The following is a 51,730-nucleotide window of genomic DNA, read 5'->3' as shown; positions in this document are numbered from 1 at the left end:
ACACGCCGCCGGGCCGCTACGCTCCCGGCGACAAGCTCCTCGCGTTCCTCGAAGCCCTCTGATTATGCCGATAAGAATCCCAGACAAGCCCGCCAAATCAGGCCACAACAGCAAACGTCGGCATAATCCGGACATCGGCATAATGCAGCTTATGCCGAYRTCGGCATAAGCTGCAGAGCAACGTCCCGTTGGCGGCGCTGGTGGGTCCGCCGCGGGACCAGTACTGGATGTGGTGGGCCTCGCACCATGGTGCCGGCATGGTGCATCCGGGGAAAGCGCAGCCTTTGTCCCGCGCGGTGATGGCTTTGCGGATCTGGGGCGGGAAGATCCTGGAGGTCCGTCCGATGTCCAGGACCTGGCCCTCGCCGCCCAGGACCACAGGGATGATGTCCGCGTCGCAGGCGAGTGTGCGCAACGTTGCCGCCGGGACGGGCCCGGTGAACGTGAAGGACCCGGTGCCCGTGCCTTGCCGGGGGCGGTTGAACAGGGCAGGCTGACCGACCTCTGAAGATGGCCCGCTCGACGAGGGTTGCCCGCATGGCGAGGGTTGACCGGACTGCGCAGCTTGACCGGACTGCGGGTCCCGGCTGTGTGGGGGGAAGAGTTCGCGGTGGTCGATGGTGGCCAGGATCTGCGGGCGGTGGCCGCCCGTGGCGGGCAGGGACCCCGTGGCCACGGCGAGCCGGCAGGCGCCGATCAAACCGTCCAGGAGCTTCTGTGCCCGCGACCGCTGCTCCAGCGGCGCAGCATTCTGTGACGAATCGCCGGATGCATCGACGGTGAAGCCGCCGGATGGTTCAACGCAGGCAGGAACCGTGCCGCGGGGTGCTGCGCCTTGGGGTGTGGCGCCTTGGGGTGTGCGGGTGCGGGGGTTGGTGGCGGTGTTCATGACCGTGAGCAGGTGTTCGTATTGTTCGCTGGTGGCGAAGATCTCCACATGCTGCAGGCCGTGCTTGGGACGGCGCAGGAACGCCCCTTGGTGGTGGCGGAGGGATTCTTCGGACGGTTCGGGTCCGTCCTGGTCGATCGCCTCGGCCCAGCGCCGGGCCACCCTGGCCAGGAAGTCCTGGTCGTTTTCCTCCGCGGTGCGGGCCAGGGCGTGTTCCATTTCCGCGGCTTTCTCCGGGGCGCACAGCGGTCGCACCTTCGCCACGGCCATCGTGATGATCCCGGCCGAGCGGGAGCCGATCACCCCGGACGCCAGCGCCGCGGCGGTTTCCCCGTACCGGACAGGGACCGTTTCCCCGGTGAGGCCGCGGCCCGGCAGCAGATCCCGGGCCAGGGCGAGCCTGCCCCTGGCCTCGGCGGCACTGATCCGCAGCAACGACCGCAGATGCTCGGCCGTGGACCGGAACTCCCCGCCCCGGGCGCTCCCCGCCTGCACCGTGCCGGAGGCACCACCCGTTCCCACGGAAGAAGCCGCACCACCCTGCACCGCGCCGGAGGCACCACCCTGCTCGTCCGCGGTGCCTTCCGTGGTCTCGGCGGCCCAGCCCGCGGCGGAGCCTGTCTCCGCGTCGGCGGCCCAGCCGGTGGTCCAGCCTGTTGTCCAGCCCCGCCGGGCGGCGGGTTCATCGTTCCGGGCCGCGTCCAACCCTGCAGCGGCGAGCAGCTGGAGATAATCCACTGTGCGGGAGAGTTCCTCCACTCCGGACGCGAACGCAACAGCTTCCTGGAAACCCAGCACTCCGACGTCGCTGGCAGCCTTCTCGGCCAGCGACCTCAGTGCCGCCACGGCCCCGTCCAAAGCGGCCTGACTGCCGCCCCGATCGCGCGGATCCACCAACGCCGGCCCAACCGGGGTCCCGCCCGGGACCGCGGCCAAGCGCCGAACACGGGCACTGCGGGACACTCCGAAAAGCCCACGGGGCCCAAGGCCCTGCCGGGTGTCGAAGTATCCGATCGCTTCCATGGAAACACTCTGCCAGGAGGCTACGACATTTAAGGCCGTCGCCCAGGGCGGGTGTCCGCGCCCGCGGCTACGGGTGGCTCCGCCTCGTGCTCGCCTGATTCGCTGTGGCATCCGCACTGTCACGCAGGGAGCGTCGTGGCGCCGGGGGTACTGCTTTCGCCGACAACGACGGCCAAAACGCCGAGTCCGGCGTGCGCCGCCAGCACGGCTGGCAGGGCACTGATCTGGGCTGGCGGGCAATCGGGGCAGTTCTCACCGAGCCGGGCCGCGAGCCGTTCTGCCTCTGCCAGGTTTCCAAAGTGATGCACGGCAAGCCGCGACTGTCCTACAAGCCGGGAATTGACGTCGGCGGCAACGATTTCTTCAAGCCGGGCAACGGCCTTGGCGGCCGAGCGCACTTTCTCAAGCGGTACGATCTTGCCGTCGTCGACCGCGAGGATCGGCTTGATGGACAGCATTGTTCCGAGCCACGACGCAGCAGTGCCGATTCGTCCGCCGCGCCGGAGCTGCTCGAGGCTCGGCACGTAGAAGTAGACCTTGGTGCGGCTCAATCGCTCCTCGGCAAAGCGACGGACTTCGGCGGCTGAACGGCCGTCTGCGGCGGCAACCAGCGCGCTTTGGACGCCCATGCCTTGCGCCATTCCCACGGTGCGGGAGTCAATGACTTCGACGGGGATGGAGACGCGTTGCGCGGCCATCCGGGCGGCATCGGTGGTGCCGGACAGCCCTGCGGAAATGTGGATGGAGACGACGGCTTCGAAGCCGCGGTCCCGGGCGGCGAGATAGGCCTGTTCGAACTGACCGGGTGAGGGTCGGGAGGTCTTCACGGACGATCCCGCCGCCAGGGCCAGCGCGAGGGTCTGGGTGATGTCGTCTTCCCCCTCGCCGTAGATCTCATCGCCCACCATGACGGGCATCGGCACAACGGCGAGGCGGCCGTCGGCAACGAACGCCTTGACCCATTCGGCCGGGAGTGCGGCTGCCGAGTCGGTGACGACGGCGGTGCGCACGACGACGGGCGCCGGCTCAGTTCCGGCGCGCCCCGGCGTCGTGGACTGACGAAGGCGGGCCAAACGTTCCTTGAGCCACAACCATGCGGTTGGTTCGCGGTCCGTCAAGGGAGCCTCCTGGAGCTGGTGGCTGGCCGCCGGCAGGCGCCGACGGCCGTTTCCCGGCTATGCCGGGACGATGTTCACCAGTTTAGGCGCGCGCACGATCACCGTGCGGATGCCGCGGCCATCGAGTGCCCGCTGTACGTTTTCGCTGGCGAGGGCGAGCTCGCGCAGCTCGTCCTCACTGATGTCCGGCGAGACGTCCAAACGGTCACGGACCTTCCCCTGGACCTGCACGACAGCCGTCACAGTGTCTTGGACAAGAAGCGAAGGATCGTGGGAGGGCCAGCCAGCGTTCGCGACGGAGGCCGGGTGGTCCAACTGGTTCCACAGGTCCTCGGCCGTGTATGGCGCGAAGAGGCTCAGGATGATTGCCACGGCTTCGGCGGCTTCACGGACGGCAGGGTCTGCTCCACCGGCACCGGAGTCGATGGTTTTACGGGTCGCGTTGACCAGTTCCATCAGCTTGGCCACCACGACGTTGAACTTGTTGTTGTCCAACAGCTCGGCGGCGTCGGCGATGGTCCTGTGGGTGACTGTGCGCAGCGCGCGGTCACCCGTGGAGACATCGACGCCGGGCTCGCTTGCGACGTCCTGGCCAAGGCGCCAGGCGCGGGCAAGGAACTTTGCGGAGCCGGACGGCGAGACATCTGCCCAGTCAACGTCGTCCTCGGGCGGGGAAGCAAAGACCATGGTCAAGCGGACGGCATCGACGCCGAACTTGTCCAGTTGCTCGCCAAGGTCCACGCCGTTGCCGAGGGACTTGCTCATGGCCTTGCCGCCGTTGAGGACCTGCCCCTGGTTGAGCAGCGCACTGAAGGGTTCGTCCGCGGCGAGCATGCCCATATCGTGGATGACCTTGGTAAAGAAGCGGGCGTAGAGCAAGTGCAGGATGGCATGCTCGACGCCGCCCACGTACTGGCCGACCGGCATCCAGTCGTTGATCTTGGCAGGATCGAACGGTCCCTCGGTGTAGTGCGGGGAAACGAAGCGCAGGAAGTACCAGGACGAGTCAACGAACGTGTCCATGGTGTCCGTGTCGCGCTGGGCGGCCCGTCCGCAGTTCGGGCACTCGACGTTGACCCATTCCAGAGCCGCGGCGAGAGGAGACGTACCCCTCGGCGACAGCGCTTCGCCGCGCAGGTTTTCCGGCAGCCGGACAGGCAGCTGATCGTCCGGTACCGGCACCTCGCCGCATTCGGCGCAGTGGATGATGGGGATCGGAGTACCCCAGAAACGCTGGCGGCTCAGGAGCCAGTCGCGCAGGCGGAAGTTGACGAACTTCTCCCCTGTGCCCAGCTTCTCCAGGATGTCGATAGCTGCGGGGATGGCTTCGGCCTTGGACAATCCGTCCAGTTCGCCGGAGTTCATCAGGGTGCCCTCGCCGGCGGTCGCGATGCCGGTTTCCGCCGGGTCTTCCCCGCCGGTGTTCAGGACCGGTCGCACCGGCAGGTCAAACGCGCGGGCGAAGTCGAGGTCGCGCTGGTCGTGGGCAGGTACCGCCATGATGGCGCCGGTGCCGTAGTCGGCGAGCACGTAGTCAGCGGCCCAGACGGGCAGCTTTTCGCCGTTGAGCGGGTTGATCGCGTAGCGCCCGGTGAACACGCCGGTCTTCTCGCGCTCCGTGGACTGGCGTTCGATGTCCGACAGGGCCTTGACCTTTTCTCGGTAGGCCATGAGGGAGTCGTGGTGTTCGGGCGTGACCAAGTCCAGGGCCAGATGCGCGTCCGCGGCGACGACGAAGAACGTCGCCCCGTACAGGGTGTCCGGGCGTGTGGTGAAGACGGTGACTTCGCGCTCGGCGCGGCTATCGGTGGCTTCGATGACGAACCGCACGTGCGCGCCTTCGGAGCGGCCGATCCAGTTGCGTTGCATTGCGAGCACGCGCTCGGGCCAGTGTCCCTGCAGTTCTGACATGTCGTCCAGCAGGCGATCAGCGTAATCGGTGATCTTGAAATACCACTGGTTCAGGGACTTCTTGGTGACAGGGGTTCCACAGCGTTCGCAAGCGCCGTTGACCACTTGCTCGTTCGCCAGGACGGTCAGGTCCTTCGGGCACCAGTTGACCGGGGAGTCCTTGCGGTAGGCCAGGCCGCGCTCGTAGAAGCGCTTGAACAGCCACTGGGTCCAGCGGTAGTACTCCGGGTCCGAAGTATGGAGCCGGCGGGACCAATCGGCAGAGATGGCATAGCGCTTGAACGACGCAGCCTGGGTATCGATGTTGGCGTAGGTCCACTCGCTGGGGTGGGCGTTGCGCTTGATGGCTGCGTTCTCTGCAGGCAGGCCGAAGGAGTCCCAGCCGATGGGGTGCAGGACGTCGAAGCCCTTCTGCCGCAGGTACCGCGCCACGACATCGCCCATCGCGAAGGCCTCGGCGTGGCCCATGTGGAGGTCGCCTGAAGGGTAGGGGAACATGTCCAGGACATAGCGCCGCTCACGGGATCCATCGTCAACAGGAGTGAAGACTTTGAGGTCTTCCCAGACCTGTGGCCACTTGGCTTCGATCGAGGCGAAGCTGTAGACACCCTCCTCGGGCGTCTCCCCTGCCACTGTTGACTGTGCTCCGGTTTCTGTCTCCGGCTGAACGCTCACTGCTGCCCTCTTCTGTTCTTCCATGACGGTTTTGCCTCCTGCTCCGGGCCCCGGAAGGTCCCGGACACACAAAAGCCCCTCGGCAAGGAGGGGCGGCCGCTCGGTTCGCGATGGTCTAGATCGACGTATACCGGGCGGCTAGCTAAGCAGAAGGATCGCACGCATAAAGCCACCTTACCCGCCTGTTACCTGTTTATGGAAACAGGTAACAGTTAGCGGAAAGTCTGAACGAAGTCGGCTTTCGTCAGTGGTGAGTGGCCAGCGTTTCGAGGGGGCGGCCCCTCGCCCGGGTGTGGTGGGCACCGCGATGGGCCCACCGCTGCGAGGGCCCCGACGCGAGCTTGCGAGCGTTGGGAGCAGCTGGGGACGGGCGGGGCAGGGGCCGCCCCATCGAAACAGGTGAGGCGGCCCCTAGCTTAGGTGAGGCGGCCTTTCAAAGAAGCCTACTTAACGTCCTCGTCCACCCAATCCATGGACTTGGTCACTGCCTTCTTCCACAGGCGCATCTGCCGCTCCTGCTCTTCGGCCGGAAGCTGCGGCTCCCAGCGCTTGTCTTCGCCCCAGTTTGAGCTGAGTTCGCCGAGATCCTTCCAGAAGCCGACGGCGAGTCCGGCCGCGTAGGCTGCACCCAGGGCCGTGGTTTCCACGACCTTCGGACGGACCACGGGCACGCCCAGGATGTCTGCCTGGAACTGCATGAGCGCCTCATTGGCGACCATGCCGCCGTCGACCTTCAACTCGGTCAGCGGAACGCCCGAGTCCGCGTTGACGGCGTCGAGCACTTCGCGGGTCTGGAAGGCGGTGGCCTCCAGGGCCGCGCGGGCGATGTGGCCCTTGTTGGCAAAACGGGTCAAGCCAACGATGGCACCGCGGGCGTCGGCGCGCCAGTACGGGGCGAACAGCCCGGAGAACGCGGGCACAATGTACACGCCGCCGTTGTCCTCGACACCGGCCGCGAGCGTCTCCACCTCAGGAGCGGAGCTGATCAGGCCGAGGTTGTCGCGCAGCCACTGGATCAGTGAACCCGTGACGGCGATGGAACCTTCCAGCGCGTAGTGCGGTTTGGCGTCGCCCAGCTTGTAGCCGAGCGTGGTCAGCAGGCCGTTCTTCGAGTGGACGATTTCTTCGCCCGTGTTGAAGATCAGGAAGCAACCGGTGCCGTAGGTGTTCTTGGCTTCGCCCGCCTGGAACGCCGCCTGGCCGAAGGTTGCCGCCTGCTGGTCGCCCAGGATGCCTGCGACGGGCACTTCGCGCAGCAGCTGCGAGGTGTGCACGGTTCCGTAGACCTCGGAGGAGGACTTGATGGCGGGCATCATCGACAGCGGAACACCGAACGCGTCCAGAATTTCCTGGTCCCATTGCAAGGTGTCGAGGTCCATGAACATGGTGCGTGAGGCGTTGGTGACGTCCGTGGCGTGCACGCCGCCGTCCACACCGCCTGTCAGGTTCCACAGGACCCAGCAGTCGGTGTTGCCGAAGATAAGGTCCCCGGCTTCAGCCTTGGCCCGCGCACCTTCGACGTTGTCCAGGATCCACTTGATCTTGGTGCCTGAGAAGTAGGTCGCCAAGGGCAGGCCGACCTTTTGCTTGAAGCGCTCGGGACCGCCGTCCTGGCCCAGTTCGTCCACGATGGACTGGGTGCGCGTGTCCTGCCAGACGATCGCGTTGTAGATGGGCTCGCCCGTGTTCTTGTCCCACACAACGGCGGTTTCGCGTTGGTTGGTGATGCCGACGGCAGCGATGTCGTGCCGGGTCAGGTTGGCCTTGGACAACGCAGAGCCGACGACCTCCCTGACGTTGTCCCAGATCTCCACTGGGTTGTGTTCCACCCATCCGGCCTGGGGGAAGATCTGCTCGTGTTCCATCTGGCCGGAGGAAACAATGTTTCCGGAGTGGTCGAAAACGATGGCGCGCGAGCTGGTGGTTCCCTGGTCAATGGCGATGACGTATTGCGACATTTTGACGTCCTTGTCTGGTTACTTTGGTGTGGATGCTGGATAGGTGCTGAGCGGTTTGCTACTTGGCGACGGTTGCCATGATCGGTATGGAGTGGGCGACGAGTCCGGCGATGGTCCCACCCAGGAGCGGGCCGACCACCGGAACCCAGGCGTAGGCCCAGTCGCTGGAGCCCTTGCCCTTGATCGGCAAAATAGCGTGCGCGATACGCGGACCGAGGTCACGGGCGGGGTTGATGGCATAGCCTGTCGGGCCGCCAAGGGACGCGCCGATGCCGACGACGAGCAACGCCACCGCGAGCGGCCCCAGGCCGGAGGGAGTGCCGCCGAAGGTCAGGATCACGAAGACCAGCACAAACGTGGCGATGACTTCGGTGACGACGTTCCACGGGTAGGAGCGGATGGCCGGTCCCGTGGAGAATACGGCGAGCTTGCTGGCTGCCAATGGCTCGGCGTCGAAGTGCTGCTTGTGGGCGAGCCAGGCGAAGACGGCGCCAAGGAAGGCGCCGAGCAGTTCTCCACCGAAGTAGGTGAACGTGGATGCCGCACTCACGGCCACCCCCGGGGCGAACTCGGCCTTGCCGTCAACCAAGAGACCAAGCGTCACTGCCGGGTTCAGGTGCGCGCCTGACATAGCCGCCACGTATACGCCGGCAAATACAGCGATGCCCCAGCCAAAATTCACCATCAGGAACCCGCCGTTGTTACCCTTCGTGCCTTTCAGCGCGACGTTTGCCACAACGCCGCAACCGAGCAGGGTAAGCATTCCGGTTCCGAACACTTCGGAAAGGAAAACAATTCCGAGAGACATCTTTGACTCCTCATTTTCTTCTGTTGTCAGCCCTGCAGGTTTTGTTGGGGCCGTTGGGCCGGCGTCTGTTAGCGCCGTCCCGGTTGCGGTCCTCCCTTACGGAGCGGAACACCGCAACCCTTGTGTCCAGGCTTCTTGGCCCGAACAATCAAGCTGATGTGACGTACATTACGTTCATGCGACGAGGCTGTGAACAGTCACGCCATGAAAACGTAGAAGCACCTCCTGTGCGTGCTGGATTTCCGCTTGCCGCTTCGCAGAATCCCAGCCAAGCTGCGTGGCGAGGACTTCGGCGATTTCATTCAGGAGCTCTCCGGTCACGAGGCCCCGGAAGGCCAGCGAGGTGCGGCGGATGAGGACATCCACAAGGTGCCCGATCTGTTCGTTGACGGCCATGAACTCGAGCTCCCGGACGCTGAGCTCATTCGTGGAGCGCAGTTTCCGGTCCTCGCCTGCCTTGAGGTAGGCAATGACGTCCTCGGCTCTGGTGCCGTAGCGGGTCAGCAGGCCGCTGACCCGGTCGGCGTCGAGACCGGGAGCCATGTGCTTCTTGACCCAGTCCTGGACTCCGTCTTCGCTGTCCGGGAAGCCCAGGCCGCCTCCGATGGCGAGCTTCGCCGTCGAGGTCTTCCGCTCCATGCCCAGCTCGCGGAGGACGTCGTTGCTCAGGTGTTCGGCGAGGGCCCGGAAAGTGGTCCACTTTCCGCCGATCAATGAGAGTACGACGGCGGCCTTCCCGCCCCCGGCGGTCAAGTCACCGGCGGCCGCAGCACCGGAGGCTTTCCGCTCGCTTCGCTCGATGCGGTAGTCACGGGATACGAAGCCCGGCTGGGTGTCGTCGTGGCGCGGAAGCGGCCGGACGCCGGCGAAGCTGTAGACGATATGGCTGCGCTCGACCTTGACGGAGGGGAAGACGTGGCCGACGAGGTCGAAGAAGTAGTCAATCTCGGCTTCGGTGCACACGGCATCCTGGGCCATGTCGGCCTCGACGTCGGTGGTGCCCACCAGGACCCGGTCGCCCATCGGGTAGATCAGCACGATCCGCCCGTCCGTGTGTTCGAAGAAGATCTCGCGGCCGCCGCATGCTGCGAGCAATTCCGGATGGTCCAGGACAATGTGGGAACCCTTGGTTCCTCCCATGAAACGGCTCGCGGCACCCATTGCCTCGTTGGTGAGGTCGACCCAGGCGCCGGTGGTGTTGATGATCACGTCGGCCTGGAAGTTGAATTCCTCGCCCGTGAGTTCATCGCGCAACAAAACAGTGCCGGCTGACTCGGCGGCGGAGCCCTGCGAAACAAGGGAGACGTAGTTGCTGGCCCGGGCGCTGCCGCCCGGCAAGCCACTTCCGATGCCCGCCTTTTCGCCGTCCTGCAGCACATCGAGCGTCAGGCGCTCCGGGTTGTGCACGGACGCGTCAAAGTAGGTGGCTGCATATTTGATGCCGGGGTGCAATCGCGGCAACTCAGCCAAGGCTTTCTCCTTGCCGCGGAACTGATGGCGGGGGACGCTGCCGCCGTCGCGGGAGAAGAAGTCGTACATGCTCAAGCCGAGCTTGATGAGGAAGGCACCTCGTTCCTTCGGCTTGCCTTGCTTGTGCGTAAGGAAGCGTGTGGGGGCGGAAAGTATCCCGGAGAAGGTGCTGAAGACGGGAATGGTCGTCTGAAGGGGCTTGACGTAGTGGGGAGCGATCTTCAGAAGCCGGTTGCGCTCGACCACCGATTCCCGAACGAGGCGGAATTCCCCGTTCTCAAGGTAGCGGATGCCGCCGTGGATCATGTGGGATGAGGCTCCGCTGGCACCCTGGCAGTAATCGCCGCGTTCCACGAGGGCGACGTCCACGCCCTGGAGTGCCAAATCACGGAAGGTTCCGACGCCGTTGATGCCGCCTCCGATGATCAGCACCTGAGCCTGCGGCCGTTCGCGAAGTGCCGAAACCGACGTCCGACGTGGTGATCCTGCTGCGGAACCGGAATTGCTGGTGTATCCCAAAACTGCTCCCTTGGGCTTTGGTGTGTGCGTTGCATCACTTGACGTCGCACCTTGCACAACTATTCTTCGAAGGAATGGAAAATGAAATCAAGCTACTTGCACAAACGTGCAGAACGGAATTGAGATGCCACGATCACGACATTCGGAGGCCCTCCGGGCGGCACAGATGTACTACCTGCAGGACCTCACCATGGACGCCATTGCCCGCGAGCTTCGGACGTCGCGTTCAACCGTCTCCCGGTTGCTGTCCTCGGCCCGCGAGTCGGGATTGGTCCAGATCCAGATCCGCAGTCCACTGGATTCCGCCCCTGAACTGGAGCGCATGATCCGCAACCACTACGGCGTCGACGTGCATGTGGTGCCCGTCCTGGACACCTTGAACGAGGCGGAAACCCTTGATCGGGTGGCGACGCAGGCCGCACGGACCATTGGCCCCCTGGTCGATTCCAATGCCATCATCGGAGTGGCGTGGGGTGCGACCATCAGCGCCGTCAGCAGGCACCTGACACGCAAGATCACGCATGGCAGCACTATCGTGCAGCTCAACGGCGCCGGCAACATGCAGACCACCGGGATCACCTACGCCAGCGACATCATGCGCCGCTTCGGCATCGCCTATGGTGCGCGGGTGGAACAGTTCCCTGTACCCGCTTTCTTCGATCACGCTTCCACGAAGACCGCCATGTGGAATGAGCGCAGCGTCCAGCGCGTGCTCGACCTCCAAGCCAGGATGAGCATCGCCATCTTTGGTGTCGGCTCGGTGCATTCGGACTATCCCAGCCACGTCTACGCCGGCGGCTACCTCGACGAAACGGACCTGAACCTGCTTGCCGGCTCGGACGTCGTGGGCGATGTTGCCACCGTCTTCTTCCGCGCCGACGGATCTTCCGACGGCATTACCCTCAACGAGCGGTCCACCGGCCCAAGCCACGAGCAACTAAGGCAAGTCCGTCGCCGGATTTGCGTCGTCTCGGGTGCGTCCAAGATCAACGGGCTTCGCGGAGCGCTGGAAGCGAGGCTGGCGACCGATCTGATCCTGGACGAAGCCACGGCGAAGCGCCTGGTCAGTTTCGGCAGCCCTTCTGCGAATAATTGACGGGCCCTGAAACATTCCCGGCATCGAGGTAGGTAGAGTCTTGGCTATGAAACCCTCGCCTAGGCTCAGTCTCAACAACGGTGTCTTGATTGACCAGTTGGGGTTCGGGCTTTACAAGGTGCCGCCGGCGGACGCCACGTCTTTGGTCGCCACTGCGCTGGGCGCCGGCTACAGGCACTTCGATACGGCCGCCATGTATGGCAATGAGACCGGTGTCGGCCGCGGCCTCGGCAGTGCCGTCATACCCCCGCCCGGCGTGGACAGCAACACGGGAGGCTCCGGGGAGGGCACCCACGGTCTCTCCCGCGAGGACGTCTTTGTCACCACCAAGCTCTGGAACGACGACCAGGGCTACGACTCCACGCTCCGCGCCTTCGATACCTCCATGGCCAATCTCGGCCTAGACTACGTCGACCTGTACCTGATCCACTGGCCCTGCGCAGGGCGCGGCTTGTTCCAGGAGAGCTACCGGGCTATGGAAACCCTGTACCGGGAAGGCCGGGTGCGCGCGATTGGCGTCTCCAACTTCCAGCCGGCCCATCTCGAAGCACTGATGCAAAAAGCCGAAGTGGTTCCGGCGGTGAACCAGATTGAACTGCACCCATGGTTGCAGCAGACCCGGCTCCGGACCCTCCACGAGCAATTGCGCATCCGCACAGAGGCGTGGAGCCCGTTGGGCCGCGGCCAGGTCCTTCAGGATCCGGCCGTCCGGGCGCTCGCGGACAAATACGGAAAGACACCTGCGCAGATCATCATCCGCTGGCACCTCCAGCTGGGAAATATCGTCATCCCGAAAGCGAGCACCGCGGCACGCATCCAGGAGAACTTCGATGTCTTCGGCTTCGAGCTGGACGCCGATGACATGGATGGCTTGGCCGCCCTCGAACGCCACCACCGCACCGGGTCACACCCGGACAACGTCAACTAGGACCTGCCGAATGGAACAAGTGGACACCAACCACTCCCCCGAACCCGCACCAACCTCCCCACGGGAGTTCTTCAGCAAGGCCTTGGCCGCCCGGACGAGTGCCTCGGACATCGACCTCGACGGCAGTAACGTCGCCTATTGGTGCTACGAACCGGTCACGGTGACCGCGGATACCCGGACCATACTGGTCATCCACGGTTTCCGCGGCGATCACCACGGCCTGCTCCGCGTCGTAGACCACCTGCCGGAAATGCGTGTCATCATGCCCGACCTTCCCGGCTTTGGCAGCTCGGAGCCTTTCGCCGGAGACCCCCACACCGTGGAACGCTACGGGAAGTTCATCACCGGTTTCATGGCGGCCCTGGGTCTTGGAGCGGACACGGTTCTCTTGGGGCACTCCTTCGGATCGATTGTTGCCAGCCACTTCGCCGCAGCGAACCCGGGCGCCATCCGTCCGTTGATCCTGGTCAATCCCATCGCCGCTCCCGCGCTTGAGGGCCCCAAAGGCCTCATGACCAAGCTGGCAGTCCTGTACTACCAGGTCTCCGCCAAGCTCCCGCGACGGCTTGGGCTCGCCGTCTTGCGCAGCCGCCTCATTGTCCGCGTCATGAGCGCCGCGATGGCCAAGACCCGGGACAAGGAACTGCGGGCCTTCGTCCATGGCCAGCACGATGCGTACTTCTCGGCGTTCGCCGACCGTGCGAGCCTCCTGGAGTCTTTCAGGGCTTCGGTGTCCAGCCATGTGGCCGAGGTCGCCGCGCAATTGGACCTTCCCGTGTTGTTGGTGGCCGGCGAGAAAGACGAGATCGCCCTGCTCCGGGACCAGCACAAGCTGTTGGAGCTGCTGCCGGACGGGGCGCTGGAAGTGATTCCCGACGTCGGGCATTTGATCCACTACGAGACGCCGGCTCCGGCCGCCGCCGCCATCCGCAGCTTCCTGGAGGAACACCCCGCGTGAAAATCGTCATAGATGCCCGCTTCACCCGCACGGACCATCATGACGGGATCAGCCGCTACGGATCGAGCCTCATAGCGGCGACATCCGAGATCGCGGACGTCACCATGCTCATCAGCGACAAGCGGCAGTTGGCGCTCCTCCCGGACGTCCCCTACGTTCACATCAGCAGCCCACTGTCCCCCCGCGAACTGTTCGTGGCTCGCGAAGTCAACAAGCTCGGGGCCGACGTCGTGGTCTGCCCGATGCAGACCATGGGCACCTGGGGCCGCAAGTACGGACTTGTCCTGACCCTGCACGACCTCATCTACTATGAGCACCCGGCCCCTCCGGGCTTCCTGCCCGCACCGGTGCGGCTGCTGTGGCGGCTCTACCACAAGGCCTACTGGCCGCAGCGATTGCTTCTCAACCGGGCCGACATCGTTGCCACCATCAGCCACACCACCGAGTCGCTCATGGCAAAGTTCAATTTGACCCGCCGCCCGGTCCGGATCGTGGGCAACGCGCCACAGCCGGGCCAGACTCCGCGCGATCCGGCAGCCGGCGCAGAGAAGTCCCTGCTCTACATGGGCTCGTTCATGCCCTACAAAAATGTGGAAACCATGATCCAGGGAATGGCCGAATTGCCCGGATTCACCCTGCATCTGCTCAGCCGGATCACCCCCCAGCGCCGGGTCGAGCTGGAGGCTTTGGTCCCGCCGAGCGCGAAGGTCGAGTTCCACAACGGCGTCACGGATGCCGAATACGATTCCCTCCTGGTCCGGGCCACCGCCCTCGTCAGCCTGTCCAAAGCGGAAGGCTATGGGCTGCCCCTGGTCGAGGCGATGGCTCTTGGCACTCCCGTGATCGCCAGTGACACTCCCATCTTCCGTGAGGTCGGCGGGGACGCCGTGAGCTACGTGCATTCCGAATCGCCGGGCGAATTTGCTGCGGCAGTCAAGGCCCTTGAAGATACGGAATTGTGGCAGGCGCGCTCACGCCGCTCCGTGGAACGCGCGGCTGATTTCAATTGGGACGAGTCGGCCCGCCAACTCCTGGCCGTGGCCGACGAGATCGTTGCGATGCGCAGCCGCAAGCGGCGCTAGAGGACGTCGACGCCGTCGAGCCGTAGTTGCACCGGTCCTGAGGTGCGCTTCGCCGCCCTGGCAGCCTTGACGGCCCGCATGGAACGCGTGGCCTCAGCCGCTTGGGCATAAGGAATGAAGAGCAGCGTCCTGACGTCCGGATCGCGGTCCTGTTCTACTGCACGCTGCGCAGACAGCGTGAGGGAGACCGGCGCGGGGCCCGCGATGCGGAGCTGGATGTTTTCGGCCAGGCTTTCGGTGAAGTGCACGACGTCGGCCCGCTTGCCTGTCACTGAGGCGATCCGGACTGCTGGCGGCAACTGGAGTTCCTGCCGCAGTGCCAGCTCGCGGGAGGCATATCCCGCAGGGTCCCAGCGCAACAACGCGCCCGTCGCGGTGGTGTCGTCGGCAGTGATGACTACGAGTCCGCCTTCGTTCGCGGGCCGTACGAGGGCCGCCGCGTTGAACCATCGCCGTACCGTGTCCTCACCGGCGCGCAGGTTTTCCCTGCGCAGAAGCGAATTGCCGTCCAGGAGCAGCGCCGCCGCGTAGCCCCCGCTGGCTACCGGTTCAGCGCCAACAGTCGCGACCACGAGGGCACGGGCATCGGATACCGTGGCTTTGACCTGGTCCCCCGAAGACGTCACGACGGCCTTTCCTGGAAAAGCCCTGCCCAGTTCTTCCGCGGTCCTCAGCACACCGGCCGCCCCCCTGCGAAGACGGCCTCCGCCGCAATGTCGGCAACGCCACTCCGGGGCCGGGGTGGAGCACCAGCGGCACTGCGGCAGGGCCGATTGTCCGGCGATCGCGAGGGGGCCCTGGCAGTTGTTGCACCTGGCGGTTTCGCGGCAATCCTCGCAGACAAGGGATGGGGCGTAGCCGGCCCGGGCCACCTGTACCAGGACGGGTCCGCGTTCCAGTCCCTCTTTGGCGGCCCGCCAGGCGGCGCCGGGCAAGCGTGCGATCTTTGCCAGCGGGTCGCGTTCCTGCTCGAAGCTGTCTGCCGTATTGAGCACCCGCGGCGTGCTGGCGCGGACCACCGGCCGGGGGGCTTCAACTGGCACGGCCCAGCCGCCCTCAACAAGCCGCTGAAGTTCGGTGCTGCGGCTATGCGCGGCCATGAGGCACGCCACAGATTCCTGTTCCGAACGCAAGAGCAGGATTTCCCGCGTGTGGGCGTAGGGAGCGCGCTGGTCGATGTGGAGATCGTCCCCGTCGTCCCAGCACACCACCAGCCCCAGGTCACGTACCGGAGCGTACGCAGCGGAGCGGGTGCCCACTGCCACCTTCGCGGCGCCGCTGAGGAGCCGAAGGTAGCTTCGGTACCGGGGCGTAGGGCCGTCGTCGGCCGTCAACCGCGCGATGTCTCCTGATGGCAGGACAGTGCGCAGAGCCGCCTCCATGCGGTCGAGATCACGGTAGTCGGGAACGACCACGACGGCGCCCCGCCCTGAGAAGCGGACTGCCGCCACCGCAGACGCCACAAGCCCGGGCCAGCCCGCGGTTCCAAAGCCCTGTGTCGCAGTCAAGACGGCACGGGGTGAGCCACCCCCGGCCAGGTGTTGCAGGTAAGGCGCCCCGTTTGTGTAGGAAGCCCACGCCGCTTGGGCTTGCGACGCGGAACCCTGGGATCCGGAGCCCTGTACGGACCCGCTGTGCTCGTCCGGCTCGTCCAAGAGGGATTCGCCGGAGAGGAGCTGCTTCTCCAGGCGCGCGACGCGGGGCGGAATGGCGGTGCGGAGGACATCGCTGAGCGTCCCGGCGTAGCGGGCCGCGACGCTGGAGGCAAGCTCCAGCAGCGCCGGAGTCAGTACCGGAACGGCCGAAACCACCTTGAGGAGCGGAGTCAGGGCATGTCCGGCCACCGACGATTCCATGCGCTCCAGGACATAGCCATTGAGTTCCTGACCGCTGAAGCGGACTTTGACCCGGACACCTGCCAGAGCCGTTCCATCCAACTCGGCCGGGACGCTGTAGTCGAAGGGCCTGTCGAGGTGCGGCAAGGACGATTCGATCAGGACCCGTGCCACGGGATCGCTCGCCGCGAGCGGTGGTCCCCCGACGTCGCTCCCGCGCGAAGGGAACCCTTGCAACAAGGACGGCTGATGGGATGGCGAAGACGACGCCATGGCAAACGGAAGCAGCGAACCATCGCTCATGCTTGTCACCTCCCTGGAGTGCCGGATGCCTTGGGGCAATCCAAGCAGGCACCACCGACAATTCCGGCCCTGGCTGGAGCAGCCAAGTCAAGCGTTGAAGAATTCCTTCAGCTCGTCCACGCGGTCCAGTCGTTCCCACGTGAAGTCCGGCTCGTCGCGGCCGAAGTGGCCATGCGCCGCCGTCTTTGCGTAGATGGGGCGCTTGAGGTCGAGGGCGTCGATGATGGCGCGCGGACGGAGGTCGAAGATCTCCGCAATCGCTTCGCTGATCTTGGCCGGGTCAACAGTCTCGGTGCCAAAGGTTTCCACGTAGGTGCCCACCGGACGCGCTTGGCCGATCGCGTAGGCGATCTGGATTTCGGCCCGCTTGGCCAAACCTGCGGCTACGACGTTCTTCGCTACCCAACGCATCGCGTAGGCCGCCGAACGGTCCACCTTCGACGGATCCTTGCCGGAGAAGGCACCGCCGCCGTGGCGGGCCATGCCGCCGTACGTGTCAACGATGATCTTTCGGCCTGTCAGCCCGGCGTCCCCGACGGGACCGCCGATGACGAAGGCACCGGCCGGGTTCAGGATGTTCGCGACGTGGGAGATGTCCAGGTTGGACACGGCCAGGACGGGCTCGATCACGTGGGAGGCAAGATCGGCGCGCAGGCGATCGAGGTGGGTCCCTTCGGCGTGCTGGCTGGAGATGACCACCGTTTCAACGGAAACCGGACGGTCGCGGTCGTACCCAACCGTGACCTGGGTCTTGCCGTCAGGGCGCAAGTAGGCCAGTTCACCGCTCTTGCGGACTTCGGTGAGACGCTCGGAGAGCCGATGGGCGAGCCAAATCGGCGTCGGCATGTAGGACGGAGTCTCATCGCTCGCGTAGCCGAACATGATGCCCTGGTCACCGGCGCCCTGGAGGTCGTAGTCGTCCTCCTGGCGCCCTTCGCGGGCTTCGAGCGAATTGAAGACGCCGCCGGCGATGTCGTTGGACTGCTGTCCGATGGAGACAGATACGCCGCAACGGGCGCCGTCGAAGCCGTTGGCGGACGAGTCGTAACCGATGCCGAGGATGGTCTCGCGCACGATCTGCGGAATTTCGACATACGCATCAGTGGTGACTTCGCCGGCTACGTGCACCAAGCCGGTGGTGGCCATGGTTTCAACAGCCACGCGCGACTCGGGGTCTGCCGCCAGGAGCGCATCGAGGATGGCATCGCTGATCTGGTCGCAGATCTTGTCCGGGTGCCCTTCCGTAACAGACTCCGAGGTGAAGAGCCGGAGCTTGGACGGGATGCCGTGGGATTCATGGTGCAGCGGTAAAGTCACTCGACTACCTTACTCGGTTGGGGGCGGCCGGCTTCCGCCGTATGTCCCTATGCTAAGGATGGACCAGCTAACGAATGAGCCTCACCCGGCGCCTACGTTGCCGGGTGTACGCGGCTCAGTTCCGTGCTGATGCGGTCAATAACAGCGGCGGCGACGTCGGATTTGGAACCTGCCGCCGACTGCGGCGCCGCGCCATGGCCGGAGAGAATGATCACAGAATTCTGGTCCTGGCCGAACACGCGCCCGACGCCGACCTGGTTGACCACCAAAAGGTCGCAGCCTTTGCGTTTGAGCTTGGCGGTGGCGTGCTCCAGGACGTTGCCGTCCTCGTCTCCGGTTTCGGCTGCAAACCCGATGATCAACTGCGTGGATGCCTCAGCGTCGCGGAGCATCACCAGCTCATGCAGGATGTCCGGGTTCTGCACGAGGCGCACCACGGGGGCATCGTTGCCGTTGACCTTCTTGATTTTCGTGTCCGAAACTTCGGCGGGGCGGAAATCCGCGACGGCCGCGGCCATGATCACGACGTCGGAGCCGGCAGCGGCTTCCAGCGCGGCATCACGGAGCTCCAAAGCGGATTCAACCTGGATCAGTTCGACGCCCGCGGGTGCCTGGACCTCCATGTGGGCTGCGAGGAACCTGACATGGGCGCCTGCGTCAAGGGCCGCGGCGGCCAGTGCAACACCCTGTTTGCCGGAAGACCTATTCCCCAGGAAACGGACCGGATCCAGGGCTTCCCTGGTGCCGCCGGCCGAAATCGTGATGGTGCGCCCGGCCAGGGGTTTCGGGCCAGCAAGCAGGGTTGAAGGCGAGGATGCGTCGACCAAAGCCATGGCGGCCGCGAAGATCGCTTCCGGCTCGGGCAGCCGGCCTGGCCCGGAGTCCGCGCCCGTCAACCGGCCCACTGCGGGTTCCAGGACGGTGATGCCCCGGCTGCGCAGTGTCTCCACATTCGCCTGGGTGGCTTGGTTGTGCCACATTTCGGTGTGCATTGCGGGAGCGAAAAGCACCGGACCGTGGGCCATGAGGAGTGTATTGGTCAGCAAATCCCCCGCTTGGCCGGTTGCTGCCTTGGCCAGCAGGTCCGCAGTTGCCGGGGCGACCACGATGAGGTCCGTCTCCTGCCCGAGACGGACGTGGTTGACCTTCTCGACGTCGTCAAAGACGCTGTTGCTCACCGGATTGCCCGAGAGGGCCTCCCACGTAGCCACGCCGACAAACCGGGTGGCCGCTTCGGTGGGAATGACCGTGACGTTGTGTCCGGCTTCAGTAAAAAGCCGGAGGAGCGATGCAACCTTGTAGGCTGCGATCCCTCCCCCGACTCCGAGGACTATGCGCACGTGACCTCCGTCAACAGGCAGTCTGTTTTACTCTGCGGGCTCGATGGGAGTGGAAACCAGCAGGCCTTCGTTGATCTCGCGCAGGGCGATGGAGAGCGACTTCTCGTTCAGCTTCGTGTCGACCAGCGGGCCAACGTACTCGAAGAGGCCCTCGTGCAGCTGGGCGTAGTACGCGTTGATCTGGCGCGCGCGCTTGGCGCCGAAAATCACCAGGCCGTACTTTGAATCGGCAGCAGCAAGCAGCTCGTCGATCGGCGGGTTGATGATGCCTTCAAGGTTCGTGGACACGAATTCTCCAAATTCTAACGGGCTGACAAGTGCTAGCGCTTAGCGCTGATGCGGGGTAAGCCCCATGAGTGAAACAAGCTCGTCCGCTGCCCGGCGTACGTCGTCATTGATGACGGTGTGGTCAAACTCCGGTTCAGCGGCAAGTTCCAGTTTAGCGGTTTCCAGCCGTTGCTGCTGTTCCTCCGGGGTTTCGGTGCCGCGTCCCACCAGACGGCGGACCATTTCGTCCCAGCTGGGCGGAGCAAGGAACACGAAGTTGGCGTCCGGAACTGCCGCCTTGACTTGGCGGGCGCCCTGCAAATCGATCTCCAGCAGCACGGACCTGCCTTCGGCGATGGCGGCGTCCACGGTGCTGCGCAGCGTGCCGTAGCGGTTCTTTCCGTGGACCACGGCCCACTCAAGCAACTGGCCGTCCTCAACGAGTGCGTCGAATTCTTCGGCGGACTTGAAGTAATAGTGGACGCCGTCCTTCTCCCCCGGCCGCGGCGCGCGTGTGGTGGCTGAAACTGACAGCCAGACCTCGGGGTAATTGTCCCGGATATACGTGGATACTGTTCCCTTGCCAACGGCAGTGGGGCCTGCGAGGACGGTCAGTCCCGGATTCTTGCTCACATCGTCCTTCGTGGAGATCCTATATATGCTGCATATCTTCTTAAACGCTGCACATGTTAAACGCTGCATTTGTTAAACGCTGTATTCGTTTAGACGCCGTATTTGTCTTCCATAAAATCTATCAGCGACCGGGACTGATGAATTCCCAAGCCCCGGAGCCTGCGTGAAGCCGCGATCCCGACCTCCGCCATGATGGCCGCTGCCCGGACCGGGCCGATGCCCGGAACAGCCTCGATGAGCTCGGAAACACGCATGCGGGCGATGGCCTCGTCAGTCTGTGCCGACTTAATCAGCCGGGCAAAGCTGAGTTCGCCCGTCCTGAGCTGTTCCTTCGCGAGAGCCCGTCGGGCCCGGGCTCTCGCGGCTTTCTCCAAGGCATCGGAACGTTCCTCTGGCGACAGAGCCTTTAAGGTCACTGACACATCCCCCTTTGGCCGGCATCGAGTGCGTAGCGGATTGGACTGATCCCGAAGCTATCGCGTGGTCAGTGCGGAGCGCAATGCATTGGACCCACGAAGATCAGGCTCAGGCTTTCAGCAAGCCGTCGCGGGTGGCCTCAGTGGCGGAACGCAGTCCGGCAATCGTTGGACCAGCCGCGAGGATTCCGCGGCTCGAGGTCGCCAGGACCGCCGGGTATGCCGCGCCGAAAGTGGCACGCAGATCCGCCGGCGTGGCTCCTTGCGCGCCCAGCCCGGGCGCCAGGATGGGCCCGTGAACGGCGTCGAGGTCCAGTCCAAGTTCCACCAGCGCCCCGCCGATCGTGGCACCCACCACGAGACCGACCGATCCCATGGCGCCCGCATAGCGGCGGTTTTCCTCGGCCGCGGCCTCGGCGATCCGCCGGGCCACCGATTGCGAACCCCCAACGTGCTGCACGGACTTGCCCTCCGGGTTGGAGGTCAGGGCGAGCACAAAAACACCCCGGCCGGACTCGGCCGCGAGGTCGAGAGCCGGTCGCAGCGACTCGAAGCCAAGGTACGGGCTCAGCGTGACCGAGTCTGCTGCCAAGGCGGAGCCATCCCGTAGCCAGGCGTCGGCGTACGCAGCCATCGTGGAGCCGATGTCTCCGCGTTTGGCGTCGGCGATACTCAACACTTCGGCATCGGATGCGGCCGCAAGGGTCCGTTCCAAGACCGCCATGCCTGCTGAGCCGTGACGCTCATAGAGCGCCACCTGCGGCTTGACCGCGGCAGCGAGCTTCGCCACGGCCTCCACGACAGTGAGCGAAAAGCGCTCCAGGCCAGCGACGTCGTCGTTCAATCCCCAGTCCGCCAAGAGCCCCGGGTGGGGGTCAATGCCGACGCACAAGGGGCCGCGGGCGGCCATCGCTGCAGCCAGGCGGGAACCGAACGGCTGTCGGGGCCCCGAGCTAAGAACAGGCTGCTGCCCGGCTGCGGCAGACTCAGGCATTGACGGCCTCGGCTGCCGCGGCCTGGGAAGCTGACAGCGCAGCGGCGTGCTCCTGCAGGCTCGTCACCGACCACTCGTAAGTGCGCAGCGCCTCGATGGCCTGCACGGCGGCGTTGAACTCCGCAACCGTGGTGATGCAGGGAATGCCTATGGACGTAGCGGCCGCACGGAGTTCGTAGCCGTCGCTGCGGGCTTCGCCGCCGGAAGGCGTGTTGAAGACCATGTCGATCTCGCCGGCGATGATAAGGTCCGCGATGGTGCCTTCGCCTTCGGCGCTGCTGCCTTCGGCAACCTTGCGGACCGGGGTGGCCTGGATGCCGTTGCGGCGCAGGACATCCGCGGTACCGCCCGTGGAGACGATCTCGAAACCGAGATCGGACAGGCGCTTGACGCCCATGATCACCGAACGCTTGTCGCGGTTGGCGACAGAAACGAAGATCTTGCCTTCGGTGGGCAGGGCGTTGTTGGCCGCGGCCTGGCTCTTGGCGAAAGCGGTATCGAAGTGCTTGTCGATGCCCATGACTTCGCCGGTGGAGCGCATCTCAGGGCCGAGCAGCGAGTCCACTACCTTGCCTTCCGGTGTCCGGAAGCGGCTGAACGGCAGCACGGCTTCCTTCACCGCGACGGGAGCGTCGAGCGGCAGGGTTGAACCGTCGCCCGTTTCCGGCAGCATCTTGTAGGCGCTGCGGAGCTGGTTGATGGTGACGCCCGTACCGATGAGGGCCGCGGCCTTGGCCATTTGCACGCCCGTTGCCTTGGAGACGAACGGAACCGTGCGGGAAGCGCGCGGGTTGGCCTCCAGCACGTAGAGCACGTCGGAAGCCAGAGCGAACTGGATGTTGATCAGGCCTCGGACGCCTACGCCTTCAGCGATGGCCCGGGTGGCCGTGCGGACGCGTTCGATCACGTTGCTGCCGAGGGTGATCGGCGGCAGGACGCAAGCGGAGTCACCGGAGTGGATGCCGGCTTCCTCGATGTGCTCCATGATGCCGCCGAGGTACATGTCCGTGCCGTCGAAGAGCGCGTCGACGTCGATCTCGACGGCGTCCTCGAGGAAGCGGTCGATCAGCACCGGGTGGTCCGGGGTGATTTCCGTGGCGTTGGCGATGTAGCGCGAGAGGTTGGCTTCGTCGTAGACGATTTCCATGCCGCGGCCGCCAAGCACATAGGACGGACGGACGAGGACCGGGTAGCCGATTTCGTCGGCGATCTTCTTAGCGTCTTCGAAGGACACGGCGGTGCCGTTCTTCGGGGCGATCAGTCCAGCCTGGTCGAGCACGCGGGAGAACATGCCGCGGTGCTCGGCGAGGTCGATCGCTTCCGGCGAGGTGCCAAGGATCGGCACGCCGGCGTCTGCCAGCTGCTGTGCGAGTTTGAGCGGGGTCTGGCCGCCGAGCTGCACGAACACGCCCATGACGCCGCCCGTGCGTTCCTCTGCCGCGATGACTTCGAGGACGTCCTCGAGTGTCAACGGTTCGAAGTAGAGGCGCGTGGAGACGTCGTAATCCGTGGAGACGGTTTCGGGGTTGCAGTTGACCATGACGGTTTCGTAGCCGGCCTTGCGCAACGCCATGGAGGCGTGGACGCAGGAGTAGTCGAACTCGATGCCCTGGCCGATGCGGTTGGGGCCGGAACCCAGGATGATGACGGACGGCTTGGAGTGCAAGCCGACCTCGTCCTCTTCGTCATATGACGAGTAGTGGTATGGGGTGTACGCGGCGAATTCGGCGGCGCAGGTGTCCACCGTCTTGTAGACCGGACGGATGCCCAGGGCCTGCCGCACGCCGCGGACAACGGCCTCCGGGTTGTGGGTCAACGAGCCGATCTGTTCATCCGAGAAGCCGTGGCGCTTGGCGTTGCGGAGCATGTCTTCCGTCAGGGCGCCGGCCTTGCGGATCTCGTGGGACATCTCGTTGAGCAGCTGCAGCTGGTCCAGGAACCACGGATCGATCTTGGTGGCGGCGTAGAGCTCCTCAAGCGAAGCTCCGCCGAGCAGGGCGCGCTGGACCTGGTGGAGGCGGTCCGTCGTCGGGCGCTTGGACTTCTCGATGAGCTCCGGAACTTCCCATTCGGGCACATGGCTGAAGTCCAGCTGCGAGCCCTTCTGCTCGAGGGAGCGAAGGGCCTTCTGCAAGGCCTCCGTGAAGTTGCGGCCCATGGCCATGGCTTCACCCACGGACTTCATGGTGGTGGTCAGCGTGTTGTCCGCTGCGGGGAACTTCTCGAACGCGAAGCGGGGAACCTTGACGACGACGTAGTCGAGCGTCGGCTCGAACGAAGCCGGCGTTTTCTGCGTGATGTCGTTGGGGATCTCGTCCAGGGTGTAGCCCAGGGAGAGCTTGGTGGCGATCTTCGCGATCGCGAAGCCGGTGGCCTTGGAGGCCAGCGCAGAGGAACGCGAAACACGCGGGTTCATTTCGATGACGACGACGCGTCCCGTGTCCGGTTCGATGGCGAACTGAATGTTGCAGCCACCGGTGTCGACGCCGACTTCGCGGATGACGGCGATGGAGATATCGCGCAGCCGCTGGTACTCGCGGTCAGTCAGGGTCAGGGCCGGTGCAACGGTGATGGAGTCGCCCGTGTGGACACCTACCGGATCGAAGTTCTCGATGGAGCAGACAACAACGACGTTGTCGTTCTTGTCGCGCATCATCTCCAGCTCGTACTCTTTCCAGCCGAGGATGCTCTCTTCCAGCAGGACCTCGGAGGTGGGGCTGTACTGCAGGCCCTGGCCTACGATGCGGCGCAGGTCGTCCTCGTTGTACGCCAGGCCGGAGCCCAGGCCGCCCATGGTGAAGGACGGACGGACAACCATCGGGTAGCCGAGGTCTTCGGCCGCGGTCAGTGCTTCGTCCATGGTGTGGATGATGTGGCTGCGGGCCGACTCGGCGCCGCAGCGTTCCACGACGCCCTTGAACTTTTCGCGGTCCTCGCCGAGTTCGATCGCGGCAATGTTGGCACCGATCAGTTCGACGTTGTACTTCTCAAGCACGCCGTTCTTGTCCAGGGCGATGGCCGTGTTGAGGGCCGTCTGTCCACCGAGGGTGGGCAGGATGGCATCCGGGCGCTCCTTGGCGATGATCTTTTCGACGACCTCGGGCGTGATGGGCTCCACGTAGGTGGCATCGGCGAACTCGGGGTCCGTCATGATGGTGGCCGGGTTGGAGTTGACGAGGATGACGCGCAGGCCCTCCTCTTTGAGCACCCGCAAGGCCTGGGTTCCGGAGTAGTCGAATTCGGCCGCCTGGCCGATGACGATCGGGCCGGAACCGATAACGAGGACGCTCTTGAGATCTGTACGCTTTGGCATTACTTGGTGTCCTCGTTCTTCGCGGAGTTCGATGTCTGAGTGTCGGCGGCCTGTGCGGCGTCCTGGCCGTTCTTCGTGCTCTCCATCAGGTCGATGAAGCGGTCGAAGAGGTAGGCGGCGTCGTGCGGTCCGGCCGCGGCTTCGGGGTGGTACTGGACCGAGAAGGCCGGGATGTCGAGACACGCGAGTCCTTCGACGACGTCGTCGTTGAGGCTCACGTGGCTGACCTCCACGCGGCCAAAGCGCTCTTCCGGAGCCATGGTGGCGCCGTCCATGGGAGCGTCGACGGCGAAGCCGTGGTTCTGCGAGGTGATCTCGACTTTGCCCGTGCGACGGTCCATCACCGGCTGGTTGATGCCGCGGTGGCCGTACTTGAGCTTGTAGGTACCGAATCCGAGGGCCCGGCCCAGGATCTGGTTGCCGAAGCAGATTCCGAAGTACGGCATCTTCTCATCGAGAACAGCGCGGAGCAGCTTCACCTGCGCGTCTGCGGTGGCAGGGTCGCCTGGGCCGTTGGACATGAAGAAACCGTCAGGGTTGACTGCCTTGACGTCTTCCAGCGTTGCGGTGGCCGGCAAGACGTGGACGCGTACGCCGCGTTCGGCGAAGCGGACCGGGGTCATCGCCTTGATACCTAGGTCGATCGCGGCGATGCTGAATTTCGGCTCGCCGTCCCAGCCATGGTCGGCGGGTTCGACGACGTATGCTTCGTCGATGCTCACTTCTTCGGCCAGGCGGGCACCTTCCATGGGCGCGCTGGCGAGGACAGTGTCCAGGAGCTCCTTGTCGGTGGCCTTGGCTGCCTCGCCGGAGAAGATTCCTGCACGCATGGTCTTGTGCTCGCGCAGGTGCCGGGTGATGGCGCGGGTGTCCACGGCCTGGATGCCGACGATGCCCTGTTCAACGAGCTCCGCGTCGAGACTGCGCTCCGAGCGCCAGTTCGAGGGGCGTCGCGCAGCGTCGCGGACCACGTAGCCGGCGACCCAGATGCGGCGGGACTCGGCGTCTTCCTTGTTCACGCCGGTGTTACCGATGTGCGGAGCCGTCTGGACCACCAGCTGCCGGGCATACGAGGGGTCCGTGATGGTTTCCTGGTAGCCGGTCATGCCGGTGGCGAAGACCGCCTCGCCCAGCGCGACGCCTGTGGCGCCGTAGCTCCGGCCGCGGAACGTGCGGCCGTCTTCGAGGACCAGCACCGCCGCGGAGGACTCTGCTGGGTTGGTATTGCCTGTCACTGTGCCTGCTACTGCATTGCTATCCGTCACTTTGTTACTTTCCACTATCGGCATCTGCCTGGGGGGCTGCAGAGATCAATTCTTGAAGTGCTTCGAGGAGCGGTTGCTTGTCGGCGGCGTGCCTTGTCCTGAATCCGGTGTCGAGCTCGTGTTCTCCGAGCATCCAGCTCAAGACTACGAGTCCGTCCTTCTCTACGAACTTGCCTGCCATGCCGTCGGCGCTGCCGCAGTCGGTCACGGCTTCCGCCGGAACAAACAATGGCGCGCTCCCCTTCCGGTCGAAGAGGACGCCTTCCCGGTGGACGCTCATTTCCGCGTTCCCGCGGAAACCAAGTCCATGAACGGCGACCCGGTCAAGCCAGTCTCCAGCCGTCGTCGTGGCCACGTACTGGCCTTCAGCCACAATGCCGGCCGGGCTGAGCCTTTCGGGCACTTCCGGAAGCTGCGCGAGGCCGGCCTGGCGTTTGAGCCTGCCGCGCCAACCTATCGCAATGAGTCCGGCCGCGACCGCGGCAAGAACCACAACGAGGAGCAAGGAAGCAAGTTTGTTGTCCATCAGTTGCTGCCGGCGCCCGCGGGCTCCGCGGCGTAGCGGTACGGCGTGTTGAGCTTGCCGTCCAGTACGGTCGGGTGGCCCTTGAAGAAGGTGGCGACGACAGCCCCAGGCAGGTCTTTGCCCGCAAAGGGTGAGTTCCGGCCCATGGTCGCCATCTTATGCGGATCCACCGTCCACCGGGCAGCCGGGTCCACGAGGATGACGTTCGCGGGCTCACCGGCTTCGAGCGGCCGTCCCTGATCCGCCACGCGGCCGATGGCAGCGGGAACGGTGGAGGTGACGCGGGCGAAGTCGGCCCACGTCATGAGCCCGGTTTCGATCATGGTTTCCTGGACTACCGACAAGGCAGTTTCCAGGCCCGTCATGCCCATGGCCGCCTGGGCCCACTCGCATTCCTTGTGCTCGCTCGGATGCGGGGCATGGTCCGTGCCAACGACGTCGATGGTGCCGTCGGCGAGTCCGGCACGGAGCGCCTGGACATCGGCGTCGGTGCGCAGTGGCGGGTTGACTTTGTAGACGGGGTCGTAGCTGCGGACCAGTTCGTCGGTGAGCAACAAATGGTGCGGGGTGACCTCGGCGGTGACGTTGATCCCCCGTTCCTTGGCCCAGCGGACGATTTCCACCGATCCGGCGGTGGATACGTGGCAGACGTGCAGGCGGGAGCCGACGTGCTGGGCCAGGAGGACGTCCCGGGCGATGATGCTCTCCTCGGCAACCGCAGGCCACCCGGCGAGGCCGAGAACCGCGGAGACGGCGCCTTCGTTCATCTGGGCACCCGCGGTGAGGCGGGGTTCCTGCGCGTGCTGGGCAACCACGCCGTCGAACGCTTTGACGTACTCGAGGGCCCGGCGCATCAGGACGGGATCGTGGACGCAGATTCCGTCGTCGGAGAAGACCCGGACCTGGGCGCGGGAGTCTGCCATGGCGCCGAGTTCGGCGAGCTGCTCGCCGGCGAGTCCGACCGTGACGGCACCCACGGGACGGACATCCACCCAACCGGCGGCACGGCCCAGGCTGTGGACCTGCTCGACGACGCCGGCGGTGTCCGCCACCGGGTTGCTGTTGGCCATGGCGTGGACCGCGGTGTAACCGCCAAGGGCTGCGGCGCGGGTACCCGTTTCAACGGTTTCCGCGTCTTCGCGGCCCGGTTCACGCAAGTGGGTGTGGATGTCGACCATGCCGGGAAGTGCCACGAGGCCGGCGGCCTCGATCACGGTGGCACCTTCGGCGGAAAGGCCGATGCCGCGCTCAGCGATGATTCCGTCGCGGATCAGCAGGTCCTCGGCGTCTCCACCCAGGATGGCCGCGCCGCGGATCAAATAGGTGCCTGTTGCGGTCTCGGTCATCAGTTGCTCTCCTTATCGGAACGGGCGGTGCCCGGCATGGGGGCGGCTTCACGGGAATCCCCCGAGAGCAGCAGGTACAGGGCAGCCATCCGGACCGACACGCCGTTCCGGACCTGGGCCAGGACGGTGGAACGCGGTGAATCGGCAGCGGCGGAAGAAATTTCAAGTCCGCGGTTCATGGGCCCGGGGTGCATGATGATCGTGTCCTTGAGCCCGAGTTCGTCGAGGGCGCGGAGGCGGGCATCGTCGAAGCCCCAGCGCCGCGAATACTCGCGGGTGGAGGGGAAGAAGGAAGCGTTCATGCGCTCACCTTGGACGCGCAGCATCATCATGGCGTCCACTCCGGCTTCGAGGGTCTCGTCGAGGTTGTAGCTGACCTTGCAAGGCCACTGTTCGACGCCGATCGGCAGCAAAGTGGGCGGGGCCACGAGCGTCACTTCCGCGCCAAGGGTGCGCAGGAGCCACACGTTGGAACGGGCGACGCGGGAGTGCAGGACGTCGCCGGCGATGGCGACGCGCATGCCCGTGAGGTCTGCGCCCGTGGACGCCGAGCCGTGCAGCTTGGACCAGTGTCGGCGCATCGTGAACGCGTCGAGGAGAGCCTGGGTGGGGTGTTCATGCGTGCCGTCCCCGGCGTTGATGACGGCCGCGTCGATCCAGTCGGTGGCTGCAAGGCGGTGCGGGGCCCCGGAAGCCCAGTGGCGGATGACTACCGCATCGGCCCCCATGGCTGCGAGGGTCTGCGCGGTGTCCTTGAGGGACTCGCCTTTCGACACCGAGGAACCCTTGGCGGCGAAGTTGATCACGTCGGCGGAGAGCCGCTTAGCAGCTGCTTCGAAGGAAATGCGTGTGCGGGTGGAGTCCTCGAAGAAGAGGTTGACCACGGTGCGGCCGCGCAGGGCTGGCAGCTTCTTGACCTCCCGGTCCCCTACCGCCGCCATCTCTTCGGCGGTGTCCAGGATCCGGATGGCGTTCGCTGCGCTGAGGTTCTCGGTGGAGAGCAGGTGTTTCATGCGCCTGCCTCGATCACTACTTCATTGATCGGCTGACCCTCCACGGAATCGAATTCTTCAAGGTGGACCCGGACCTTTTCCGAGGAGGACGTAGGCAGGTTCTTGCCGACGTGGTCCGCGCGGATCGGCAGTTCGCGGTGCCCGCGGTCCACGAGGACGGCCAGGCGGACGATGCGTGGCCTGCCGAGGTCGATGATCGCGTCGAGGGCTGCCCGGATTGTGCGTCCCGAGTACAGGACGTCATCGATGAGGACAACAACCTTGTTGTCGATTCCGGACATCGGCAGTTTGGTGGGGTAAGGGGGCCTGGCGGGCTGGTGGGAAAGATCGTCACGGAACATGGTGACGTCCAGCTGGCCGACGATTGCCGAGGCGTTGACGGTTGGATCCGCGGCGGCGATCTTGTCTGCAAGCCGCACCGCCAGCGGAAAACCGCGGCGTGGGATGCCCAAAAGAACCAGATCCTGGGAACCCTTGTTGGCTTCGAGGATCTCGTGGGCGATACGAGTGAGCGCACGGTCGATGTCCGCGTGGTTGAGAACAACCCGGGACGGCACCGGCGCAGTGACTTCAGTCATCGCTCGTCTCCCCTTTCCCCGCCTCACGGGACGGAATTAAAAAAGGAACATTTGCTCTTCAAAATTACCACAGGGGGCGACACCCGGCTGGCGCGCTCCGGAGCAAGGCGATGCGTTTTAGCTCACAGTCGCGCAGGCGATGTTCGGCTGCGCAGGGTCTCTTGAGGTCAGCCCAACTGACTGGCAGTAGATGTCGTTATGAAGGCTCATAACGACCTTAAGTGCCAGTCAGTTGGGCTGATGCCCCCCAATATCGCCTAAGCGAGAAGGGAAGGCTTTAGCGTCTGCAACCGTCCGAGGAGACCGTTGATGAACGCGGGAGATTCGTCGGTGGACATAACCTTGGCCAGTGCCACCGCTTCGCTGACGGCCACGCCGTCCGGGACGTCGTCGTTGTAGAGGAGTTCCCAGGCGCCGATCCGGAGGATGATACGGTCGACCGCCGGCATCCGCTCCAGGGTCCAGCCCTGGGCGTAGGTCTGGAGGAACTCGTCGATGGTGGGCTGCATGGCAACCACGCCCTCCACGATGTCCATCGTGTACGGGTTGATGACGAGGTCGGTCATTTCCCGGCGGGCCTTCAAGACCTCGAACGCGGAGGCGGAACGCTGCTCCGCCTCGAACAGTATCTCGAGGGCCCTGCTACGGGCTTTACCACGGGCGCTCACTAGTCGTTGACCCGGCCCAGGTAGCTGCCGTCGCGAGTGTCTACCTTGACCTTGGTGTTGTTCTCAACGAACAGGGGCACCTGGATCTCGTAACCGGTCTCAAGGGTAGCTGGCTTGGTTCCAGCGGAGGAGCGGTCGCCCTGCAGGCCCGGCTCGGTGTAGGTGATTTCGAGGACAACGCTCGGGGGCAGCTCGATGTAGAGCGGGGTGCCTTCGTGGATGGCAATGTTGACCATCTGGTTTTCCAGCATGAAGTTGGTGGCGTCGCCTACTGTGGCACCGGAAACCGTGATCTGGTCGAAGTCCTGGGTGTCCATGAAAACGAAGTCCGTACCGTCCTGGTACAGGTACTGGTAGTCGCGGCGGTCAACCGTGGCAGTTTCGATCTTGAGGCCGGCGTTGAAGGTCTTGTCGACCACCTTGCCCGACATGACGTTGCGCATCTTCGTGCGCACGAACGCGCCGCCCTTGCCCGGCTTGACGTGCTGGAACTCAATGATGTTCCAGAGCTGGCCCTCGAGCTTCAGCACGGTTCCGTTCTTGATGTCATTTGTGGTTGCCACTAGTATCCTCTGGTTTCTCTCACTGGTTCTAGCTACGCCTTCTGGCTCCAGCCGACTATGCCAAGCAGGCATGCCGTGACGGCAGCCAGCGCGTATTTATCAAAAATCCAAAGTCCATTCTACCGGCAAAATGCGGCGCGCCTGCCCGCGCGTTCCTCAGGAGGCGAACTCGAGGACGTTCCGGGCGCGTTGCAGGGCCACAGCAGAGGAATAGATCAGCGAAGCGTCGGCTGCCAAGGCGACGCGCAGGTCCAAGGCCTTGGTGAACGACTCCGCCGCGGCGACGTGGTTGCCGGCGACAAAATAGGCCCGGCCCAAATACTGGTGGACGACCGGCTCCTTGACGGTTCCGTGGACTTCGCCCAGGAGCCGGCGGAAGAGCTCCACGGCCCGGTCAAAGCGGTTGGTGGCACGGTGCAGTTCGGCTTCGAAGATCCGCAATTTGAACGACTCGGGATCGTTGTAGCGCGCCTCGGCCAACAACTCGGCGGCTTCTGCCGGGTGGCCTTCGAGCATGAGCGCCATGATGCGGTCGGCGGGATCGTTGGACTCGGCCAGCGCCGACTGCATGGCTTCCTCGTTGACGATGGCCGGCAGGAGCGTGTCGGGGTTGGTGCGCACCCCGGGGAATCCGCCCGTGGGCCAATCACTGATGCTGCTGAAGGTCTCGGTGGTCATGATGCGATCTCCTGGTAGGCAGCGAAGAGCAGCGAAGTGTCCGGCACGTCGAGGATTCCGGGCTTCGCGACGCCGTCGAGCACCACGAAACGCAAGAGGTCTCCGCGGGACTTCTTGTCGCGGCGCATGCCGTCGAGGAGGCCCTGCCAGCGGTCCCGGCGGTAGGTGACCGGCAACCCGAGTCCCTCAAGGATGGTGCGGTGCCTGTCGGCGTCGACGTCGGAAAGCCGCCCGACGCTGCGGGCGAGCTCCGCGGCAAACATCATGCCGACCGAAACCGCTGCGCCGTGCCGCCACGAGTAGCGTTCCACGAGTTCGATCGCGTGGCCGAGCGTGTGCCCGTAGTTGAGGATTTCACGCAGGCCGGATTCCTTGAGGTCCTCGGAAACCACCTTCGCTTTGACGGCAATGGCACGTTCAATGAGCTCGCGGAGCACCGCCGAACCTGGATCGGTGACTTCCTCCGGCTTGTTTTCGACGAGTTCCAGGATGGCGGGATCGGCAATGAAGCCGCATTTGATGACCTCTGCCATTCCGGAGATCAGCTCATTCTTGGGCAGCGTCTGGAGGGTGTCCAGGTCCGCGAGGACAGCCGCGGGCGGGTGGAAGGAACCCACCAGGTTCTTGCCTTCTGCGGTATTGATGCCGGTCTTTCCGCCCACCGACGCGTCCACCATGCCGAGGAGGCTCGTGGGCATGTGGATGACCTTGACGCCGCGAAGCCAGGTGGCAGCGACGAAGCCGGCGAGGTCGGTGACCGCGCCGCCGCCGACCGCCACGATGGCGTCGGAGCGGGTGAAGTCGTTCTGGCCAAGCACTTGCCAGCAGAAGGCGGCAACCTGGATGTGCTTGCCTTCTTCGGCGTCAGGGATCTCGGCGGTGAGGGCGGTGAATCCGGCAGCCTCGAGTTCAGCACGGACCGTATCGCCCGTAAGTCGCAGGGCACGTGGGTGGACGACGAGGACCCGCCTGACGCGTTCCCCCAGCTTCGCGGGAAGGGTCTCCAGGAGGCCGCGCCCGACGACGACGTCGTAGTTCTCGTTGGCGGACTGGCCAGTGACCTTGATGACAGTTGCTTCGTTACTCACTTTTGCACTTCCTCTTTCAAGGCCGCGTATTCACGCAGTCTTTCCTCCACGTGGAGGGCGATTTCCGCCACGGTCCCGGACCGGACGTCGACGGTGATGTCTGCAAGGCGTTCATAGACAGGACGCCGGGCGGCAAAAAGGGTCTCCCAGCGGGCCATGGCGTCGCCGGCCAGCAGCGGCCTGCCCGTGTTGCGGGCAATGCGCTCAGCGACTGTCTCCGCATCGCACTCGAGGTAGATCACGGTGCAGGCACCCAGCAGCTGCTGCGTGCCGGAATCGAGCACTGCGCCACCACCCAGCGAAACCACCGCGCCGTTGATGTCCGCAGCTTCAACGGCGCGTGCCACCGTCCTGGCCTCGATCTCCCGGAAAGCATGTTCTCCCCGACCAGCAAAAATATCCGCGATCGTGCCGTGGTGCTCAACGATGACTGCGTCCGTGTCCACGAACGGCACGCCCAATTGCTGGGCGAGCTGCTGGCCAATGACCGACTTGCCGACGGCCATCGGCCCGACCAAAGCGATCGCGGGCCCGTAACCGGCGCCCGGGGTACCGCGGCCCACTAGTGGCCGACCGAGTCCAGGGTTGCCGGGATGCTGTCCAGGTAACCCCGAAGGTTCCGCGCGGTCTCGGCGACCGAGTCACCGCCGAACTTCTCGGCAACGGCCTCGGCCAACACCAGTGCAACCATGGCTTCGGCCACGACACCCGCCGCCGGAACGGCACAGACGTCGGAGCGCTGGTGGTGCGCCTTGGCGGCCTCACCCGTGCTCACGTCAATGGTCTTCAATGCGCGCGGGACGGTGGCGATGGGCTTCATCGCGGCGCGGACGCGCAGCACTTCGCCAATGCTCATGCCACCTTCGATGCCACCTGCACGGTTGGTCTTGCGGACGATCCGGCCGGTCTCGTCCTTGACGATTTCATCGTGCGCGGCGGAGCCACGGCGGGCGGCGGTCAGGAAACCATCGCCGACTTCGACGCCCTTGATCGCCTGGATACCCATCAGGGCAGCAGCCAGGCGGGAATCGAGGCGACGGTCCCAGTGCACGTAGCTACCGAGTCCCGGCGGCAGGCCGTAGGCCAGAACTTCGACGACGCCGCCGAGGGTCTCGCCTTCCTTGTGTGCTGCGTCAACCTCGGCCACCATGGCGTCCGAGGTCTCCCGATCGAAGCAACGCAAAGGATCGGCATCGAGGGCCAGAACGTCGGACGGCAGGGGCAGCGGACGGCCCTCGGGCACGGTCACGCTCGCGATGGAAACCGTGTGGCTCACGAGCTCGATGCCAAGCTGTTTCAGGAATTGCGAAGCCACCGTACCCAAAGCGACACGCGTGGCGGTTTCCCGGGCGCTGGCGCGTTCCAGTACAGGGCGGGCCTCAGGGAATCCGTACTTCTGCATGCCGGTGAAATCTGCGTGGCCGGGCCGCGGACGGGTCAAGGGCGCGTTGCGGGCCTGGTCCGCGAGAAGCGCGGGATCCACCGGGTCGGCAGACATGATCTGCTCCCACTTGGGCCATTCGGTGTTGCCGATCTGGATCGCGACCGGGCCGCCCTGCGTCACGCCGTGCCTGACGCCGCCAAGGATGCTCACTTCGTCCTGCTCGAACTTCATCCGGGCGCCGCGGCCATAGCCGAGACGGCGACGCGCCAAGGCGTCGCGTATTTCCCCGCTGGTGAGTTCCACACCGGCGGGGACGCCTTCAACAATTCCGAGCAGTGCCGGGCCATGGGATTCACCGGCGGTCAACCAACGCAACATATATCCAATCCTGCCATGTAAGGCCCTTACTAGACCCGTCGGGGAAGCCCGACTGAGTCGCACATCACATCTATGACATCGGCGGTGACGTCCGCTCCGGAAAACAAACGGATTTGCTCCACGGCTTGATAGAGCAACATCTCGAGCCCCGGAACCACTACTCCGCCCCGCGAATGCCATGCTTCGGCAATGCGGCTGGGCCAAGGATCGTAGGCGACGTCGAGCAGGACACCCCAGACATCGTCGGGAAGCTTGACATCGTCGGGAAGCTTGTCATCGTCGGGAAGCTTGCCGCCGTCGGGAAGCTGCTCGAGCTGCGCCGCGATGCCGTCCGCCGCCCGCGGCGGAAGCGTGGAGATCACCAGATCGGCTCCCGCCATGCCTCCAGCGGCTTCAGCCAGCGGCCGGAGGTGAATGGAAAGCCCGACGGCGGCTGCCGCGGCTTTCGCCTCGGCGGCGCGTCCGACGTCGCGCACAAAGACGTCAACGTGTTTCGAGCCGAGCTCCCGCAGTGCCGCGATAGCCGCCGCGGATGTTCCGCCGCCGCCAAGAACCGCGGAATTCGGCTGTTCCGTCACCCCTGCGTTCCTCACGGCTTCAACGATCCCGGCCACATCGGTGTTGTGGCCGACCCGCCGCACGCCGTGCCCGGTGTCTTCAAAAGCAACCGTGTTGATGACACCCAAGTACGCGCCGGCCCCGCGGACTTCGTCGACTTCGTCCACCATGGCGGTTTTGAGGGGCATGGTGACGGACAAACCGCACCAATCGTCGCCAGCCTCAAGGTCCGCCATGAAGGCCGGGAGCCGCTCAACGGTTACATCGATTGCCGAGTATTCGATGTCGAGCCCAAGCTTCGCGTAGGCCGCGCGGTGGAGCGCTGGTGACTTCGAGTGGCTGATGGGGTGCCCCAGGACGGCAGCACGTCTACTCACACGCACCGTCCGGCGTTGGCCGCACACCACGCGTTGTATTGGTCAACGTACTTGAGGTGTTCCGCCAGCGTGCTGGAGAACTTGGTTTCCTTGGTGTCGAGGTTGATTGTTACCCAGTAGAGGTAGTTGTTGGCCGTCGGCTTCGCGGCCGCATCGATCGCCGTCTTGCCGGGTGAACCGATGGGGCCGACCGGAAGGCCTACGTTGGCGTAGGTGTTGTAGGGATTGCTCTTGTCAGCCTTCTGGGCATCGGTCAGGTGGAAGGTCTTGGTACCCAGGCCGTAGGTAACCGTGGCATCGGATTGGATGAGCCCGTTCGTCTCGGTGTTGCCGGGCTTGAGCCTGTTGTAGATGGCGCCGGCCACGTTGCCGTAGTCGGCCTGGCCACCTTCAGCCTGCACGATGCTTGCCACCGTGATGGCCTGGTACTGCTTGGCGGGATCCGTGACCCCCTGGGCCTTGAGCTCGTCGGTGGTGGCCGTGACGAGCTTCTGGAGGATGTCCTTGGCGGAGGTTCCAAGGGGGAACCGGTACTCCCCCGGTGCCAGGAAGCCTTCGAGGTTCTTTGCCGGGGCAGGGACGCCGAACTGGGCCGGTGAGTCGCTGAGCGCCTTCAATTCGGACAAAGGTATGCCGGAACCCTTGGAGATCGCGTCAAGGGATTCACCGATGCGCAATCCTGCACTCAAAGCGAAATACATGACCTTGGACGAATCCTTGCCGAGGAGCACATTCACCGCATCGGAGTTCTTCATTTCCGTCTTGAAGGTGAAATCACCGGGTGAGAGTTCACCACCGGCGGCAGTGAAGGCCGCCACGAAGGAATCGGCGTCGGCAATGACGTGCTGGCTCTGAAGGTTGGTGGCAACCAGCTTGGGGCCGGAGCCGGGGGCCACAGTGACAGTGACCGAGCCGGTACCAGGGCCGGGGTAGTCGCTGACCTTGTCCATCCCGAGCAACGGCTTCAGGAACTGTGCCCCAATTGCAACCGCGGCGACGAACACCGTGAGGGTGATGAGGAGCGCCACAAAACGGCGGCGCCTGCGGACCTTCTTCGAGGGGACCTTTGGCGCGGGAGTCGCAGCTGCCATGAGGTCATGGGCGGCGTGCTCATCATGGACCTCGTAGTCGAACTGGGGATCGTGGTGCGCATAACCTTCGTCATGGGCCTGCAGCTCGTGGAACTCGTCAGCGTGTGCGACGTCGAAGCCGTGAACAGCGTCATCGTGCAAAGCATCGTGATCGACGGCGTCAGGGTGCAAAGCGTCGTGCTCGACGGCGGGAGGCACGAGGTCGTGGGGGTGGGCCACGTCGTAGTGCTCGACGTCGTGGGGCTGCACGGTGTCAACGTGCTGCACAGTGTCGAAGGGCTTCTCCGGGTCAACGTGCTGCAGAAGGTCTTCAGGCGAAGCCGCGTGCTGCTGCACAGCCTCTTCGGGCTGGACCGTTTCGCCGTGGATACGGTCGTCGTGGAGGTCAGCGGCGTGCGTGGTCGCTTCCGCGGCCTCCTGTGCGTAATCCGGGACATATGCCGGCTGCGGCTTAGGGACTGGGACAGGTTCAAAGTGGACAGGCACAGGTGGTGGCAATACCTCCTGGTTCTGCGTCTCCAGGAAGCGTTCCCTGGCACGGACTTCACGACGAGTCAGGGGCCGGGTACGGCCTTCTGATGCGTCGTTGGAGGGGTCGTTGTTGACCGGGCTCACAATTGTCTTCCCCTCGTTGGAGAGTGTGGATCAATGCCGGAGGCCGGCAGCGGCGCACTGGCACCGTCAATGTGTTGGGGTGGCATCGGCGCCTGCACGCGCCTGCCCACATCCGCACCTCTGGCTTTTTGCATGTCGATCGCGTGCTGCAGAATTCCGGCAGCGGCAACCTGATCCACCACTTTACGATGATCTTTGCTGCTCATGCCAGCTTCATGGAGATTGCGGTGGGCCGTCACGGTGCTGAGCCGCTCGTCCACCATGTTGACTGGAACGTTGAGTCCGCGGCGTTGCAAGTGGGCTGCGAGCAACTCCGCGTAGTCGGTGGCCATGACGGCAGAAGCGTGTTCCTCGCCCTTCATCGTGCGGGGCAGCCCGACGAAAATCTGGACGACGCCGAGCTCCGCGACCTGCCGGACAATGACCCCGATATCGGAATTCTTCTTGGCATCCCGGCTCACCGTCTTGAACGGCGTGGCCAGGATCCCGTCCGGATCGCAGATGGCAACTCCCACACGGACGGTGCCGACGTCCACCCCCAGTTTGATCCCACGGGGGTAGTCGTCGTTGCTCGCAATGGCCTCCAAAATCAGCGCTTGGCGATCGCGTCCACAACGGCCGCAAGGGCCGGTGCGATCTTCGCGGCGTCGGTTCCGCCGCCTTGCGCGACATCGTCCTTGCCGCCGCCGCCACCGCCGAGTATTCCCGCAGCCACGCGGACGAGGGCGCCTGCCTTGACGCCCGCTTCTCGCGCGGCCTCATTGGTGGCCACGATGATGACGGGACGGTCGTTGCTGACACCGGCCACGGCAACAGTGGAAGCGTCGGAGCCGAGCCGGTTCCTCAGGTCCATTGCGAGGCTGCGGAGGTCGTCCGCTCCCCCAACCTGGCCGGCGTCGTGCGCCACTACCCGGACGCCTGCGGCATCCCGGGCTGTGGCAACGAGGCTAGCGGCGGCTGCCGTCAGCTGCTCCTTGCGGAGGCGGTCGAGTTCCTTTTCCGTAGCCTTGAGCTTGGCCAAGGTGCTGGAGATCCGGTCTGCCAACTGGCCCGACGGGACTTTGAGCATTTCCGTGAGCTCGGTGACCAAGGCGCGCTCGGCGGCGAGGTGTCGGAAGGCGTCGAGGCCGACGAAGGCTTCCACGCGGCGGTTTCCCGAACCGACAGACTGTTCGCCGAGGAGCGAAAGGCTCCCGATGAGGGAAGTGTTGGCCACATGCGTGCCACCACAGAGTTCGCGGGACCACGCGCCGTCGATCTCCACAACGCGGACTTCGCTGCCGTAGTTCTCGCCGAAGAGGGCCATGGCGCCGAGGGCCTTCGCCTCAGCGAGGCCCATGACCTTGGTGTCCACCTGGAAGTTGTTGCGGATGGCGATGTTCGAGACCTCTTCGATCTCGGACTTCGTGGCGGCACTCAGACCTTCTCCCCAGGCGAAGTCGAAGCGCAGGTAGCCGGCCTTATTGAAGGAACCACGCTGGGTGGCTTCCGGGCCGAGGATCTGGTGCAGCGCAGCGTGCACGATGTGCGTGCCCGTGTGGGCCTGCTCTGCGGCGTGGCGGCGTTCGCGGTCGACGGCGGCGCGCACCAAAGCGTCCGAGGCGATCTCGCCTTCGCGGACGATCGCCTTGTGGACGCTCAGGCCCTTCACGGGGCGCTGGACGTCGAGGACCTCGACGACGAAGCCGTCACCGGTGATGAGGCCCTTGTCGGCCGACTGGCCGCCGGCCTCGGCGTAAAACGGCGTCTCGTTGAGCACGAGCTCGATTTCGTCGCCCGTGGATGCGTGGGCGACGCGCCGGCCGGAGCTGACGATGCCGCGGACACGGGCTTCGCCCTCCAGCTCGGTGTAGCCCGTGAAGACAGTCTCGCCCCCGGCCAGGAGTTCCTGGAAGGCTGAGACATCGGCGTGTCCGCCCTTTTTGGACTTGGCATCCGCCTGGGCACGCTGACGCTGTTCGAGCATGAGGCTGCGGAACTCGGCTTCGTCAACCTTCAAGCCGGCTTCCTCGGCCATTTCGAGGGTGAGATCGATCGGGAACCCGTACGTGTCGTGCAAGGCAAAGGCATCTTCGCCGGACAGCGGCTTCCCGGCAGCCTTGGAGAGCACCACGGCTTCTTCCAGGCGCGCCGTGCCGGAAGCGATGGTGCGCAGGAAGGCTCGTTCTTCGGCATAGGCGATGCGGCTGATGCGGTCGAAGTCGGTTTCAACGACGGGGTAGACGCCCTTCATGGCGTCGCGGGAAGCCGGAAGCAACTGCGGGAGGCAGGCTTCTTCGACTCCGAGGAGGCGCATGGCGCGGACGGCACGGCGGATGAGCCGACGCAGGACGTAGCCGCGGCCTTCGTTGGACGGGGACACGCCGTCGGAGATCAGCATGAGGGCAGAGCGGATGTGGTCGGCAACGACGCGCATCCGGACGTCGTCCGTGTGGTGCGGGTCTTGTGGGGACTCGGCAGAGGTGTACTCCTTGCCGGACAGGGCTGCGGCCTTGTCGATGACGGGACGGACCTGGTCCGTTTCGTACATGTTTTCGACACCCTGCAGGATCATCGCGAGGCGCTCCATGCCGAGGCCGGTGTCGATGTTCTTCTTGGGCAGCTCGCCGGCGATGTCGAAGTCCACCTTCGAGCGGACGTTCTCGATCTGGTACTGCATGAACACGAGGTTCCAGATTTCGACGTAGCGGTTTTCGTCCGCGATGGGACCGCCTTCGGCGCCGTAGGCCGGGCCGCGGTCGTAGTAGATTTCCGAGCACGGGCCGGCAGGACCCGGCTGCCCGGTGGACCAGTAGTTGTCCGCCTTCCCCATCCTCTGGATCCGCGAAGCCGGGATGCCGGTGTTCTTGAGCCACAGGTCCTGGGCTTCGTCGTCTTCTTCGTAGACGGTCACCCAAAGGCGCTCAACGTCCAGTCCGTAGCCGCCGTCGTCGACGCTCTTGGTCAGCAGCTCGAAAGCGAACTTGATGGCGTCTTCCTTGAAGTAGTCCCCGAAGGAGAAGTTTCCGCACATCTGGAAGAACGTCCCGTGGCGGGCGGTCTTGCCGACTTCCTCGATGTCGCCGGTGCGGATGCACTTCTGGACGCTCGTGGCGCGGTCGAAGGGCGGTTCCTCGCGGGCGGTGAGGTAAGGAATGAACGGAACCATGCCGGCCACAGTGAAGAGCAGGGAAGGGTCGCTGGATACGAGCGATGCTGAGGGGACGGCGGTATGGCCCTTGCTGACAAAAAAGTCCACCCAGCGTTTGGTGATCTCCTGCGACTTCATTAGCTGATTACTTACCCTTCTCAATTCACTGCACATGAGTTTGTGCGCGGTTCTGGCATATGCCATTGCCGCAGCTTCTAATTCTGCCTTGTTGACGGCCGCTTGGGCGAACCGCGGCAAGTTGTACCGCGGCTGCTACTGGCTGCCGGCGTCGGACTCTGAGATGCCGAGCGCGGCCCTGAGGTCGACTTCGCGTTCATTCATTCCGGCGCGCACGGCGTCGGCGAAGTCGTACACGCCGTCGGCCAGTCGCGCTACGGCGCGGTTCAGGCCTTCGGGACCGATAGCGGCCTGCGCTTGGGTGATCTTGCGGAAGGCGATGACTCCGATTGCCACGCCGATCCCCATCCAGACAATTCTTTTCACAGTTTTCCTGACATTCGGAGGTCGTGACTTACGAACGGATTCAGCGGCTGCGGCGGCCACTGCTCGGCTTGCGGCGGGCGGCAAAAGCCGAGCGCACTCCATAGCTGAACGCTGCCACCTTGATGAGCGGCGAACCGACTGTCGCGGCCACCAGTGAGGACAAAGCAGAGATGTTTGCGGAGGCGTCGGAAACGTTGGAGGTGATGCCATCCACCTTTTTAAGCTGCAGGTTTGTGGTGGAAACCGTCGCCGTGACTTCGTCCATCAGGGGCGTTGCCCCGTCGCTCAAGGAGCGGATGGAGGTGCGGACTTCATCGAAGACTCGCCCGAGTTTGAGGATCGGCACAGCCAACAGCACCACAAGGAGCGCGAAAACTCCGGCTGCGATCAGGCCTGCAATATCGCCACCAGTCATGGACACTCATCTCCTAGCATTTGTTGCGTCGCCATCGGTGTGCGGTGTGGTTCTACACAGGCACCCTCGGCGTGGCTTCCCCAAGTACCTTACATACAAAGAAGCCCGCGGCGCGTGCCACGGGCTTCTTTGTATGTGCTTGCTGGAAATTAGCGAGCGTAGAATTCGACGACGAGCTGCTCTTCGCAGGTCACGGGGACCTCGGAGCGCTTCGGGCGACGAACCAGTCGTGCCTGCAGGGCGTCGATCTTGACGTCCAGGTAAGCCGGAACGACGTTCAGAACGTGTGCACCGGCAGCTGCAACCTGGAACGGAGCCATGACTTCGCTACGGCTGTGAACGTGGATGAGCTGGCCTTCGGCAACGCGGAACGACGGGCGGTCCACGCGGATGCCGTCAACGAGGATGTGGCGGTGCACAACCAGCTGGCGGGCCTGGGCGATGGTGCGGGCGAAGCCGGCACGCAGCACGAGGGCGTCGAGACGCATTTCGAGCAGTTCGATCAGGTTTTCACCGGTCAGGCCCTTGGTGCGACGTGCTTCTTCGAAGGCACGGGTCATCTGGGCTTCGCGGATGCCGTACTGGGCGCGCAGACGCTGCTTTTCGCGCAGACGTACAGCGTAGTCAGAGTCCTGCTTCTTGCGGGCACGGCCATGCTCACCGGGGCCGTACGGACGGCGCTCCATGTACTTGGCGGCCTTGGGAGTCAGAGCGATGCCGAGTGCACGCGAAAGGCGTGCGGTACGGCGAGCACGAGTGTTGTTAGCCACTTGTGTCCTTCCAATATCTGCGGTGTGTCAGTGTTACTGGCCTCCATGAGGGAGAGCATCGGCCAACCGCTGCCTTTTGCTACGGGGCGCGGGGCACAGCATCAAAACCTGGATTTTGATGGATTGTGCGCCAGGCCTTGCCAGACAAGCATCTAGCCTACCATGACGCCTACTCGCCCCGGATGATCCTGCGCAGCCGCTCGAGCCTGGGAGCAATATCCCGTTCGGCACCGTTTGCCGTCGGCTGGTAGTAGTCCCTGCCGACCAGGTCATCCGGAGCGTACTGCTGGGTGGCCACGCCGTGCGGGGCATCGTGGGCGTACTTGTAGCCTTGGCCGTGGCCAAGGCCCTTCGCTCCTTGGTAGTGCGCATCCCGCAAGTGCGCCGGAATCCCGTTCCCCATCCCCGCACGCACATCGGCGATTGCCTTGTTGATGCCCAAATAGGCGGCGTTGGACTTGGGCGCCGTCGCCAAATGCACCACGGCTTCGGCGAGGATGATGCGACCCTCGGGCATGCCGATCAACTGCACTGCCTGGGCCGCGGCGACGGCGGTCTGCAGCGCGGTCGGATCCGCCATGCCGATGTCCTCGGCGGCCGAAATGACGATCCGGCGGGCCACGAAGCGTGGGTCTTCTCCGGCTTCGAGCATGCGGGCCAGGTAGTGCAGGGCCGCGTCGACGTCGGAACCGCGAATCGATTTGATGAACGCGCTGGCGACGTCGTAGTGCTGGTCGCCCGCGCGGTCGTATCGGACCGCCGCCACATCCAGGGCCCGTTCCGTATGGCGGAGCTCGACGACGACCGGGGCCTCGGGGGGCCCGTCACCCGCGAGCCCGGGCTCTTCGGAGGCGTCGCCGTCGTCGTTGTTCCGGTCTCCGTAGGCGACGCCGGCAGCGGCCTCGAGCGCAGTGAGCGCGCGGCGGGCATCTCCCCCGGACAAGCGGACCAAATGCTCAAGGGCTTCCGGGGTGAGCTCCACTCCCCCTGCCAAACCGCGGGCATCGGCAACCGCCCGTTGGAGAAGCCCCTCGATGTCGCCGTCGGTGAGCGGTTTCAGGGTGAGCAGCAGTGACCGGGAAAGCAGCGGGGAGACCACCGAGAACGAAGGGTTTTCTGTGGTAGCTGCGACCAGGACCACCCAGCCCTTCTCGACCCCGGGCAGCAGGGCGTCCTGTTGGGCTTTGTTGAAGCGGTGGATCTCATCCAGGAACAGCACTGTGGTGGTCCGGTACAGATCCCGGGCAGTCAAGGCGTTTTCCATGACCAAACGGACATCCTTGACGCCCGCGGTAATGGCGGACAATTCAACGAACTTCCGGCCCGGTCCGCGGGCGATGACGTGGGCCAGTGTGGTCTTGCCCGTGCCCGGAGGTCCCCACAAGATGACCGAGCTCGGGCCGGCAGGACCGGCGGCGTCGGCCCCTGCGGCAAGCTGCCGCAATGGAGATCCTTGGCCCAGCAAATGCTGCTGGCCTACGACGTCGTCGAGCGTCCGGGGCCTCATGCGGACAGCCAAAGGGCTCCGCGGCGACGCTGGACGTACTGTGCCCGCACGTCCATCACCGGAACGGTCCGAATCCGCCGCCTGGCTGCCGGCGTCGTCGTTGTCCGCGTCGGCACCAAAGAGATCTTCCACATGGATAGGCTACTCATGATTCCAGTTAAGGAGACATCGACATGGAGACCCGGCCGTCCGGCCCCAACGAAAAGCAGCCGCCTGGAGCGGGGCGCACCGCTTTCATCCCCGGTCCGCGGTTGACCGGCTGGGTGGACCGCTTCGCCGCGAGCCATGGCGCGGTTCAGGAGGAGCCCGACGACGGCGGTACCCTCCTGAAGGCGGCGGACGGCGCCACGGCACTATTGAGAGCCCCGTGGCCCGTCGATGGACGGCCCGGCAGGGGCGCTACCACGGTTGAGCGCTTGGCGTCGCTCGCTTCGCAGGAACGGCGGCTCGGAATCATCCTGGCGCGCCGGGGCGGCTACGCGGTAGGCGTCGTGAGCGGCGGCAAGGTGGCCGCGTCCAAATCGGGTTCCCGTTACGTGCAGTCCCGATCGGCGGCAGGTGGATCCTCGCAGCAGCGCTTCGCCCGGCGTCGCGAGAATCAGGCCAACGCGCTGACGGAAGCCGTGGCTGGTTATGCCGCAGCTGTGTTCGCCGGACACAGCATTGAATATCTCGTCCTGGGCGGAGACGCCGCGCTGTCCGCGGCGGTCCTGGAAGAAAAGGCGTTGAAGGAATACGCGTCGCGGACAAGGCTCGCGTTCCTGGCGGTTACCGACCCCAACGCAACCGTGCTTCGCAGGGCTGCGGCGGATGCCTGTGCCGTGCGGATCGAGGTCACGGATCCGCTGTAGAGGCGTGTAGCGCCAACACTGCCAATGCCAGATCGGTGGGGTTCTGGAGGTCCAGCCCGGTGTACCGTTCGAACGCCGCCAGTCGGTTCACCACCGTGTTCCGATGGCAAAAGAGCTTGCGGGCCGTCTCCACCAGGCTGCCTGTCCCGAGGAACGTAGTGGCCGCTTCGAGGATGCGTGCCCGTTCCTGCGGTGCACAGTCCTGCAGCTTGGGAAACACGAGCTGTCCCGGATCGCAACCGAGCTGGGACAATCTGTGCCGGGTGATGGACAACCACCTGTCCCTGAGAGTGAAGACGCCGGCGCTTCCCATGGGCAAATCGCGCATGACTTCCCGGGCCGCGGCAGCCGAGGTTCTCACACTGCCGAGCCCTTCAGCCAGTGGCGCCACGGCAACTGCCATCCCATCGAAGAGGACTGACTCGTCGTACGTGAGCGCGTTGCTATGCTCCGCGTGGCCCTGCCCGCCCCGCTTGTGGATGACCAGGGTGTGGTGCTCTTGGTCGAAAGTAAAGAAGGCTTCTATCCTTTTGGCCCGGTGACGCAGGCGGCGTTGCACAGTCAGGCTGTCTTCCCTGCTGACCGCTGCCACAAGGAACCGTGCGCCGACGTCGACGCGCAGGGCTCCAGCGATCCGGGCAAGATCCGATTCCGACGGTTCCCCTGGGGCGAATAGCTGCGAGAGGTACTGGTGCTGCAGATCGGCGTTGGCCCGCTCGATATGTCCAGTTCGGCCACGTACCGTGCCTGGACCCGTGAGGCAAAGGTGTCCACGGTGCGCCAGACGAGTTCGGTCCTGCTGACCAGCAGCGCCGGATCCACGGCCAGCGCGGACGCGGACAACGCATCCCACACCACGGAAAAGTCCAATCTGATCGCGCGCACCAAGCTGTCCAAGGGGAGTCCTTGCCTTGCGCGACGCTTGCCCAGTTCCGCGGCGATGGACTCGAGGGCGTCCATAGTGGTTCCCCCGTCCTGCAGCACGCCGAGAATGGCCACCAAGGAATCGTGGCTGCTCCTGCGGAGGTCCTCAATGGTCAGCCCGGACTCGCTATACACCGGATCCTGGAGGATTCTCGCGATGAATGTATCCACCATGCCAGGGAGCAGTTCCGACAATGCCGCAACCACTCCCCTCCACTTCTCATCGTCCGTCATGGCACCTCCACTGTCCTCCTTCATCATGCCTCCCGCAGAGGAAAAGCCGCTTGTACCTTCGTACATTTATTGGCCCCGATTCGAGGTGATGTTGTCATTGGCCGCGCCACCGTTGCTTGGGACGATCGATGTCAGCCGTTTTCATGGCGGCAGTCACATTTCTTAGGCCAGGAGTTTTCGATGACCACCAACATCCCTGTCGAGGAGCGGCCAACGGCTGTCCGCTCCGACGAACAGTCCGGATACAAGAAGGGCCTGTCCAACAGGCAGGTGCAGATGATCGGCATGGGCGGTGCGATCGGCACCGGGCTGTTCCTTGGCGCCGGGGGCCGGCTTGCCTCGGCCGGTCCCGTCCTTCCCGTCGTCTATGCAATCTGCGGCGTCTTCGCCTTCTTCGTCCTGCGGGCCCTCGGCGAGCTCGTCCTGCACCGCCCGTCGTCGGGCTCCTTCGTTTCGTACGCGAGGGAGTTCTTTGGCGAAAAGGCTGCTTATGTGTCGGGCTGGGTTTACGCCATCTCCTGGGCGCTCACCGCGATCGTGGACATCACGGCAATCGCGGTCTACTTCCACTACTGGACAGCCTTCAGTTTCGTCCCTCAGTGGGTCCTGGCCCTGGCCGCACTGGCGGTCGTGACCGGCGTCAACCTCATTTCGGTCAAGCTCTTCGGTGAACTCGAGTTCTGGTTCGCCATCATCAAAGTGGGCGCCTTGGTGGCGTTCCTGATCGTGGGCGGCATCTTCTTCGGCGGCAACTTCCCCGTCGCAGGCCACAGCCCCGGCTTCTCCCTGATCGCCGAAAACGGCGGCCTGTTGCCGAACGGGCTCCTGCCCGCAGTCATCATCGTCCAGGGCATCGTGTTCGCCTATGCCGGGATCGACCTGATCGGTGTTGCGGCCGGTGAAACAAAGAACCCGGCGAAGGTCATGCCCAAGGCCGTCAACGCGGTGATTTTCCGGATCGCCATCTTCTACGTCGGGTCTTCGGCGCTGCTGGCCCTGCTGCTTCCCTTCAACGCGTACAAGGCCGGCGAATCACCGTTCGTGACCTTCTTTGCCGCCATCGGGGTCCCTGGCGCGGGCGATGTCATGAACTTCGTGGTCCTGACTGCAGCGTTGTCCAACCTGAACGCGGGCCTGTATTCGACCGGACGCATCTACCGATCCATGGCCCAGACCGGCACGGCGCCCAAGTTCATGGAACGGATGAGCCGCGGCGGGGTTCCCTACGGCGGGATCCTCTTCACGGCGGCCATCACCTTGCTGGGCGTGGGACTGAACGCCGTGGTTCCGGCCATGGCATTCGAGATCGCCCTCAACGCGACGGCCTTGGCCATCCTGTGCACCTGGGGAACCATCGTGCTGTGCCAGCTGAAGCTCTACAAGCTGTCCAAGAAGGGGCTCATGATCCGGCCCGCGTTCCGCATGCTTGGCGCTCCCTGGACGTCGTACATCACTTTGACCTTCCTTGCCGCCGTCATGGTCCTCATGGTCTTCGACTTTCCGGTGGGGACATACACGGTCGCATCGCTCGCCATCATTGTCCCGGCGCTCATCGCCGGGTGGTTCGCCGTGCGCAGACGCGTGCACGAATTGGCGATCATCAATCCCGCAAGCCGTGTCCTTCCGGTCATCCCGTCAACTCCCCAGAACGAAACAGAAGGTTCCGCATCATGAGCATCCCCACGATCGGCATAAACGCCGGCGTCACCGCCACCGAGGCCTTCCTCCGCGACTTCCGCAGCCTTTCCGCCATTGGCGAGACCCCGGGTCATGGCGTAGACCGGCAGGCAGCAACCACCGCCGACGCACAGGCCCGCACCTGGTTCACTTCCCTTGCTGCCCAGTACGGTTTCCGCACCGAAACGGACCAGGTCGGCAACCTCTACGCGCTCCTGGAGTGGACGCCCGGCGCGCCCTACGTCCTGGTTGGATCCCACCTGGACAGCCAGCCGACAGCCGGCAAGTTCGACGGCGCTTACGGGGTGGCTGCCGCCCTGCACGCCGCCCGGCGCCTGGCCGAATCCGCCGTTCCGGGCGAGAAGCCCAAGTACAACCTGGCCGTCGTCGACTGGTTCAACGAAGAGGGATGCCGCTTCGCGCCTTCCATGATGGGGAGCTCCGTCTTCACCGGAAAGCTGCCGGCCGAAACCGCCCTCGCCATGACCGACGTCGATGGCGTCACAGTACGCGAGGCCCTGTCCGCCATCGGCCGGCTCGGCACCGGCAGCGGCCCCAAGGCGGCTGCCTACGCCGAGATCCACATCGAGCAAGGCCGATCCCTGGAGGACTCCGCAACCACGATTGGACTTGTCCACTCCTGCTGGGCCGCAGCCAAATACAGCGCCACCGTCCATGGCGAGCAGGCCCACACCGGTTCGGCCGTCATCGGCGACCGCAAAGACGCCCTTCTTGGCGCATCCCGGCTTGTCGTCCTGTTGCGCGAGATCGCAGATCACTTCCCGGGAGCTGTGCTGCACACTTCAGTGGGGCAACTGACCGTCTACCCGAACTCCCCCGTGGTGGTTCCGTCCAAGGTGGAACTGGTCATGGACATGCGCACCGCAGACGAGGACGTGCTGGCCGCAGCCAAAACGCTGCTCCGTGCCGGCATCTCCCGCATCGAGGACGAAACCAACGTCTCGATCGACGTCGAGGAATCCCATGCCTGGGGCATCAACCCGTACCAGCCCGCCGGCGTCGAGCTGGCCCGGGAATGCGCCGAAAAGCTCGAACTGAGCAACACTCCGGTGTTCACCCTGGCCGGCCACGACTCGATCAACATGAAGGACATCGTTCCCACGGTTATGCTTTTCGTCCCCAGCGTGGACGGCATCTCCCACAATGAGCGCGAGTTCACGCACGACGACGACGCCTGCGCCGGAGTGGACATGCTCACCGAAGTCGTCGCCCGCCTCTGCCGTGGAGACCTGGACGGGGCGAAATGACAGCTGCGCTCCACCCCGGACTGCGAGTTGCCGTGCTTCAAGCCACCGGCGTCGTCAACTCGGTAGCGGAAAACCTCCGGCGCATCGCGGTCCGCGCGCATGAGGCGAGGCAGTGCGGAGCGAAGCTGCTGGTCACCCCGGAGCTGTTCACGAGCGGCTACGCCCCAACCCTGGTCCACGGCACCGACGGTGCCGCGCAGCGGGAGAAACTCGCCGCCATCGCCGTCGAACATGGCATAGCGCTGGTGGCGTCGACCGTGGAACACGAGGAAGACAGACACCACATCAGCGCCTCCCTGTTCGGCCCCGACGGCACGGAACTGACCCGCTACCGCAAGCAGAACCTCTACGGCACCGACGAGAACTCCGTGTTCACGCCCGGAAGCGAGGCACCCGGCGTCGTCGACTTCAACGGCGTCAAGATCGCCATGGGCATTTGCTTCGACGTTGAGTTCCCGGAGTTCGTTCGGTCCACCGCCCTGGCGGGCGCCGAGCTACTGTGCGTGCCGACGGCAGTACCGCTGCGAGCCGCGGACGACTCCGGCGAGCAACCGTTCGACACCCGGCTGATCCCCTCCATGGTGGTCCCCACGCGCGCGCTCGAAAGCCAGCTCTTCATCGCCTACGCAAACCACGCCGGCCCAAACTTCGCAGGGCTGAGCACCATCGCCGATCCGTATGGACGGCGCCTGGCGACGGCGTCCGGTGAAGACGAGCTGATCGTCGTCGACGTGGACCTCCAGGTCCTTGCCCAGGCTCGCCGGGACACTGACTACCTGGCCCGCTTCATGACCAACGAACCCACCGCAACAAACGACTAAGGACACCAGTGACCATCGCAGCCACAAGCACTCCGACTGCACCCGCTACCCGCAGCCGCAGCCGCTCCCATCACCATGCTCAACCCGGATTTCCCGTTCCCCTACGATGACTTCCTTGCTCACCCGGCAGGGATCGGCAGCGTCCCCGAGGCCATGCACGGCACCGAAGTGGCCGTCATCGGCGCGGGCCTTTCCGGTCTGGTTGCCGCCTACGAGCTCATGAAGATGGGCCTCAAGCCCGTCATCTACGAATCCTCCAGGATCGGCGGGCGCCTCCGCGGAGGGACCCAGCCTGGGCAGTCCGGCCCCGTGGCGGACCTCGGGGGCATGCGCTTCCCCCGGTCGGGACGGTCCTTCTTCCACTATGCCGATAAAGTGGGGATCGAAACCCAGCCTTTCCCCAATCCCCTCACCCCTGCGGCGGGCAGCACGGTGATCGAACTCGGCGGCCAGGCGCACTACGCCGAGACCGCCGAGGATCTTCCGCAGTTCTTCGGCGACGTCGCCGCGGCCTGGGACGACTGCCTCGAGGAACGCGCCAATTTCACGGCGATGCAGGAATCCATCCGGAACCGCGACCTGGCCACCATCAAGAAGCTCTGGAACGAGTTGGTCCCGAAGTTCGACGATGTCTCCTTCTCCGGCTACCTCGCCACCTCCAAGGCATTCTCCGCGCTGCCGTTCGAATACCGCGAGGCCTTCGGCCAGGTCGGCTTCGGCACCGGCGGCTGGGACACCAACTTCCCGGATTCCTTCCTCGAAATCCTCCGCGTGGTCTACGTGGACGCCGACGCCGAGCAGCACCGGATCATCGGCGGCGCCCAGCTCCTCCCGGAGCGGCTATGGAACCACACTCCCGAAAGCCTGGCACATTGGCCGGCAGGCACCAGCCTGGCCTCCTTGCACGGGGGCCACCCCCGTGGGGCCGTTGCCGCCGTCGCGCGTGTGAAGAACGACGGCGGCACCCCGGGTGGCATCGCCGTCGCGCGTGTGAAGAACGACGGCGGCACCCCCGGTGGCATCGCCGTCACGGACCGATGGGGACGAACTACCGAATACCCCGCAGTCATCGCCACGTGCCAAAGCTGGCTGCTCTCGGCGCGCATCGACGTCGACGAATCGCTGTTCAGCCACAAGCTCTGGACTGCGATCGAACGCAGCCACTACATGCAGTCGTCCAAGACCTTCGTGGTCGTGGACCGGCCGTTCTGGAAGGACATCGACCCCGAATCCGGACGCCAGGTCATGAGCACCACACTCACGGACAGACTTACCCGCGGAACCTACCTCCTGGAGAACGGCCCGGACGAGCCAGCGCTGATCTGCCTGTCCTACACCTGGAACGACGACGCCCTCAAGTGGCTCCCCTTGGACGCCGATGAGCGGGTCCGGCTCATGCTGCACTCCCTCAAACAGATCTACCCTACGGTGGACATTGCCTCGCACATTATCGGCGATCCCATCACGGTTTCATGGGAGGACGATCCCAACTTCATGGGCGCCTTCAGCGACAACCTCCCCGGCCACTACCGCTACCAGGGACGGCTCTACACTCACTTCATGCAGGAAGGTCATCTGCCGGAACACCGCGGCATCTTCCTCGCAGGCGACGACGTTTCCTGGACCGGAGGGTGGGCCGACGGAGCCGTGACAACAGGACTCAACGCCGTGTGGGGGGTCATGAATCAGTTGGGCGGGAAGACATCCGTGGACAACCCGGGGCCCGGCGATCGCTTCGAGGAACTCAAGCCCATCCGACTCCCCTAAGCTGCCCTGGCGGGAACCGGACGGCACCGCCCGGAGGGGCGCGGAGCTCTGCCCAAGCCTTCTCCGGGCGCCGGTCCGGCTTCTGCCCGAGGTGCGCACCAACTCAAGCAACTCAAGCAGCGGCATTAAATTGTCGGTGCCTCCTGCGATGCTGTGGGTATGGATCGAAGGACAGCCTGGAGCGTGGACAGCAGGGCGGCCGTGGAGGCCGTTGCCGGCTCCGTCGCCGCGCTTGCCGCCGTCGCCCGGGACGCTGGTTCCTCCGAGACCGCCGATCCGCTGCGGCGTCTGGCCGACGGTTGCCTGGACGGCCTCGCCGAAATCGCCCGGCTGGAAGCCCGGACCGCCGCGCTGAAAGCGAGGCTCGCCGCGGACTACGTCCAGGCAGCCAGGTCCCTGGCGCCACCGGCGTCCTCACCGCAGGAATCCACCGCCCACGAGCTCGCCCTGCTCGCCGAGGTCGCCTGCGTCCTGACCGTCAGCGAACGCACCGCCGGCGCCTTCCTCTCCGCGTCCCGGTCCCTAACCACGGGCCTGCCCCTGACCCTGGCCGCGCTGCAGTCCGGGACGATCTCCTGGCAGCACGCCCGGATCATCGTCGACGAAACCGACGGCCTGGGACCGGCCGGGGCAGCGGCCCTGGAAGCGCACTTCCTGGACCCCGACGCACCCAACCCCGCCCGGGGCTGCCCGGCCGGGGACCTCGTCCCGTCCCGGTTCCGGACCAAAGCCCGCACCTGGCGCGAACGCCACCACCCCGTCAGCATCGAAGAACGCCACACCCAAAGCGCCCAGGACCGGCGCGTCGAATACCTCCCGGACCGCGACGGCATGGCCTGGCTCTCCGCCCACCTCCCCGCAGACACCGCGGCCGGGATCTG

General features: G+C 64.9%; 46 protein-coding genes. 11 read left to right on the top strand and 35 right to left on the bottom strand.

Translation table 11 applies throughout. From position 1 onward, the window contains the following. Positions 1 to 97 precede the first annotated feature (97 nt). The 6 genes from AB4074_RS19820 to AB4074_RS19795 form a co-directional block, all read right to left on the bottom strand. A complete protein-coding gene (locus AB4074_RS19820) occupies positions 98 to 1,912 on the bottom strand; it encodes a DUF222 domain-containing protein (RefSeq protein WP_441414916.1) in 1,815 nt (604 codons plus the stop codon). Between the two features lie 119 nt (positions 1,913 to 2,031). Further along, positions 2,032 to 3,030, bottom strand: a complete 999-nt coding sequence (locus tag AB4074_RS19815) for a DegV family protein (protein ID WP_441414915.1) — start codon at positions 3,028 to 3,030, stop codon at positions 2,032 to 2,034. A gap of 57 nt (positions 3,031 to 3,087) precedes the next feature. Then, positions 3,088 to 5,616 carry a leucine--tRNA ligase gene (leuS, locus tag AB4074_RS19810; protein ID WP_441414919.1) on the bottom strand — a complete coding sequence of 843 codons (2,529 nt, stop codon included), beginning with the start codon at positions 5,614 to 5,616 and terminating at the stop codon, positions 3,088 to 3,090. Between the two features lie 443 nt (positions 5,617 to 6,059). Beyond that, positions 6,060 to 7,574, bottom strand: a complete 1,515-nt coding sequence (gene glpK, locus AB4074_RS19805) for a glycerol kinase GlpK (protein WP_441414914.1) — start codon at positions 7,572 to 7,574, stop codon at positions 6,060 to 6,062. Positions 7,575 to 7,632: 58 nt separating this feature from the next. Next, positions 7,633 to 8,382 (bottom strand): MIP/aquaporin family protein, encoded by a 750-nt coding sequence (locus tag AB4074_RS19800; protein WP_441414913.1) that lies wholly within the window; start codon positions 8,380 to 8,382, stop codon positions 7,633 to 7,635. 174 nt (positions 8,383 to 8,556) lie between these two features. Then, complete coding sequence (locus AB4074_RS19795) at positions 8,557 to 10,371, bottom strand: glycerol-3-phosphate dehydrogenase/oxidase (RefSeq protein ID WP_441414912.1); 1,815 nt, start codon at positions 10,369 to 10,371, stop codon at positions 8,557 to 8,559. 124 nt (positions 10,372 to 10,495) lie between these two features. Here AB4074_RS19795 and AB4074_RS19790 point away from each other — a divergent pair, with 124 nt between their 5' ends. Genes AB4074_RS19790 through AB4074_RS19775 form a run of 4 tightly spaced genes read left to right on the top strand, consistent with a single transcriptional unit; the run spans position 10,496 to position 14,435 of the window. Next, the gene (locus AB4074_RS19790) at positions 10,496 to 11,467 is read left to right on the top strand and encodes a sugar-binding transcriptional regulator (RefSeq protein WP_441414911.1); all 972 of its coding nucleotides are present in this window, start codon (positions 10,496 to 10,498) and stop codon (positions 11,465 to 11,467) included. A gap of 46 nt (positions 11,468 to 11,513) precedes the next feature. Then, positions 11,514 to 12,395, top strand: a complete 882-nt coding sequence (locus tag AB4074_RS19785; protein WP_441414910.1) for an aldo/keto reductase — start codon at positions 11,514 to 11,516, stop codon at positions 12,393 to 12,395. Between the two features lie 10 nt (positions 12,396 to 12,405). Continuing rightward, on the top strand, positions 12,406 to 13,353 hold the full coding sequence (locus AB4074_RS19780) for an alpha/beta fold hydrolase (RefSeq protein WP_236810742.1): 948 nt from the start codon (positions 12,406 to 12,408) through the stop codon (positions 13,351 to 13,353). After that, on the top strand, positions 13,350 to 14,435 hold the full coding sequence (locus AB4074_RS19775) for a glycosyltransferase family 4 protein (RefSeq protein ID WP_441414909.1): 1,086 nt from the start codon (positions 13,350 to 13,352) through the stop codon (positions 14,433 to 14,435). The genes AB4074_RS19780 and AB4074_RS19775 overlap by 4 nt, the downstream gene beginning before the upstream one ends. On the opposite strand, the gene AB4074_RS19770 is transcribed toward AB4074_RS19775, so the two are convergent. The 21 genes from AB4074_RS19770 to mltG form a co-directional block, all read right to left on the bottom strand. After that, complete coding sequence (locus AB4074_RS19770) at positions 14,432 to 16,573, bottom strand: primosomal protein N' (RefSeq protein ID WP_441414908.1); 2,142 nt, start codon at positions 16,571 to 16,573, stop codon at positions 14,432 to 14,434. The two genes, AB4074_RS19775 and AB4074_RS19770, sit on opposite strands and share 4 nt — an antisense overlap. Positions 16,574 to 16,660: 87 nt before the next feature. Continuing rightward, positions 16,661 to 17,890, bottom strand: coding sequence for a methionine adenosyltransferase (metK, locus tag AB4074_RS19765; protein WP_234754218.1), 1,230 nt, complete (start codon positions 17,888 to 17,890; stop codon positions 16,661 to 16,663). A gap of 92 nt (positions 17,891 to 17,982) precedes the next feature. Then, positions 17,983 to 19,230 carry a bifunctional phosphopantothenoylcysteine decarboxylase/phosphopantothenate--cysteine ligase CoaBC gene (coaBC, locus tag AB4074_RS19760; RefSeq protein WP_441414907.1) on the bottom strand — a complete coding sequence of 416 codons (1,248 nt, stop codon included), beginning with the start codon at positions 19,228 to 19,230 and terminating at the stop codon, positions 17,983 to 17,985. Between the two features lie 27 nt (positions 19,231 to 19,257). Beyond that, the gene (gene rpoZ, locus AB4074_RS19755; RefSeq protein ID WP_028267125.1) at positions 19,258 to 19,518 is read right to left on the bottom strand and encodes a DNA-directed RNA polymerase subunit omega; all 261 of its coding nucleotides are present in this window, start codon (positions 19,516 to 19,518) and stop codon (positions 19,258 to 19,260) included. A 39-nt stretch (positions 19,519 to 19,557) separates the two neighbouring features. Beyond that, positions 19,558 to 20,130, bottom strand: coding sequence for a guanylate kinase (gene gmk, locus AB4074_RS19750; protein WP_345450601.1), 573 nt, complete (start codon positions 20,128 to 20,130; stop codon positions 19,558 to 19,560). Positions 20,131 to 20,219: 89 nt separating this feature from the next. Beyond that, positions 20,220 to 20,546, bottom strand: a complete 327-nt coding sequence (mihF, locus tag AB4074_RS19745) for an integration host factor, actinobacterial type (protein ID WP_441414906.1) — start codon at positions 20,544 to 20,546, stop codon at positions 20,220 to 20,222. 109 nt (positions 20,547 to 20,655) lie between these two features. Beyond that, positions 20,656 to 21,540, bottom strand: a complete 885-nt coding sequence (pyrF, locus tag AB4074_RS19740) for an orotidine-5'-phosphate decarboxylase (RefSeq protein ID WP_441414905.1) — start codon at positions 21,538 to 21,540, stop codon at positions 20,656 to 20,658. Then, positions 21,533 to 24,853 carry a carbamoyl-phosphate synthase large subunit gene (gene carB, locus AB4074_RS19735; RefSeq protein ID WP_441414904.1) on the bottom strand — a complete coding sequence of 1,107 codons (3,321 nt, stop codon included), beginning with the start codon at positions 24,851 to 24,853 and terminating at the stop codon, positions 21,533 to 21,535. Before carB ends, pyrF begins: the two co-directional genes overlap by 8 nt. After that, positions 24,853 to 26,142, bottom strand: coding sequence for a glutamine-hydrolyzing carbamoyl-phosphate synthase small subunit (gene carA / locus AB4074_RS19730; RefSeq protein WP_441414903.1), 1,290 nt, complete (start codon positions 26,140 to 26,142; stop codon positions 24,853 to 24,855). The genes carB and carA overlap by 1 nt, the downstream gene beginning before the upstream one ends. Beyond that, on the bottom strand, positions 26,123 to 26,644 hold the full coding sequence (locus tag AB4074_RS19725; RefSeq protein ID WP_441414902.1) for a PH-like domain-containing protein: 522 nt from the start codon (positions 26,642 to 26,644) through the stop codon (positions 26,123 to 26,125). Before AB4074_RS19725 ends, carA begins: the two co-directional genes overlap by 20 nt. Beyond that, positions 26,644 to 27,990: a dihydroorotase gene (locus AB4074_RS19720; RefSeq protein WP_441414901.1), complete on the bottom strand. Its 1,347-nt coding sequence runs from the start codon at positions 27,988 to 27,990 to the stop codon at positions 26,644 to 26,646. The genes AB4074_RS19725 and AB4074_RS19720 overlap by 1 nt, the downstream gene beginning before the upstream one ends. Continuing rightward, on the bottom strand, positions 27,990 to 29,003 hold the full coding sequence (locus AB4074_RS19715) for an aspartate carbamoyltransferase catalytic subunit (RefSeq protein ID WP_441414900.1): 1,014 nt from the start codon (positions 29,001 to 29,003) through the stop codon (positions 27,990 to 27,992). The genes AB4074_RS19720 and AB4074_RS19715 overlap by 1 nt, the downstream gene beginning before the upstream one ends. Next, positions 29,000 to 29,581 carry a bifunctional pyr operon transcriptional regulator/uracil phosphoribosyltransferase PyrR gene (gene pyrR / locus AB4074_RS19710; protein ID WP_441414899.1) on the bottom strand — a complete coding sequence of 194 codons (582 nt, stop codon included), beginning with the start codon at positions 29,579 to 29,581 and terminating at the stop codon, positions 29,000 to 29,002. Before pyrR ends, AB4074_RS19715 begins: the two co-directional genes overlap by 4 nt. Positions 29,582 to 29,838: 257 nt before the next feature. Continuing rightward, the gene (nusB, locus tag AB4074_RS19705) at positions 29,839 to 30,249 is read right to left on the bottom strand and encodes a transcription antitermination factor NusB (protein WP_236810722.1); all 411 of its coding nucleotides are present in this window, start codon (positions 30,247 to 30,249) and stop codon (positions 29,839 to 29,841) included. Continuing rightward, positions 30,249 to 30,812, bottom strand: coding sequence for an elongation factor P (gene efp / locus AB4074_RS19700; protein ID WP_441414898.1), 564 nt, complete (start codon positions 30,810 to 30,812; stop codon positions 30,249 to 30,251). The genes nusB and efp overlap by 1 nt, the downstream gene beginning before the upstream one ends. A gap of 156 nt (positions 30,813 to 30,968) precedes the next feature. Then, a complete protein-coding gene (locus AB4074_RS19695; protein WP_441414897.1) occupies positions 30,969 to 31,490 on the bottom strand; it encodes a tetratricopeptide repeat protein in 522 nt (173 codons plus the stop codon). Further along, positions 31,487 to 32,578 (bottom strand): 3-dehydroquinate synthase, encoded by a 1,092-nt coding sequence (gene aroB, locus AB4074_RS19690; RefSeq protein ID WP_437770086.1) that lies wholly within the window; start codon positions 32,576 to 32,578, stop codon positions 31,487 to 31,489. The genes AB4074_RS19695 and aroB overlap by 4 nt, the downstream gene beginning before the upstream one ends. Beyond that, on the bottom strand, positions 32,575 to 33,084 hold the full coding sequence (locus AB4074_RS19685; protein WP_441414918.1) for a shikimate kinase: 510 nt from the start codon (positions 33,082 to 33,084) through the stop codon (positions 32,575 to 32,577). Before AB4074_RS19685 ends, aroB begins: the two co-directional genes overlap by 4 nt. Before the next feature lie 56 nt (positions 33,085 to 33,140). Further along, complete coding sequence (aroC, locus tag AB4074_RS19680; RefSeq protein ID WP_441414896.1) at positions 33,141 to 34,340, bottom strand: chorismate synthase; 1,200 nt, start codon at positions 34,338 to 34,340, stop codon at positions 33,141 to 33,143. A gap of 29 nt (positions 34,341 to 34,369) precedes the next feature. Beyond that, positions 34,370 to 35,275, bottom strand: a complete 906-nt coding sequence (locus AB4074_RS19675; protein WP_441414895.1) for a shikimate dehydrogenase — start codon at positions 35,273 to 35,275, stop codon at positions 34,370 to 34,372. Beyond that, positions 35,272 to 36,366 (bottom strand): endolytic transglycosylase MltG, encoded by a 1,095-nt coding sequence (gene mltG, locus AB4074_RS19670; RefSeq protein ID WP_441414894.1) that lies wholly within the window; start codon positions 36,364 to 36,366, stop codon positions 35,272 to 35,274. The genes AB4074_RS19675 and mltG overlap by 4 nt, the downstream gene beginning before the upstream one ends. 6 nt (positions 36,367 to 36,372) lie before the next feature. On the opposite strand from mltG, the gene AB4074_RS19665 reads away from it, so the two are divergent. Beyond that, the gene (locus AB4074_RS19665) at positions 36,373 to 36,945 is read left to right on the top strand and encodes a hypothetical protein (protein WP_441414893.1); all 573 of its coding nucleotides are present in this window, start codon (positions 36,373 to 36,375) and stop codon (positions 36,943 to 36,945) included. Positions 36,946 to 36,977: 32 nt separating this feature from the next. Here AB4074_RS19665 and ruvX read toward each other — a convergent pair whose 3' ends face one another. The 6 genes from ruvX to AB4074_RS19635 form a co-directional block, all read right to left on the bottom strand. Continuing rightward, positions 36,978 to 37,568, bottom strand: coding sequence for a Holliday junction resolvase RuvX (ruvX, locus tag AB4074_RS19660; protein ID WP_441414892.1), 591 nt, complete (start codon positions 37,566 to 37,568; stop codon positions 36,978 to 36,980). A 2-nt stretch (positions 37,569 to 37,570) separates the two neighbouring features. Continuing rightward, entirely contained in the window at positions 37,571 to 40,249 is a 2,679-nt protein-coding gene (alaS, locus tag AB4074_RS19655) for an alanine--tRNA ligase (protein WP_441414891.1), read from the bottom strand. A gap of 135 nt (positions 40,250 to 40,384) precedes the next feature. Next, positions 40,385 to 40,597: a hypothetical protein gene (locus AB4074_RS19650; protein WP_441414917.1), complete on the bottom strand. Its 213-nt coding sequence runs from the start codon at positions 40,595 to 40,597 to the stop codon at positions 40,385 to 40,387. Between the two features lie 58 nt (positions 40,598 to 40,655). Beyond that, positions 40,656 to 41,030 carry a DUF948 domain-containing protein gene (locus tag AB4074_RS19645; RefSeq protein WP_441414890.1) on the bottom strand — a complete coding sequence of 125 codons (375 nt, stop codon included), beginning with the start codon at positions 41,028 to 41,030 and terminating at the stop codon, positions 40,656 to 40,658. Positions 41,031 to 41,179: 149 nt separating this feature from the next. Further along, positions 41,180 to 41,800: a 30S ribosomal protein S4 gene (rpsD, locus tag AB4074_RS19640; protein WP_028267147.1), complete on the bottom strand. Its 621-nt coding sequence runs from the start codon at positions 41,798 to 41,800 to the stop codon at positions 41,180 to 41,182. Positions 41,801 to 41,969: 169 nt separating this feature from the next. Then, positions 41,970 to 43,439: a replication-associated recombination protein A gene (locus AB4074_RS19635; protein ID WP_441414889.1), complete on the bottom strand. Its 1,470-nt coding sequence runs from the start codon at positions 43,437 to 43,439 to the stop codon at positions 41,970 to 41,972. Positions 43,440 to 43,480: 41 nt separating this feature from the next. On the opposite strand from AB4074_RS19635, the gene AB4074_RS19630 reads away from it, so the two are divergent. Continuing rightward, positions 43,481 to 44,158, top strand: a complete 678-nt coding sequence (locus AB4074_RS19630; protein WP_441414888.1) for an acVLRF1 family peptidyl-tRNA hydrolase — start codon at positions 43,481 to 43,483, stop codon at positions 44,156 to 44,158. On the opposite strand, the gene AB4074_RS19625 is transcribed toward AB4074_RS19630, so the two are convergent. Continuing rightward, positions 44,142 to 44,717 (bottom strand): helix-turn-helix domain-containing protein, encoded by a 576-nt coding sequence (locus AB4074_RS19625; protein ID WP_441414887.1) that lies wholly within the window; start codon positions 44,715 to 44,717, stop codon positions 44,142 to 44,144. The genes AB4074_RS19630 and AB4074_RS19625 overlap by 17 nt on opposite strands. A gap of 2 nt (positions 44,718 to 44,719) precedes the next feature. Next, positions 44,720 to 45,316, bottom strand: coding sequence for a hypothetical protein (locus AB4074_RS19620; protein WP_441414886.1), 597 nt, complete (start codon positions 45,314 to 45,316; stop codon positions 44,720 to 44,722). A 180-nt stretch (positions 45,317 to 45,496) separates the two neighbouring features. On the opposite strand from AB4074_RS19620, the gene AB4074_RS19615 reads away from it, so the two are divergent. The 5 genes from AB4074_RS19615 to AB4074_RS19595 all read left to right on the top strand — a co-directional run. Further along, a complete protein-coding gene (locus AB4074_RS19615; RefSeq protein ID WP_441414885.1) occupies positions 45,497 to 46,990 on the top strand; it encodes an amino acid permease in 1,494 nt (497 codons plus the stop codon). Next, the gene (locus tag AB4074_RS19610) at positions 46,987 to 48,261 is read left to right on the top strand and encodes a M20 family metallo-hydrolase (protein WP_441414884.1); all 1,275 of its coding nucleotides are present in this window, start codon (positions 46,987 to 46,989) and stop codon (positions 48,259 to 48,261) included. Before AB4074_RS19615 ends, AB4074_RS19610 begins: the two co-directional genes overlap by 4 nt. Further along, entirely contained in the window at positions 48,258 to 49,082 is an 825-nt protein-coding gene (locus AB4074_RS19605; RefSeq protein WP_441414883.1) for a nitrilase-related carbon-nitrogen hydrolase, read from the top strand. The genes AB4074_RS19610 and AB4074_RS19605 overlap by 4 nt, the downstream gene beginning before the upstream one ends. Before the next feature lie 75 nt (positions 49,083 to 49,157). After that, a complete protein-coding gene (locus AB4074_RS19600) occupies positions 49,158 to 50,849 on the top strand; it encodes a flavin monoamine oxidase family protein (protein ID WP_441414882.1) in 1,692 nt (563 codons plus the stop codon). Positions 50,850 to 51,008: 159 nt separating this feature from the next. Continuing rightward, positions 51,009 to 51,730: DUF222 domain-containing protein (locus AB4074_RS19595; protein ID WP_441414881.1), on the top strand; the 722-nt coding region annotated here is incomplete at its 3' end.

The organism is Arthrobacter sp. 2MCAF14 (assembly GCF_052115645.1).
In the GTDB taxonomy this organism is placed as follows: Bacteria; Actinomycetota; Actinomycetes; order Actinomycetales; family Micrococcaceae; genus Arthrobacter.
The sequence above is the reverse complement of the archived record's forward strand: the minus strand, read 5'-3'. Positions and strand labels throughout refer to the sequence as shown.

Bases quoted from the DNA above. Each gene is read 5' to 3' on its own strand.
- glpK (WP_441414914.1), bottom strand. From the start codon at position 7,574: ATGTCGCAATACGTCATCGCCATTGACCAGGGAACCACCAGCTCGCGC.
- AB4074_RS19800 (WP_441414913.1), bottom strand. From the start codon at position 8,382: ATGTCTCTCGGAATTGTTTTCCTTTCCGAAGTGTTCGGAACCGGAATG.
- AB4074_RS19790 (WP_441414911.1), top strand. From the start codon at position 10,496: ATGCCACGATCACGACATTCGGAGGCCCTCCGGGCGGCACAGATGTAC.
- AB4074_RS19785 (WP_441414910.1), top strand. From the start codon at position 11,514: ATGAAACCCTCGCCTAGGCTCAGTCTCAACAACGGTGTCTTGATTGAC.
- AB4074_RS19780 (WP_236810742.1), top strand. From the start codon at position 12,406: ATGGAACAAGTGGACACCAACCACTCCCCCGAACCCGCACCAACCTCC.
- AB4074_RS19770 (WP_441414908.1), bottom strand. From the start codon at position 16,573: ATGAGCGATGGTTCGCTGCTTCCGTTTGCCATGGCGTCGTCTTCGCCA.
- pyrF (WP_441414905.1), bottom strand. From the start codon at position 21,540: ATGCCTGAGTCTGCCGCAGCCGGGCAGCAGCCTGTTCTTAGCTCGGGG.
- carB (WP_441414904.1), bottom strand. From the start codon at position 24,853: ATGCCAAAGCGTACAGATCTCAAGAGCGTCCTCGTTATCGGTTCCGGC.
- carA (WP_441414903.1), bottom strand. From the start codon at position 26,142: ATGCCGATAGTGGAAAGTAACAAAGTGACGGATAGCAATGCAGTAGCA.
- AB4074_RS19725 (WP_441414902.1), bottom strand. From the start codon at position 26,644: ATGGACAACAAACTTGCTTCCTTGCTCCTCGTTGTGGTTCTTGCCGCG.
- AB4074_RS19720 (WP_441414901.1), bottom strand. From the start codon at position 27,990: ATGACCGAGACCGCAACAGGCACCTATTTGATCCGCGGCGCGGCCATC.
- AB4074_RS19715 (WP_441414900.1), bottom strand. From the start codon at position 29,003: ATGAAACACCTGCTCTCCACCGAGAACCTCAGCGCAGCGAACGCCATC.
- pyrR (WP_441414899.1), bottom strand. From the start codon at position 29,581: ATGACTGAAGTCACTGCGCCGGTGCCGTCCCGGGTTGTTCTCAACCAC.
- AB4074_RS19695 (WP_441414897.1), bottom strand. From the start codon at position 31,490: ATGACCACCGAGACCTTCAGCAGCATCAGTGATTGGCCCACGGGCGGA.
- AB4074_RS19685 (WP_441414918.1), bottom strand. From the start codon at position 33,084: ATGGCCGTCGGCAAGTCGGTCATTGGCCAGCAGCTCGCCCAGCAATTG.
- aroC (WP_441414896.1), bottom strand. From the start codon at position 34,340: ATGTTGCGTTGGTTGACCGCCGGTGAATCCCATGGCCCGGCACTGCTC.
- mltG (WP_441414894.1), bottom strand. From the start codon at position 36,366: ATGGCAGCTGCGACTCCCGCGCCAAAGGTCCCCTCGAAGAAGGTCCGC.
- AB4074_RS19665 (WP_441414893.1), top strand. From the start codon at position 36,373: ATGGGCGGCGTGCTCATCATGGACCTCGTAGTCGAACTGGGGATCGTG.
- alaS (WP_441414891.1), bottom strand. From the start codon at position 40,249: ATGAAGTCGCAGGAGATCACCAAACGCTGGGTGGACTTTTTTGTCAGC.
- AB4074_RS19650 (WP_441414917.1), bottom strand. From the start codon at position 40,597: ATGGGGATCGGCGTGGCAATCGGAGTCATCGCCTTCCGCAAGATCACC.
- AB4074_RS19645 (WP_441414890.1), bottom strand. From the start codon at position 41,030: ATGACTGGTGGCGATATTGCAGGCCTGATCGCAGCCGGAGTTTTCGCG.
- AB4074_RS19630 (WP_441414888.1), top strand. From the start codon at position 43,481: ATGGAGACCCGGCCGTCCGGCCCCAACGAAAAGCAGCCGCCTGGAGCG.
- AB4074_RS19620 (WP_441414886.1), bottom strand. From the start codon at position 45,316: ATGACGGACGATGAGAAGTGGAGGGGAGTGGTTGCGGCATTGTCGGAA.
- AB4074_RS19615 (WP_441414885.1), top strand. From the start codon at position 45,497: ATGACCACCAACATCCCTGTCGAGGAGCGGCCAACGGCTGTCCGCTCC.
- AB4074_RS19610 (WP_441414884.1), top strand. From the start codon at position 46,987: ATGAGCATCCCCACGATCGGCATAAACGCCGGCGTCACCGCCACCGAG.
- AB4074_RS19605 (WP_441414883.1), top strand. From the start codon at position 48,258: ATGACAGCTGCGCTCCACCCCGGACTGCGAGTTGCCGTGCTTCAAGCC.
- AB4074_RS19600 (WP_441414882.1), top strand. From the start codon at position 49,158: ATGCTCAACCCGGATTTCCCGTTCCCCTACGATGACTTCCTTGCTCAC.